Source organism: Rhodococcus sp. MS16, from assembly GCF_013277795.1.
GTDB lineage: Bacteria > Actinomycetota > Actinomycetes > Mycobacteriales > Mycobacteriaceae > Rhodococcus_F > Rhodococcus_F globerula.
Map to the genome: position 1 here is coordinate 113,149 of NZ_VBTM01000010.1, position 55,097 is coordinate 168,245.

General features: G+C 61.2%; 60 protein-coding genes and 1 tRNA gene (2 of these 61 only partly in view). 25 read left to right on the top strand and 36 right to left on the bottom strand.

The window, feature by feature from the left end:
- The 3 genes from FEZ60_RS22135 to FEZ60_RS22145 all read right to left on the bottom strand — a co-directional run.
- Positions 1-716 carry the 5' portion of an ABC transporter permease gene (locus tag FEZ60_RS22135; protein ID WP_172937008.1) on the bottom strand. 322 nt of this gene lie to the left of the window's left edge, so only the first 716 of its 1,038 coding nucleotides appear in the window; its start codon is at positions 714-716; its stop codon lies off the left edge, out of view.
- A complete protein-coding gene (locus tag FEZ60_RS22140) occupies positions 713-2,329 on the bottom strand; it encodes an ABC transporter substrate-binding protein (RefSeq protein WP_346343398.1) in 1,617 nt (538 codons plus the stop codon). Before FEZ60_RS22140 ends, FEZ60_RS22135 begins: the two co-directional genes overlap by 4 nt.
- Positions 2,330-2,422: 93 nt before the next feature.
- Positions 2,423-3,634 carry a 4-hydroxybenzoate 3-monooxygenase gene (locus FEZ60_RS22145; RefSeq protein ID WP_172937009.1) on the bottom strand — a complete coding sequence of 404 codons (1,212 nt, stop codon included), beginning with the start codon at positions 3,632-3,634 and terminating at the stop codon, positions 2,423-2,425.
- A 111-nt stretch (positions 3,635-3,745) separates the two neighbouring features.
- Here FEZ60_RS22145 and FEZ60_RS22150 point away from each other — a divergent pair, with 111 nt between their 5' ends.
- Complete coding sequence (locus FEZ60_RS22150) at positions 3,746-4,459, top strand: IclR family transcriptional regulator (protein ID WP_116102671.1); 714 nt, start codon at positions 3,746-3,748, stop codon at positions 4,457-4,459.
- Between the two features lie 6 nt (positions 4,460-4,465).
- Here the strand turns inward: FEZ60_RS22150 and FEZ60_RS22155 are convergent, their stop codons facing one another.
- Genes FEZ60_RS22155 through FEZ60_RS22170 form a run of 4 tightly spaced genes read right to left on the bottom strand, consistent with a single transcriptional unit; the run spans position 4,466 to position 8,282 of the window.
- Positions 4,466-5,221, bottom strand: a complete 756-nt coding sequence (locus FEZ60_RS22155; RefSeq protein ID WP_172937010.1) for a succinate dehydrogenase/fumarate reductase iron-sulfur subunit — start codon at positions 5,219-5,221, stop codon at positions 4,466-4,468.
- 1 nt (position 5,222) lies between these two features.
- Positions 5,223-7,154, bottom strand: a complete 1,932-nt coding sequence (locus FEZ60_RS22160; protein ID WP_172937011.1) for a fumarate reductase/succinate dehydrogenase flavoprotein subunit — start codon at positions 7,152-7,154, stop codon at positions 5,223-5,225.
- A 25-nt stretch (positions 7,155-7,179) separates the two neighbouring features.
- Positions 7,180-7,998, bottom strand: a complete 819-nt coding sequence (locus FEZ60_RS22165; protein ID WP_033233404.1) for a hypothetical protein — start codon at positions 7,996-7,998, stop codon at positions 7,180-7,182.
- Entirely contained in the window at positions 7,995-8,282 is a 288-nt protein-coding gene (locus FEZ60_RS22170) for a hypothetical protein (RefSeq protein ID WP_033233405.1), read from the bottom strand. Before FEZ60_RS22170 ends, FEZ60_RS22165 begins: the two co-directional genes overlap by 4 nt.
- Before the next feature lie 197 nt (positions 8,283-8,479).
- On the opposite strand from FEZ60_RS22170, the gene FEZ60_RS22175 reads away from it, so the two are divergent.
- A complete protein-coding gene (locus FEZ60_RS22175; protein WP_172937012.1) occupies positions 8,480-10,705 on the top strand; it encodes an MMPL family transporter in 2,226 nt (741 codons plus the stop codon).
- On the opposite strand, the gene FEZ60_RS22180 is transcribed toward FEZ60_RS22175, so the two are convergent.
- The 4 genes from FEZ60_RS22180 to FEZ60_RS22195 are packed head-to-tail and all read right to left on the bottom strand — an operon-like array spanning position 10,706 to position 13,197.
- Positions 10,706-11,557, bottom strand: a complete 852-nt coding sequence (locus FEZ60_RS22180; RefSeq protein WP_172937013.1) for a DNA-3-methyladenine glycosylase 2 family protein — start codon at positions 11,555-11,557, stop codon at positions 10,706-10,708.
- Positions 11,554-12,159: a methylated-DNA--[protein]-cysteine S-methyltransferase gene (locus FEZ60_RS22185; protein ID WP_092804218.1), complete on the bottom strand. Its 606-nt coding sequence runs from the start codon at positions 12,157-12,159 to the stop codon at positions 11,554-11,556. Before FEZ60_RS22185 ends, FEZ60_RS22180 begins: the two co-directional genes overlap by 4 nt.
- Positions 12,156-12,653: an RNA polymerase sigma factor gene (locus tag FEZ60_RS22190; RefSeq protein ID WP_172937014.1), complete on the bottom strand. Its 498-nt coding sequence runs from the start codon at positions 12,651-12,653 to the stop codon at positions 12,156-12,158. Before FEZ60_RS22190 ends, FEZ60_RS22185 begins: the two co-directional genes overlap by 4 nt.
- 43 nt (positions 12,654-12,696) lie before the next feature.
- Positions 12,697-13,197, bottom strand: a complete 501-nt coding sequence (locus FEZ60_RS22195) for a methylated-DNA--[protein]-cysteine S-methyltransferase (RefSeq protein ID WP_172937015.1) — start codon at positions 13,195-13,197, stop codon at positions 12,697-12,699.
- 144 nt (positions 13,198-13,341) lie between these two features.
- On the opposite strand from FEZ60_RS22195, the gene FEZ60_RS22200 reads away from it, so the two are divergent.
- Complete coding sequence (locus FEZ60_RS22200; RefSeq protein ID WP_092804224.1) at positions 13,342-13,887, top strand: ribulose-1,5-bisphosphate carboxylase/oxygenase large subunit; 546 nt, start codon at positions 13,342-13,344, stop codon at positions 13,885-13,887.
- Here FEZ60_RS22200 and FEZ60_RS22205 read toward each other — a convergent pair whose 3' ends face one another.
- The 4 genes from FEZ60_RS22205 to FEZ60_RS22220 form a co-directional block, all read right to left on the bottom strand.
- Complete coding sequence (locus FEZ60_RS22205) at positions 13,888-14,625, bottom strand: SDR family NAD(P)-dependent oxidoreductase (RefSeq protein ID WP_172937016.1); 738 nt, start codon at positions 14,623-14,625, stop codon at positions 13,888-13,890.
- Positions 14,622-15,647, bottom strand: coding sequence for a phosphotransferase family protein (locus FEZ60_RS22210; protein ID WP_172937017.1), 1,026 nt, complete (start codon positions 15,645-15,647; stop codon positions 14,622-14,624). Before FEZ60_RS22210 ends, FEZ60_RS22205 begins: the two co-directional genes overlap by 4 nt.
- A complete protein-coding gene (locus FEZ60_RS22215) occupies positions 15,647-16,855 on the bottom strand; it encodes an acyl-CoA dehydrogenase family protein (protein ID WP_172937018.1) in 1,209 nt (402 codons plus the stop codon). Before FEZ60_RS22215 ends, FEZ60_RS22210 begins: the two co-directional genes overlap by 1 nt.
- 72 nt (positions 16,856-16,927) lie before the next feature.
- The gene (locus FEZ60_RS22220; protein ID WP_172937019.1) at positions 16,928-18,706 is read right to left on the bottom strand and encodes an ABC transporter ATP-binding protein; all 1,779 of its coding nucleotides are present in this window, start codon (positions 18,704-18,706) and stop codon (positions 16,928-16,930) included.
- Positions 18,707-18,800: 94 nt separating this feature from the next.
- Between FEZ60_RS22220 and FEZ60_RS22225 the strand changes: the two genes are divergently transcribed.
- Positions 18,801-19,388 carry a TetR/AcrR family transcriptional regulator gene (locus FEZ60_RS22225; protein ID WP_033233415.1) on the top strand — a complete coding sequence of 196 codons (588 nt, stop codon included), beginning with the start codon at positions 18,801-18,803 and terminating at the stop codon, positions 19,386-19,388.
- A 32-nt stretch (positions 19,389-19,420) separates the two neighbouring features.
- Positions 19,421-20,242: a tyrosine-protein phosphatase gene (locus FEZ60_RS22230; protein WP_172937020.1), complete on the top strand. Its 822-nt coding sequence runs from the start codon at positions 19,421-19,423 to the stop codon at positions 20,240-20,242.
- On the opposite strand, the gene FEZ60_RS22235 is transcribed toward FEZ60_RS22230, so the two are convergent.
- Positions 20,229-21,206: a DMT family transporter gene (locus FEZ60_RS22235; RefSeq protein ID WP_202026424.1), complete on the bottom strand. Its 978-nt coding sequence runs from the start codon at positions 21,204-21,206 to the stop codon at positions 20,229-20,231. The two genes, FEZ60_RS22230 and FEZ60_RS22235, sit on opposite strands and share 14 nt — an antisense overlap.
- Positions 21,207-21,239: 33 nt before the next feature.
- Between FEZ60_RS22235 and FEZ60_RS22240 the strand changes: the two genes are divergently transcribed.
- On the top strand, positions 21,240-21,818 hold the full coding sequence (locus FEZ60_RS22240; protein WP_172937021.1) for a TetR/AcrR family transcriptional regulator: 579 nt from the start codon (positions 21,240-21,242) through the stop codon (positions 21,816-21,818).
- A gap of 14 nt (positions 21,819-21,832) precedes the next feature.
- On the opposite strand, the gene FEZ60_RS22245 is transcribed toward FEZ60_RS22240, so the two are convergent.
- Positions 21,833-22,459 carry a TetR/AcrR family transcriptional regulator gene (locus tag FEZ60_RS22245; protein WP_045066727.1) on the bottom strand — a complete coding sequence of 209 codons (627 nt, stop codon included), beginning with the start codon at positions 22,457-22,459 and terminating at the stop codon, positions 21,833-21,835.
- A 90-nt stretch (positions 22,460-22,549) separates the two neighbouring features.
- On the opposite strand from FEZ60_RS22245, the gene FEZ60_RS22250 reads away from it, so the two are divergent.
- A complete protein-coding gene (locus FEZ60_RS22250; protein ID WP_141486748.1) occupies positions 22,550-23,008 on the top strand; it encodes an SRPBCC family protein in 459 nt (152 codons plus the stop codon).
- A gap of 7 nt (positions 23,009-23,015) precedes the next feature.
- Here FEZ60_RS22250 and FEZ60_RS22255 read toward each other — a convergent pair whose 3' ends face one another.
- The 3 genes from FEZ60_RS22255 to FEZ60_RS22265 all read right to left on the bottom strand — a co-directional run bounded on the left by FEZ60_RS22255 (position 23,016) and on the right by FEZ60_RS22265 (position 25,717).
- The gene (locus FEZ60_RS22255) at positions 23,016-23,654 is read right to left on the bottom strand and encodes a TetR/AcrR family transcriptional regulator (RefSeq protein ID WP_045065096.1); all 639 of its coding nucleotides are present in this window, start codon (positions 23,652-23,654) and stop codon (positions 23,016-23,018) included.
- Positions 23,655-23,751: 97 nt separating this feature from the next.
- Positions 23,752-24,513: a glucose 1-dehydrogenase gene (locus FEZ60_RS22260; protein ID WP_033233423.1), complete on the bottom strand. Its 762-nt coding sequence runs from the start codon at positions 24,511-24,513 to the stop codon at positions 23,752-23,754.
- Between the two features lie 58 nt (positions 24,514-24,571).
- On the bottom strand, positions 24,572-25,717 hold the full coding sequence (locus FEZ60_RS22265) for an acyl-CoA dehydrogenase family protein (protein WP_092804239.1): 1,146 nt from the start codon (positions 25,715-25,717) through the stop codon (positions 24,572-24,574).
- Between the two features lie 140 nt (positions 25,718-25,857).
- On the opposite strand from FEZ60_RS22265, the gene FEZ60_RS22270 reads away from it, so the two are divergent.
- Positions 25,858-26,463, top strand: coding sequence for a TetR/AcrR family transcriptional regulator (locus FEZ60_RS22270; protein ID WP_092804242.1), 606 nt, complete (start codon positions 25,858-25,860; stop codon positions 26,461-26,463).
- Here the strand turns inward: FEZ60_RS22270 and FEZ60_RS22275 are convergent, their stop codons facing one another.
- Complete coding sequence (locus FEZ60_RS22275) at positions 26,464-27,705, bottom strand: RNA polymerase sigma factor (RefSeq protein ID WP_172937022.1); 1,242 nt, start codon at positions 27,703-27,705, stop codon at positions 26,464-26,466.
- Between the two features lie 6 nt (positions 27,706-27,711).
- Positions 27,712-28,056, bottom strand: coding sequence for a YciI family protein (locus tag FEZ60_RS22280; RefSeq protein ID WP_033233427.1), 345 nt, complete (start codon positions 28,054-28,056; stop codon positions 27,712-27,714).
- Between the two features lie 141 nt (positions 28,057-28,197).
- On the opposite strand from FEZ60_RS22280, the gene FEZ60_RS22285 reads away from it, so the two are divergent.
- Entirely contained in the window at positions 28,198-28,674 is a 477-nt protein-coding gene (locus FEZ60_RS22285) for a DUF309 domain-containing protein (RefSeq protein WP_033233428.1), read from the top strand.
- Entirely contained in the window at positions 28,674-29,312 is a 639-nt protein-coding gene (locus FEZ60_RS22290) for an LON peptidase substrate-binding domain-containing protein (RefSeq protein ID WP_033233429.1), read from the top strand. The genes FEZ60_RS22285 and FEZ60_RS22290 overlap by 1 nt, the downstream gene beginning before the upstream one ends.
- A gap of 6 nt (positions 29,313-29,318) precedes the next feature.
- Here the strand turns inward: FEZ60_RS22290 and FEZ60_RS22295 are convergent, their stop codons facing one another.
- Complete coding sequence (locus FEZ60_RS22295; protein ID WP_045065134.1) at positions 29,319-30,134, bottom strand: mycofactocin-coupled SDR family oxidoreductase; 816 nt, start codon at positions 30,132-30,134, stop codon at positions 29,319-29,321.
- Positions 30,135-30,350: 216 nt separating this feature from the next.
- Here FEZ60_RS22295 and FEZ60_RS22300 point away from each other — a divergent pair, with 216 nt between their 5' ends.
- From FEZ60_RS22300 to FEZ60_RS22315, 4 genes are all read left to right on the top strand, one after another.
- A complete protein-coding gene (locus tag FEZ60_RS22300) occupies positions 30,351-31,130 on the top strand; it encodes an IclR family transcriptional regulator (RefSeq protein WP_033233839.1) in 780 nt (259 codons plus the stop codon).
- Between the two features lie 105 nt (positions 31,131-31,235).
- The gene (locus FEZ60_RS22305; protein WP_045065139.1) at positions 31,236-32,072 is read left to right on the top strand and encodes a mycofactocin-coupled SDR family oxidoreductase; all 837 of its coding nucleotides are present in this window, start codon (positions 31,236-31,238) and stop codon (positions 32,070-32,072) included.
- A 43-nt stretch (positions 32,073-32,115) separates the two neighbouring features.
- Positions 32,116-33,258, top strand: a complete 1,143-nt coding sequence (locus FEZ60_RS22310; RefSeq protein ID WP_033233432.1) for a Rieske 2Fe-2S domain-containing protein — start codon at positions 32,116-32,118, stop codon at positions 33,256-33,258.
- Complete coding sequence (locus tag FEZ60_RS22315; protein ID WP_172937023.1) at positions 33,255-33,488, top strand: hypothetical protein; 234 nt, start codon at positions 33,255-33,257, stop codon at positions 33,486-33,488. The genes FEZ60_RS22310 and FEZ60_RS22315 overlap by 4 nt, the downstream gene beginning before the upstream one ends.
- A gap of 5 nt (positions 33,489-33,493) precedes the next feature.
- Here the strand turns inward: FEZ60_RS22315 and FEZ60_RS22320 are convergent, their stop codons facing one another.
- From FEZ60_RS22320 to FEZ60_RS22330, 3 genes are read right to left on the bottom strand one after another with little or no spacing between them, the layout of a single operon-like run.
- Complete coding sequence (locus FEZ60_RS22320) at positions 33,494-34,117, bottom strand: LUD domain-containing protein (RefSeq protein ID WP_172937024.1); 624 nt, start codon at positions 34,115-34,117, stop codon at positions 33,494-33,496.
- Positions 34,114-35,634, bottom strand: a complete 1,521-nt coding sequence (locus tag FEZ60_RS22325) for a LutB/LldF family L-lactate oxidation iron-sulfur protein (RefSeq protein ID WP_172937025.1) — start codon at positions 35,632-35,634, stop codon at positions 34,114-34,116. Before FEZ60_RS22325 ends, FEZ60_RS22320 begins: the two co-directional genes overlap by 4 nt.
- A complete protein-coding gene (locus FEZ60_RS22330) occupies positions 35,631-36,380 on the bottom strand; it encodes a (Fe-S)-binding protein (protein WP_172937026.1) in 750 nt (249 codons plus the stop codon). The genes FEZ60_RS22325 and FEZ60_RS22330 overlap by 4 nt, the downstream gene beginning before the upstream one ends.
- 183 nt (positions 36,381-36,563) lie before the next feature.
- Here FEZ60_RS22330 and FEZ60_RS22335 point away from each other — a divergent pair, with 183 nt between their 5' ends.
- The 3 genes from FEZ60_RS22335 to FEZ60_RS22345 all read left to right on the top strand — a co-directional run bounded on the left by FEZ60_RS22335 (position 36,564) and on the right by FEZ60_RS22345 (position 39,092).
- The gene (locus FEZ60_RS22335) at positions 36,564-38,231 is read left to right on the top strand and encodes an L-lactate permease (RefSeq protein WP_045065149.1); all 1,668 of its coding nucleotides are present in this window, start codon (positions 36,564-36,566) and stop codon (positions 38,229-38,231) included.
- A gap of 22 nt (positions 38,232-38,253) precedes the next feature.
- Positions 38,254-38,964, top strand: a complete 711-nt coding sequence (locus FEZ60_RS22340; RefSeq protein WP_045065150.1) for an FCD domain-containing protein — start codon at positions 38,254-38,256, stop codon at positions 38,962-38,964.
- Between the two features lie 54 nt (positions 38,965-39,018).
- Positions 39,019-39,092 (top strand) — tRNA-Met (locus tag FEZ60_RS22345).
- Positions 39,093-39,152: 60 nt separating this feature from the next.
- On the opposite strand, the gene FEZ60_RS22350 is transcribed toward FEZ60_RS22345, so the two are convergent.
- Both FEZ60_RS22350 and FEZ60_RS22355 read right to left on the bottom strand, forming a co-directional pair.
- Complete coding sequence (locus tag FEZ60_RS22350; RefSeq protein WP_033233446.1) at positions 39,153-39,725, bottom strand: peroxidase-related enzyme; 573 nt, start codon at positions 39,723-39,725, stop codon at positions 39,153-39,155.
- 47 nt (positions 39,726-39,772) lie between these two features.
- Positions 39,773-40,327, bottom strand: a complete 555-nt coding sequence (locus tag FEZ60_RS22355) for a MarR family transcriptional regulator (RefSeq protein ID WP_239654635.1) — start codon at positions 40,325-40,327, stop codon at positions 39,773-39,775.
- Positions 40,328-40,396: 69 nt separating this feature from the next.
- Between FEZ60_RS22355 and FEZ60_RS22360 the strand changes: the two genes are divergently transcribed.
- Positions 40,397-41,122, top strand: a complete 726-nt coding sequence (locus FEZ60_RS22360; RefSeq protein ID WP_045065152.1) for an SDR family oxidoreductase — start codon at positions 40,397-40,399, stop codon at positions 41,120-41,122.
- A 16-nt stretch (positions 41,123-41,138) separates the two neighbouring features.
- Here FEZ60_RS22360 and FEZ60_RS22365 read toward each other — a convergent pair whose 3' ends face one another.
- Entirely contained in the window at positions 41,139-41,858 is a 720-nt protein-coding gene (locus FEZ60_RS22365; RefSeq protein ID WP_045065153.1) for a dienelactone hydrolase family protein, read from the bottom strand.
- A gap of 163 nt (positions 41,859-42,021) precedes the next feature.
- Here FEZ60_RS22365 and FEZ60_RS22370 point away from each other — a divergent pair, with 163 nt between their 5' ends.
- Positions 42,022-42,225: a cold-shock protein gene (locus FEZ60_RS22370; RefSeq protein WP_003939930.1), complete on the top strand. Its 204-nt coding sequence runs from the start codon at positions 42,022-42,024 to the stop codon at positions 42,223-42,225.
- Between the two features lie 56 nt (positions 42,226-42,281).
- Here the strand turns inward: FEZ60_RS22370 and FEZ60_RS22375 are convergent, their stop codons facing one another.
- The 4 genes from FEZ60_RS22375 to FEZ60_RS22390 all read right to left on the bottom strand — a co-directional run bounded on the left by FEZ60_RS22375 (position 42,282) and on the right by FEZ60_RS22390 (position 45,688).
- On the bottom strand, positions 42,282-43,034 hold the full coding sequence (locus FEZ60_RS22375) for a Clp protease N-terminal domain-containing protein (protein ID WP_045065158.1): 753 nt from the start codon (positions 43,032-43,034) through the stop codon (positions 42,282-42,284).
- 58 nt (positions 43,035-43,092) lie between these two features.
- A complete protein-coding gene (locus FEZ60_RS22380; protein ID WP_239654636.1) occupies positions 43,093-43,857 on the bottom strand; it encodes an alpha/beta hydrolase in 765 nt (254 codons plus the stop codon).
- 75 nt (positions 43,858-43,932) lie between these two features.
- Positions 43,933-44,925 (bottom strand): ABC transporter substrate-binding protein, encoded by a 993-nt coding sequence (locus tag FEZ60_RS22385; protein WP_045065162.1) that lies wholly within the window; start codon positions 44,923-44,925, stop codon positions 43,933-43,935.
- Between the two features lie 124 nt (positions 44,926-45,049).
- Positions 45,050-45,688, bottom strand: a complete 639-nt coding sequence (locus tag FEZ60_RS22390; protein ID WP_045065163.1) for a DUF2461 domain-containing protein — start codon at positions 45,686-45,688, stop codon at positions 45,050-45,052.
- Positions 45,689-45,791: 103 nt separating this feature from the next.
- On the opposite strand from FEZ60_RS22390, the gene FEZ60_RS22395 reads away from it, so the two are divergent.
- From FEZ60_RS22395 to FEZ60_RS22410, 4 genes are all read left to right on the top strand, one after another.
- Complete coding sequence (locus FEZ60_RS22395) at positions 45,792-46,628, top strand: mechanosensitive ion channel family protein (RefSeq protein ID WP_033233458.1); 837 nt, start codon at positions 45,792-45,794, stop codon at positions 46,626-46,628.
- An 82-nt stretch (positions 46,629-46,710) separates the two neighbouring features.
- On the top strand, positions 46,711-47,322 hold the full coding sequence (locus tag FEZ60_RS22400) for an SUMF1/EgtB/PvdO family nonheme iron enzyme (RefSeq protein ID WP_202026448.1): 612 nt from the start codon (positions 46,711-46,713) through the stop codon (positions 47,320-47,322).
- Positions 47,323-47,371: 49 nt separating this feature from the next.
- Complete coding sequence (locus FEZ60_RS22405) at positions 47,372-48,214, top strand: alpha/beta hydrolase (protein WP_045065167.1); 843 nt, start codon at positions 47,372-47,374, stop codon at positions 48,212-48,214.
- A 5-nt stretch (positions 48,215-48,219) separates the two neighbouring features.
- Positions 48,220-48,786: a nucleotidyltransferase family protein gene (locus FEZ60_RS22410; protein ID WP_045065169.1), complete on the top strand. Its 567-nt coding sequence runs from the start codon at positions 48,220-48,222 to the stop codon at positions 48,784-48,786.
- A gap of 301 nt (positions 48,787-49,087) precedes the next feature.
- Here the strand turns inward: FEZ60_RS22410 and FEZ60_RS22415 are convergent, their stop codons facing one another.
- Together FEZ60_RS22415 and FEZ60_RS22420 are read right to left on the bottom strand one after the other, a co-directional pair.
- The gene (locus FEZ60_RS22415; protein WP_045065172.1) at positions 49,088-50,578 is read right to left on the bottom strand and encodes an MFS transporter; all 1,491 of its coding nucleotides are present in this window, start codon (positions 50,576-50,578) and stop codon (positions 49,088-49,090) included.
- Positions 50,579-51,472: 894 nt separating this feature from the next.
- Positions 51,473-52,096: a TetR family transcriptional regulator gene (locus tag FEZ60_RS22420; RefSeq protein WP_045066730.1), complete on the bottom strand. Its 624-nt coding sequence runs from the start codon at positions 52,094-52,096 to the stop codon at positions 51,473-51,475.
- Positions 52,097-52,214: 118 nt separating this feature from the next.
- On the opposite strand from FEZ60_RS22420, the gene FEZ60_RS22425 reads away from it, so the two are divergent.
- Complete coding sequence (locus tag FEZ60_RS22425) at positions 52,215-53,042, top strand: LLM class F420-dependent oxidoreductase (protein WP_045065174.1); 828 nt, start codon at positions 52,215-52,217, stop codon at positions 53,040-53,042.
- A gap of 11 nt (positions 53,043-53,053) precedes the next feature.
- A complete protein-coding gene (locus tag FEZ60_RS22430; protein WP_045065175.1) occupies positions 53,054-54,301 on the top strand; it encodes an MFS transporter in 1,248 nt (415 codons plus the stop codon).
- 228 nt (positions 54,302-54,529) lie between these two features.
- Here FEZ60_RS22430 and FEZ60_RS22435 read toward each other — a convergent pair whose 3' ends face one another.
- Positions 54,530-55,097, bottom strand: partial view of an MMPL family transporter gene (locus FEZ60_RS22435; protein WP_045065178.1) — the 3' end only. Its footprint extends 1,625 nt past the window's final position; the window shows 568 of its 2,193 coding nt (coding positions 1,626-2,193); the start codon falls outside the window, past its right edge; the stop codon is at positions 54,530-54,532.

Here is a 55,097-nt window from a genome sequence, read left to right on the forward strand (position 1 = left end):
CCGGTAGATCCGACGACGGATTCGCGCACTGCGAGGAGTAGCCACGGCATTTGGGAGATCGCAAGGACGGCGACCGGGAGAATGAGGTGCCGAATGACCTGCGCCGGTGTGGGATCGGCACCACCGTCGGTCAACCCGGCCACTGGCAACCAACCGAGAGTCAGCGCGAAGAGCGCGATAGCTCCGAGCGAGAGAACAAACGGCGGAAGTCCTTGAACGACGACGCACAGCCCGGACACGGTTCTGTCCAGGAGCCCACCCTTGCGGATTCCGGCGAGCACTCCCAGCACCAGCGACGCGAGAATCGCAATCACCAGACTGACGCCGACCAGGAGTAGCGTCCATGGCAGTCGTTCGGAGATGACTTGGGTGACTGGCTGATTGAAGGATCGAGAGACGCCCAGATCGCCGGTTATCACTGCATGCAGCCACGTCCAGTACGTGCTGTACCAGGGGTTGTCGAAACCCATCTGCGCGACGATCATGGCCTTGTCCGCTTCGCTGGTTGTCATGTACCGCGTGCCCAGATAGCCGACAAGCGGATCGAACGGCGAGATTGCCGCGGCGGCAAACAAACCGGCGGACACGACGATGATCACCGGGACGATGAACAGCATCCGGCGCCCGACCATCACGAGGATGGAGCGTCGGCGAGCGTTGTGCGATCGCGGCCGGTCCGACGTTGCGGCGCCGGTTCGTACGTCGATTGCCGTCATTGTTCTTGCGTCCAAGTCTGCAAGGACCACCACGGACCCCAGGTCACTCCGTGCGCGTGCGGTTCCAGCACCGGACCGGACATCGTCCAATCGGAATCTTTCGACACGTACGTGTGATCGAGGAAGACCAGGTACACATAACCGGGATCATCGACGTACGCCTGCTGCACATCTCGGTAGGCGGCGTCGCGGGTCGCTTGGTCGAGGCTTCGGCGACCGACGTCGAGTCCAGCGTCGACAACCTGGTTCGAGTAATCGCTGGGATTGTCGTAGATGCTGCCGACACCGGGAGCGATGGACGCGGAATTGAGTGCGTCGTAGGCCTGGGTATCGGGATCGAACGGTTCGTCGCCGCCGCCGAGCAGTGTGGAGTCCCGATTGATTCGCGGATCGATGCGATCCCACGACAGTGCTTCGAGATCAACTTCGACGCCGATTCCAAGCGCGTCGGATGCAAAGGCCTGGGCCAAGTCTCGACGGACTGTATCCACTGAGTTGTACATGATCGTGAACTGCGCGCGTCGACCGTCTTTCGAACGGATGCCGTCACTGCCTTCGATCCAACCGGCATCGGTGAGGATCTGCTCGGCCTTGGCCGGGTCGTACGCAAACGTTGCGTCCGGGTTGTACGAGGCACCGTAGACCTCGGGAATCGGCGTGGCGGCGACGCGGCCGTGCCCACCGAGAACGTTGTCGATCATGGACTGCCGGTTGGCGGCAAGGTTGAGCGCCATGCGCATCGCCGGGTCACCGGCTACCGGATTGCCGGTGGGCAGCGAAACACCACGCCAGTCCGCGGACTGATGGGCCGTCACCGACATGCCGTCCCGCGATTCGAACGTATTGGCAAGCAGCGGCGGGAGATTGGTGCCGTCTATCCCACCCGAGGCCATCCGCTGCGCCCGGGTGTTGTCGTCCGGAACATAGAGCAGCGTGAGCTTCTTGATTTCCGGTGCGCCGTCCCAGTAGTTCTCGTTGGCCGCAAACACCGCGCGGTCGGGTGAAAGATCGACAAGGGTGTACGGCCCGGTCCCGATCGGTTCGGTGTTGAGCGTCGACTCGGCCGCCAGAGCGGGTGTCGCCACGGACTCCGACGGCACAATGCCGATCAGCATCTTGGTGAGTAGCGGTGCGTAGGAGTACGCGAGACGGAACTCCACGGTGTTCTGGTCCAGCGCTACGACATCGCTGATCATGTCGAACGACGACTTCGCCTCGGACGCTGATGCCGGATCGAGGATCGCCTTGTACGTGGCAACCACGTCGGCGGCGTCAAAAGTGGAGCCGTCGGAGAAGGTGACGCCGCCGCGGAGAGTCACGGTCCAGAGGGTGGCGTCGGCGTTGGCGGTGGGGATCGACGTGGCAAGAGCCGGTTCGAAACCAGGCATTCCCTCACCGCCGCGCAGGCTCACCAGACCGTCGTACATCTTGGCTTCGCCGGCCGCACCGAAGCCGGCGACGGGGTTGTATCCGCCCAGTTCGTAGCCGTCGGCGAGGACCAGACCGTCGCTTGCGGTCGACGTGCCCGACGGGGTGCTGCACGACGTGACGAGCAGGGTGCCGACGACGGCAGCGATCGCGAACGTCGGAACTCCGGAACGGATGAGACCCACTGTTTGCCCCTTTTCTTCTGAATAAAAATAACATCTGTACAGATATTCAGATAAAAAATGGGCAATGCGGACGTTTTGCCAGACGGCAGCGCGTCAGGACACTGTGTGAACCAGTTGCGGCAGCGGCAGGCCGGTGTAGTTCTCGGCAATCAAGGTCAGCCCTGCTTGGGAGCTGGTCACGACGTCGAGTTCAGCTTCCTGCCGTTTGATGTCGAACGGCGACGCGTCGGGTGCTGTATGCAGCATCGTCGACATCCACCACGAGAAATGCTGAGCACGCCACACCCTCGGCAACACAGCCGCGGAGTAGCCGTCGAGGGCTTGTCGATCCCCAGCGGTAAAGAAACCGACCATGGCGTCGGCCAGAACCCACACGTCGGCCAGCGCGAGGTTCATGCCCTTGGCGCCGGTCGGTGGGACAGTGTGCGCGGCGTCCCCGGCCAGGAACAAGCGGCCGGATTGCATGGGTTCACACACAAAGCTACGGAACGGCAGGATGCTCTTCGAGAAGATGGCACCCTCCTTGACCTCGACGCCAGGTCCGTCCACGCGTCGGTGCAACTCGTCCCAGATTCGATCGTCCGACCAGTCGTCGACAGTGTCGTCGACCGAAACCTGTAGGTAGTGCCGCTGCACAGTCTCGGATCGTGTGCTGCAGAGTGAAAATCCCCGCGGGCTGTGGGCGTAGATGAGTTCGTCCGAGGTTCGGGGGGCCTCGGCAAGAATGCCGAACCAGACGAACGGGTACTGGCGGAAGTAGTCGGTGCGTACCTCGGGCTCCGGAATGAGGTGGCGCGTCCCGGTTCGCGAACCATCGCATCCCGCAACAAGTTCGGAGTCCAGCCGCTGCGCCTGACCGTCGGAGTCAACAAACGTGATGAACGGGCGATCGCCAGTGTGCTCGTGGACCTCGACGTCACTGACGCCGAAGCGAATGTCGCCGCCGTCTGCCAGCCTGCGCGCAATCAGATCGATGAGCACCTCATGCTGCGGGTACACAGTGACAGCCCGACCCGTGAGCCCTTCGAAGTCGACGCGACGCCCCTCACCGGCGAACCTGATCTGGGTACCGGTGTGGCGATGACCTTCCGCGAGTAACCGATCACCCACGCCGGTTGCGATCATCAAATCCACGGTGTTCTGCTCGAGAATTCCCGCCCGGATCGTTCCTTCGACGTCTTCGCGGGTACGGCATTCCAGGACAACGGAATCGATCCCCTGAAGATGAAGAAGATGGGAGAGCATCAGACCGGCCGGACCGGCCCCGACGATACCGACCTGGGTGCGAATGGGCGGCAGACTCATAGAACTCTCCTCGGTAGAGAACAACTTTTCACTGATTGGATGGTCGCGGGACATGAGGGCCGTCAACAAGGTAGTTTTCATTGAGTGAAAGAAGTCGCTACTCCGCCGGGAATGCTGGAACGAGCCATGGTCCTGCTCGATCTGTTCACTCCGCAGCACCCCCGCCAGACAATCACCGAACTTGCACTGGGTTCCGAACTGCCCGTGCCGACGGTCTTTCGCATCTGCCGAGAACTCACCAGGCTCGGAGCCCTGGAACGTGGCGACGACGGCCGATTTCAGATCGGACTTCGGGTCTGGGAGATCGGGTCCCGCGCACCCCGAGCACACGGTTTACGTTCCGTAGCAATGCCGTTCATGGAGGACTTGCACGAAATCACCGGGCAGAACGTACAACTGGTTGTCCGCGATCACCTCGAGGCTGTCTACCTGGAGCGGTTGTCGAGCCACGACGCCGTCGGTCTTGTCGGCCGGGCTGGTGGACGATTGCCGCTGCACGCGTCCAGCGGTGGGCTGGTGCTTCTGGCTCATGCTCCCCATGGCGTCTTCGACGATGTTGTCGCGGCCGGATTGCGGGCGCTGACGCCGTTCACGATCACCGAGGAACCTACGCTTCGTTCTCTGCTGGCCGAGATCCGCCGCACCGACATCGTCATAGCTCGCCAGTACCTCAATCTCGGCACGCTGGCGATAGCGTCGCCCATTCGCCGCTCTCGCGACGTTGTCGCGGCGTTATCCGTTGTCGTTCCACTCGACACCGGCAGCGCTACCCTCGTCCCGGCACTGCAGGCCGCCAGTCGCGCGATCTCCCGAGGAATTTCCTGACCCGAATCAGGTTTCACCACGACGGAAGATCTTGTTGCCCAGCCAGACCAGCGGGTCGTAGCGCCGATCCACCACTCGTTCCTTCATCGGGATGATTGCGTTGTCGGTGATCTTGATGTCCTCCGGGCACGCCTCGGTACAGCATTTGGTGATGTTGCACAGACCGAGTCCGGACTGGTCTTGCGCGGCGTCCCGACGGTCTGCTGTATCGAGAGGGTGCATTTCGAGTTCGGCGATCCGAATGAAGAAGCGGGGGCCGGAAAACGCCTCCTTGTTGTCCTCGTGATCGCGCACGACGTGACAAGTGTTCTGACACAGGAAGCATTCGATGCACTTGCGGAACTCCTGCGAGCGGGCGACGTCGATCTGCTGCATTCGGTACTCACCGGGAGCCAAGCCGGGCGGCGGTGTGAACGACGGGATCTCGCGTGCCTTCCGGTAATTGAACGAGACATCGGTGACCAGATCACGGATGACCGGGAATGCGCGCATCGGAGTCACAGTCACCACTTCGTCCTCCGCAAAAGTCGACATCCGCGTCATGCACAGCAGCCGCGGACGCCCGTTGATCTCCGCTGAGCACGATCCACACTTGCCCGCCTTGCAGTTCCACCGCACCGCGAGGTCCGGAGTCTGCGTGGCCTGCAACCGGTGAATGATGTCGAGCACTACCTCCCCCTCGTTCACCGGAACCGAATAGTCCCGCAGCTCACCACCATCGGCATCGCCGCGCCACACCCGGAAACTCGCGTCGTAGCCCATGTCAGGTTTTCCTTCCCGGATGGCCGGCAAGTTCGGCGTCCGTGTAGTACTTCGCCAACTCGTCGATGTCGAAGAGCGCCAAAAGGTCCGGTCGCATCGGCGATTGCGGCTCGGAGGTGACCTGCACGTCGGGAACAACAACATCCGCTCGCCCGGCGACCGCTGCATCCACAGCGCACACCAGCAGGGTGTTGCGCCACTGCGCAGCCATCGCCGGGTGATCGCCGCGAGTATGTCCGCCCCGGCTCTCGGTGCGCAGCAGCGCGGCTTTCGCAACACATTCGCTGACCAGCACCATGTTTCGCAGATCCACAGCCAGATGCCATCCCGGATTGAACTGCCGATGCCCCTCCACCACAACCGAATCGATCCGTCGTTTGATGTCGTCGAGCGTGCGCAGCGCGCGGTCGACTTCCTCAGCGGTGCGGATGATGCCGACCAAGTCGTTCATCGTCTGCTGCAGTTCGGTGTGCAGGGTGTACGGGTTCTCGAGGGCACCGGCGTCACCCTGAGGTTCGAACGGCGAGAGCAACATCCGTGACGCGGCATCCACGTCGCCGTCCGCCACGACGGGCCGAGCAGGCAGCGACTTCACATAAGTCGCGGCGCCGAGGCCGGCTCGTCTACCGAACACGAGCAAATCCGACAGCGAATTTCCGCCCAGCCGGTTGGACCCGTGCATTCCGCCGGAGCACTCCCCCGCCGCGAACAACCCCGGTACGTTCGACGAACCGGAGTCTGGGTCGACCTCGATCCCGCCCATCACGTAGTGGCAGGTCGGACCAACTTCCATTTGCTCTTTTGTGATGTCGACGTCCGCGAGTTCCTTGAACTGGTGATACATCGACGGCAACCGGCGCTTGATTTCCTCGGCCGGCATTCGCGACGCGATGTCGAGGTACACACCGCCATGCGGGGTTTCGCGTCCCTCCTTCACCTCGGTGTTGATGGCACGAGCCACCTCGTCGCGGGGTAGCAGATCGGGGGTGCGCCTGTTGTTCTCCTGATCCTCGTACCACCGATCGGCTTCTTCTGCCGTCTCGGCGTACTGGCCCTTGAACACCGGCGGGATGTAGGAAAACATGAAGCGGTCGCCCTCGGAGTTCTTGAGCACACCACCGTCACCGCGTACGCCCTCCGTCACGAGAATGCCTTTGACGCTCGGCGGCCACACCATGCCCGTCGGGTGAAACTGAACGAACTCCATGTTGATCAAGTTGGCGCCCGCGCGAAGTGCCAGCGCGTGTCCGTCCCCGGTGTACTCCCACGAATTGGATGTGACCTTGAACGACTTGCCAATTCCGCCGGTAGCCATCACCACGGCCGGTGCTTCGAACAGCACGCACCGTCCACTCTCACGCCAGTATCCGAAGGCACCGGAAATACGGTCGCCGTCCTTCGTCAGTTCCGAGATGGTGCATTCCGCAAAGATCTTGACGCGCGCCTCGTAGTCTCCGGTGGCCGCGAAGTCTTCCTGCTGAAGCGAGACAATCTTCTGCTGCATCGTCCGAATGATCTCGAGTCCGGTGCGGTCACCGACGTGAGCGAGCCGCGGATACGTGTGACCACCGAAGTTGCGTTGACTGATTCGCCCGTCCGGCGTCCGATCGAACAGTGCGCCATAGGTTTCGAGTTCCCATACCCGATCCGGCGCCTCACGCGCATGCAGTTCTGCCATTCGCCAGTTGTTGAGGAATTTGCCACCGCGCATCGTGTCCTGGAAATGCGTCTGCCAGGTGTCCTTCTCGTTGGCATTGCCCATCGCGGCAGCGCACCCACCCTCCGCCATGACGGTGTGAGCCTTGCCGAACAGCGACTTACAGACCACGGCAACAGAGAGTCCTTGCTCTCTGGCCTCGATCACCGCGCGTAGTCCGGCTCCGCCGGCTCCGATCACCACGACGTCGTAGGTGTGCCGTTCGACTTCGGTCATTCACTCTCCCTGAAGAATTGGGTGGTCAATTGATCAGACGTAGGTCGTCGATCGTGCCGCTGGCCACGAGCATGATGTAGAAATCGGTGATCATGAGCGTGCCGAGCGTGGTCCACGCCAGCTGCATGTGCCGCGTGTTGAGTTTGCTCACCTGCGTCCACAACCAGTAGCGGATCGGATGTTTCGAAAAATGGGTGAGCCGTCCACCCGTGACGTGACGACACGAATGGCACGACACCGTGTAGGCCCACAACAAGCACACGTTGCCGACGAGGATCAGCGTGCCGAGACCCATCCCGAAGCCACCGTCTGCTCCGTGGAAAGCCCGAATCGCGTCGTAGGTATTGATGATCGACACAACAACCGCGACATAGAAGAAGTACCGATGCGAGTTCTGGATGATCAGCGGAAGTCGTGTTTCACCCGAGTACGCGCGATGTGGTTCTGCGACCGCACAGGCAGGCGGCGACAGCCACACAGACCGGTAATAGGCCTTGCGATAGTAGTAGCAGGTCAGCCGGAATCCCAGAAGGAACGGCAGCACCAGGAACCCGAGCGGAATCCACATCGGCAATTCACCGATCGGTGTGCCGAAATCGCTGGAACCCGGCGCACACGAGTCGCTCAGGCACGGAGAGTAAAACGGTGTCAGGTAGTGATAGTCCGCAACCCAGTACGCGCTGCGGACGAACGACCGGATCGTCGCGTAGACCAGGAAGACGGACAATCCCAGTACGGTCAGTAGCGGCGCTCGCCACCACCGGTCCGTTCTCAGCGTGCGTGCCGCAATGCGAGCACGCGAAGAAGCACCGACCCCACTCGAATCGATCGGTGGTGCACTCATCCGTCGTGCTCGGTCGGGTGGCCGCCGATACCCTCGTCATCGGCGCCCTGCCACATCGACGCGTCGTACGGTGTGTCGGGCACGGGGATTCGTTCAGCCTGTTCGTGATGGGTCAGGTGCGGCGGCGATGCGTCCAGATCGCCGGAGTCGATCTCGAGCCGCTCCAGATCATTGACCAACCGGCGGACCTGCGGTACGTCGCCGTACAAGGACCGCAGCGAACCGACACAGTGACGGAGATGGTCGATGGTGCGCTCGAGTTCGAGCATTTCGGTGGTTGACATAAATCTCTCCAACCGATCGGTAGAAGTGGTGACTCATATCGGCTTCGACAACCGGGTCGCTGTACCTCCTGCGCGTGAAAGTTGTGTTCCTCGCATCAGCGGGTACCCCAATTGCGGTAGTTCCACCCGGCTTGCTCGCGTGTTCTACTGAAAATGTTGTTTTATCGGTGACGGCCTCATGTGCCCCCAGGAGAACGATGACCAAACTGGATTCCACTGACGCGGAAAAGAACGACGGCAGAGCGATCAGAGCCTTTCGCCTGCCGATCTTCACGGTGATCGCATTGGCGATCTTCGCCTTTGTCGCGGGCGGTTTCGGCGGTTCGTTCCAGAGCAAACTCGCGGAGGTTCAGAAGAACGACAACTCGTCGTATCTTCCGAGTTCGGCAGAGTCCACCGTCGTCGCAAATGAATCCGCGAAATTCCTTCCGGTGGAGACCATTCCTGGTTTTGTTGTATTCCATCGGGATTCCGCGCTGACCGATGCGGACAAAGCTGCTGTCGAATCTGCACGTCAAGCCATTTCCCGAGTACCCGGCGTCGATGCCGACGGGATGCAGCCAACTCAATTCTCCGCCGACGGCACCATTGCATCCATTTTCGTTCCGCTGATCGCCAAGGACGATGGCGCCGCGGTGTCCGGTGAGGAGCTGGCGGCAACCGAACAGAAAGTCCTCGACGCGGCCGAGCAGGCTGCCGGCGACATGGAAGTACTACCGGCAGGTCCTGGCGGGCTCCTGGTGGCCTTCATCGACGCTTTTGCCGGCTTGGACAGTGCGCTCCTCGGCGCCGCCTTACTCGTTGTCATCCTGATTCTTCTAGTGGTCTACAGATCGCCGGTGCTGTGGTTCTTCCCGCTGTTCTCGGCGCTCCTGGCAATCGGCTTGTCGTCGATGGTGATCTACTTCCTCGCGAAGGCCGAGATCCTGACCTTGACCGGTCAATCTCAAGGAATCTTGTTCGTACTCGTGATCGGTGCGGGCACCGACTATGCGCTGCTGCTCATTTCGCGTTACCGCGAAGAACTTCACAGCTACCCCAATCGATTCGACGCGATGATCCGGGCGTGGCGTGAATCAGCGCCCGCGATCACAGCATCGGCTGTCACTGTCGTTCTCGGACTGCTCTGCCTGACCTTCTCGCAGTTGAACTCCAACAAGAGCCTCGGCCCGGTGGCCGCGATCGGGATTGCCTGCACGTATCTGGTGATGATGACGTTCATGCCGGTTGCACTGGCGGTGGTCGGCCGCTGGGTGTTCTGGCCCCGAACTCCACGCGTCGATCACGCCGCAGATCTTGCGACGCACGGCATGTGGGGCAAGATCGCGACAACTGTCGGCAATAAGGATCGCTCGTTGTGGATCGGCGCGTCGATCCTGCTCATCGTGTTGTTCGCGGCCGGAATCGGAAGCCTGAAAACCGATGGGCTGACCGCGGCCCAGAACTTCACCAACACTCCGGACGCCGTTGTCGGGCAAGAACTCTACGATTCCGCGTTCGACCCGGGAGCCGGTGCCCCGGCCGTCATCACTGCGAACGCGGATCAGTCCGATGCGGTCATCATGGCGGCAAGCGCTGTCGAGGGTATATCCCAGGACGCCGGGTCCGTATGCACGCAAGTCGACGTGGCGAAGGTCAGCGAATTGATCAAGACCAATCCAGCGGCCGTCGCCCAGGCAGCGGCCGCCGGCTGTGCCCCACCAGGCTTCACTGCCCCGCCGATCAACGGTCGCACCATGATCAACGCGATGCTTGTCGATTCATACGACTCGCCACAGGCACTCGAGACGATCAAGCGTCTCCGGACCGCTGTACACGCAGTTCCAGGCGCCGACGCTCTTGTGGGCGGCAGCACCGCAACCACACTCGACGTTCAAGCAGCGTCTGTGCGCGACCGCAATCTCATCATCCCCATCGTGCTTGCGGTTATCTTCGTTGTTCTTGCGCTACTGCTTCGCGCGCTGGTCATTCCCGTAATTCTGATTGCAACGGTGGTCCTTTCGTTTGCAGCCACCTTGGGCGTCAGCGGCTTCTTCTTCACTCACGTCTTCGGTTTTGCAGGCGCAGACCAGTCGTTCCCGCTCTACGCGTTTGTCTTCCTCGTAGCGCTGGGCATCGACTACAACATCTTCCTGATGACCCGTGTTCGCGAGGAAACGGGTGAATTCGGCACTCGCGCAGGTGTATTGCGCGGACTTGCCGTCACCGGCGGCGTCATCACTTCGGCCGGGATCGTGTTGGCGGCAACGTTTGCCGTCCTGGGAATTCTTCCACTGGTCTTCTTGGCCGAGATCGGTTTTGCCGTTGCGTTCGGCGTGCTGCTGGACACGATCATAGTGCGCAGCGTCCTGGTTCCCGCTCTGTCCCATGACATCGGCAAGAAAATCTGGTGGCCATCCAGCCTGGCGACCTCGAAAGACTGACTAGAGAAAAGCTTCTTTCGTCCACAGATGAAACAACGCGTAAGCGCGCCACGGTCGCCATTGCTCCGACAATGCCGCAGCTTCCTTGCCGGACGACACACCCAACGCGCGTTTGAGAACCAGATCATCCGGCACAAACGCGTCCCGATCTCCGAGGATCCTCACGGTGAGATAGTCGGCAGTCCACGGCCCGATTCCTGGCAGAGCTAGAAGATCAGCACGAAATCGCACTGGGTCGGCATCCCAGCCGAGATCAAGATACTCGGCAGCGGCAATCGCCAAGGCGTGCACCGTTCGTGCACGCGCACTGGTCAATCCGACAGCTTTCTGTATCGCGTCCGGGGAACTGGCCGCTACAGACTCCGCCGATGGGAAGGCCGAGAACTCGTGATTCACGGGCAGTCCGAACTCTCCGACAAACCGTCCACCAAATGTTCGCGCCGCCCCCAGCGAAACCTGCTGCCCCAGAACAGTCAGCACCGCAGTCTCGAAACCGTCGACGCTACCGAGCACACGTAAACCTGGCCGGGCCGAGATCAGCGGAGCCAGCGTCTTGTCCGACGCCAGCACCGCCTCCCACACACGATGATCGCCGTCGAGATCGAGCCACCGCCGTACAACCGACTCGAGCTGAGCAGCGTCCGTGTCCCTGTCCGCGCTCACCGACACACAATCGTCGTGCCATGACACCGACACGATCACGGGACCGGTCGGCAACGGCACGACGCGCACATGAACCCCGTCGTCGTGACGTTCCAATCCGGCTACCGCATGGGCCTTCAACGCGCCGATCAACGGCTCCGTCGCATACGGCGGCATGAACGGAAGAGTCAGCGTCGCAGCCTTGTTCATTGCCGCGATTCCAGGTCCAGCAGTACGGCCTTGAGCTCCGGGCCGCCCGCGTACTGGCCCAGGCTTCCGTCACTTCGGACAACTCTGTGACATGGCACCACCAACGGCAATGGATTCTTCGCACACGCCGTGCCCACCGCCCGCACTGCACGCGGGCTACCCGACGCCGCGGCGACCGTCGAATAGCTTGCGGTGTGGCCGTATTCGATCTCCGGAAGGTGGCGCAGCACTTCACGCCGAAATCCCTTTGCCAGCTGGAAATCCAAATCCAGGTCGAATTCCCTTCGGGCGCCGGCAAAGTACTCGTCCAGCTCCCGGGCAACGGCGTCGAGCCTGCGCGGATGATGCAGGACACGCGGACTGACAGTATCGGCCAGCCGTCCAAGCACGACGTCGTGCCCCTCGACGGCAAACGCCACCCGCACCAATCCGACGTCCGTTGCAGCGAGGAGCAATTTCCCGATCGGCGAATCAACGATCCGATAGGCAACATCGATCAACTGCGCCGCCGCAGCGGCATCAGCCAGCCGTGAGTGTAGTCGCGCCAGCGCTTCCGGGTCGGACGCCGGGAGTGCGCCGAACACATCAGCTTCGGTAGTCATGATCGGCTCCCTTCCGGAACGGTGTTGGTTAAGTATGTTTTTCGCAGGGACGCAATACCGTCGGAGCCGGCCTTCCTCGCGGCGGACGGAGTACTGCCCAGAATCTCGGCGATCTCCGCGTACGGCAGCCCGCCCAGGAAGTGGTACGCCACCGACGCTCGCTGCTTGAACGGCAGTTGTTCGAGTGCATCCCAGAGTTCGTGATTCCAGGTTCCCGGAAGGCCGATACGCGTCGGCAATTCCGGAAGGTCGTCGGTGGGAATCGCGACGCGCCCTCGTACTCGCACGATGTCGATGGCTTTGCGGTGCGCAATGGTCACGAGCCATGCCTCGACATTCGCGCCGGGATCCAGGTCCGGATAGGCACGCATTGCCGCCAGGAAGGTCTCGGACCATGCGTCCTCCGCATCGACCGGACCGACCACAGCGCGGCACACCCGAAGCACCACCGCCCCGTGCTCTGTCACGACGTTCTCGAATGGTTTCAGTGCCACGATCGGTAAACGCTCGCATCACGAGATATGTGAGTTCGTTCCATCAGAACAGCACGTCCGAGATTCCGCCGGACTCCTGCTCGAGTAGAAAACGCTTGCGGTCGAGACCGCCCGCAAAGCCCGTCAGGCTCCCGTCACTACCGACCACGCGATGGCACGGCACGATGATGCTGATCGGATTCTTACCGTTTGCCGCCGCGACAGCACGAATCGCCAGAGGGTTGCCAAGGGTTTGCGCGAGGTCCATATAGGACCACGTCTGCCCGTAGGGAATTGTCCGCAGCGCATCCCACACTCGTTGCTGAAACTCCGTGCCCGACGGATCCAACGGCAACGAGAACTCGGTTCGCCCTCCGGAAAAATACTCGTCCAACTGTTCCCGGACAGCACCGAAATTCGCGGGTGAACTCTCCCCGAAAGTCGACTCGTTCGGCTTGTGACGATGCTCTGCCATGTAGAGACCGCACAAGCCGTTTGCCGTCGCGACCAGTGTCAACGGCCCGATCGGCGACTCGATCACTGTGTGGGTACGGTTAACCGCCATGTCTCGATCCTTCCAGGTATCGAGTAGCGACGGCCACGATGTGGGAACGCCAGCGCCTGAGCTACTCATATCTCGAAGACGCCCCGACTCACAGGAATGTGAGAAATGCCTGCACTTCCGACCATTATCAGGCAGTATCGAGTGATGGCTCTAGTTTTGCCGGGACGTTCCAGCCTGGTCCACTCCGTCAGCGATGTGGTGCACTGGTCGCTGTCTACGGTCGTTTTCGCGCTCACGCTCCCTGCCCGCCTCGAGGCGCTGTTGGTGAGCGTCGAGAGACTGGTTGCGCGAATCAGCCAGATAGCCGAGAACGCAGACCGCGTCGTAGTCGGCGCAGCTTCCGTCACTGTTCGCGCCGAGACGTTGATCGAAGCCGTCGAGCAAACATCGGACATCGCGCAGCAACTTCTCGAACTGTACGAACCCATCGCAGTTCAACTGGCTCCGTTAGCTGCCAGGTTTGCGGATGATCTCAGCGAATCCGAAGTCACTGCCGCCATCACGCTGATCGACAAGCTCCCCGAACTCACCGAGCGGGTCACTGCCGTCCTGCCGATTCTCGCCACCTTGGACTCGGTCTCCCCCGAAGTCCACGAACTCCTGGGGGTCGTCAAAGACCTGAAACAGGCGATCGTCGGTGTTCCCGGGTTCCACTTCTTCCGCAAACGTGGCGAGAATCGGCCGGGTTGATCAGGCCCCGTAGCCTTCGGTACCGGCTCGGGTCATCACGATCTTGGGGACCACTGCCCTGGCGGACAAACGTAGCAAACCGTCGACCAGTTCGACGATGTCGTCGACTTTGATCATCGATTCCGGCGTAATCCGATCGTGCGTCCACGCCGACATGTCGGTGTCGACGTATCCCGGAGCAATTGCCGTGCCGCTGATGCCGTTTCCCGATTCTTCGGCGTTGAGCGCCTCGATCATCGAGATTAACGCCGCTTTGGTCGCACCGTAAACACCCAAACCGCTTTCGGCGTACACCCCGGCAATTGATGCCAGCGCAACAACCTTTGCTCCGCCACTCGGATGTGCATCCGCTGCCAGGCGCAGGAACGGCAACGACGCCTGAAGCAGCGCCAACGGCGTCCGCAGATTCACTGCGAGCGTCTTGTCGAAGCGCTTCATGGGGTAGTCCGCGATCCGCCCACTGGTTCCCACACCAGCGTTGAGAATGAGTGCACGCATCGAACCGAATCGATCACCGTGGGCGGCAACCAATTCCGCCGACAATTTCTCGTCCGCCATGTCACCGGCCAACACCAGAACGTCGGGCGAACCGGCGCGGCGCAGTTCCTCGGCAACTGCGTCGAGTTTCTCACTGTCTCGCGCCGTGATAGTCAATCCGTATCCGAGCGTCGCGAGACGCGTCGCAATGCCCAGCCCGATGCCTTTGGACGCGCCTGTGACGAGCGCCGACGCACTCACGCGAACTTCCCGTTCAACGCGTTCAGCCCCGCCGAGATCAGTTCGGGTACAGCAGTTCCCGCACTCTCGAAACCACCACCGACTGTCGCGCCGGCCCGGAAACGATGATCGATCCCCTGGGCGACAACGGCCAGCTTGAAGAATCCAAGTGCCATGTAGAAGTTCCAGTTGCCGAGATCCCGACCCGAGACGCGCGAATAGCTTTGGGCCAGATCGACAACAGACGGCAATGACGAACTGGTCCAGGCTGCCGGCTCCCCGAGAACCAGGTCCAACGCGGAATGGCGATACACGCACATCATGGCGATGTCGGCCAAAGGGTCACCGAGAGTGGACAATTCCCAGTCCACTACTGCCGCGACCTTCGTGACATCGTCGGCAGCGAGGATCGTGTTGTCGATCCGGTAGTCACCGTGGACGATCGACGACTCGGAATTCTCCGGAATAAGTTCCGAGAGCGCAGAAGCCAAGCGGTCGACGTCCGCAGAATCCTCGACCTTCACCCGCGACCACTGACCGGCCCACAATTTCACCTGCCGGGCGACGTACCCGTCGGGACGCCCCAATTCTCCGAGGCCGACGGCCTTGTAGTCGACATCGTGCAGCGCCGCAAGTACACGCACCAATTCATCAACGCAGGCCGTGACCTGTTCTGCCGGAAGAGCATCCAGTTCCGACTTCGTCCGGATCACCTGACCTTCGATGAACTCGACGACCGTGAACGTCGCACCCATCACCGACGCGTCCTCACACAGGGCGACGGTGGGAGCCACCGGCACCGCAGTGTTCTGCAGTGCCGACGTGATGCGGAATTCGCGCGCCACGTCATGCGCCGACGGCGTCAATCCCGCAGTCGGAGGGCGGCGCACAATCCAACTCGATGCGTCGTCGTAGATCCCGTAGGTGAGGTTGGACTTGCCGCCGGAGATCAGTTTCGCACGGAGATCGCCGGTTACCGCGACGTCCGAGTCGAGCAGGTACTTCCGCAGGGCAACCAGGTCGAGACCGGGAAACTCAGTCATCACGCACCGTCTCGAGCAGCTCGACGTGCCGCGCCCACAACTCGCTTCGCGATTGCCCACCGATGAACCTCGGACGGTCCGTCGTACACGCGGAACGGGCGGACCTCGCGGGACAGGCGTGCGAGAGGCAAGTCGTCGGACACCCCGATACCGCCGCACATCTGGATGGACCGATCGACGATACGGAAGATCGCCTCCGCTGCATACGTTTTTGCGATCGACGTGGAGTTGCTTGCATGTCCACCCTGATCCAGCTCCCAGCACGCTTGAACCAGCAGCGCGCGAGTGGCCGCGATGTCGATTTCGTTGTCCGCGATCATCTTCTGGATCATCCCGAGGTCACCGAGCTTGGAACCGAATCCTTCACGCTCCGCCACCCGGGCCACGGCGATGTCGTGCCCACGACGCGCGGCGCCCAGCCACCGCATCACGTGTGTCATGCGGGCGGGGCCGAGACGCACCTGTGCGTAGGCGAAGCCCTGGTCGACCTCGCCCAGAACAGCCTCGTCGGGGACAAAGAGATCTTCGAAAGTGACCTCGCAGTGGCCACCGATCATGGACTTGTCGAGGGTTCCGATATGACGACCGACGATCAATCCCGGGGACTCTGCCGGCGCGAGAAACATTGTGGCACCGCCACGTTGGCCGGGTTCACCCGACGTGCGCGCCATGATGATGAAGAAGCCTGCGCCGTCAGCGCCCGTGATGAACCACTTCTTGCCGTTGATCTTCCAGCCACCCGGAGCCTTCTCGGCGCGGGTGTTGAGGGCCGACGGATCGGATCCGGCACCGGGCGCTGGTTCTGTCATCGCAAAAGCCGAACGCTGGTCACCGCGGGCGAGCGGCGCGAGGAACTGTTCCTTCTGCGCCGCGTTTGCCACGTGGGCCAGCATGTGGACGTTGCCCTCGTCCGGGGCGGCGATGTTCAGTGCGGTCGGACCGAACAGTGAGTAGCCGGCCTCCTCGAATACCGGCGCACGATCACTCATGTTGAGCCCGTGCCCGCCGTATTCGATCGGCGCATGGGGAGCGAAGACGCCTGCAGCCTTTGCCGCGGTCTGCATCTCGATACGAGTTGCGTCACCGCCTGCAACAGCAATGTCGCCGCCATGCTTGTCCTCGATCGGGAGAACGACATCCAGAGTGAAGGCGCGCGTCTTCTCGATCAGCGCGGTCACCTCCGGCGCATACGTCAGATCGATTGCCACCATCCACCTCCAAGTAAGACCGACCGAGCGATCGTTCGGTACCAGCACTCTCGCACATGCCGACTCACCGGGTCAACAATCTTCGAGCAATGCCTCGGAATGATCGAGCCGACCGGCAACCACCATGTCCCGGTACAGGTCGTCCTTGTTCATGAGCTCGTCGTGGTTGCCGATGTTGCGAATCCGGCCGGCTTCCATGACCACGATCCAGTCTGCGTCGCGCACGGTCGAGAGTCGATGAGCGATCGTCACCACAGCCCCGGTGCGCGCACGCTCGTTGATCGCATCGACTATCGCGGCCTCGGTGAGCGTGTCGACCTGGGCAGTGGCTTCGTCGAGCAGGAGCAACGCACTCGGCCGCAGAACTGCACGTGCCATCGCGATCCGCTGACGTTGGCCGCCGGACAGCGACGTGGCCGTCAATGCGGTGTCGAGTCCGTTCGGCAGGGCCTCGATCGCGTCGTCGAGCCGGAGCAGACGCAGTACTGCCTGCACCTCGTCATCGGTCGCGTCGGGATGACTGAAGACCACGTTCTCTCGGATCGTTCCCGGCACCACCGGCGTCTCCTGCTCGACATACGCCAGGCTTTCGCGCACTGCTCGGTGATCGAGCGCGTTGTATCCGACTCCGTGCAGAAGAACCTCACCGGCTCCTGGTTCGACAAATCGCAGCACGGTCGAGAGCAACGTGGTCTTTCCGGCACCCGACGGTCCGACGATCGCCATATGTCCCCGCTGCGGGATGACCAGCGAGACGTCGCTCAGCGCGGGCTCGGTCGAGCCGTGGTAGCTGACCGTGACGTTGCGCAATTCGATCAACGGCGCGACCGGGTCGGTTTTCTGGACAACTCCCAAGGCGACGTCATGCGTCTCCGTAGGCAGCGACTGCATCTCTCGAATCCTGATGGCTGCCGCGATTCCCGACTGAACAGAGGTGACGTTCTGCGCAAGCTCCGAGACCGGACCCATCAGTGTGAAGGCGTAGAGCAGAAAAGCGATGAGTGTGGAGACTGCCATTTCACCGTCGGCGACGCGCCAGGCACCGAACCCCAAGATGGCAATGATCGACCCTTGAATGGCGGTCCACGCGACAGTCCATGCGGTCGCGGATACTCGAACCGCTGTGACTGCATGCTTTTTTGCATCGGCCGCATTGTTCGTCACGAGAGCGCCGACTCGATCCTCCGCGAGTGACACCTTGACCGTCCGGATTGCTCGCAAACCACCTTCGAGAACTCCACCGAGCTTGCCGAGCGATTCCTGGGTTCGAGCCTCCGCTGCGGAAATCCGGGGCATCAGAACGGCAAAGAGGATGGAGGCGAACACGATTGCCACCATGGTCACGCCCAGCAACGGCAGATCGAGGACACCCATCAGAACAATCGTTCCGATGGTCAGGGCGGCCGCATTGAGAATGTTCACCGCGGCCGACGACGCGGCCTCACGCAACAGCAGGGTGTCCGACGTGACTCGGGTGACCAACTCGCCCACCGACCGCGATTGCAACGACGGCACGGTCGCAGCCAGAAACCGCCGGACCAGTGAGGACCTGGCGTCGAACACGACCTTCTCGGCGGCAGTGCCGAGCACGATCCATTGAGCGCAGCCGAGCACTGCGCCCACCACGAGAAGGACGACCAGTGTCAGGATCGGCCCTTGCAGCGAAGCGCCGGTGTCGAGTGTGTCGAGAACCCACTTGGTGACCATCGGCGTCGCCAGCGTCGCCGCTGAGCCACACAGGGCCAAGACCAACCCGAGCAGGAGCGACGGCAGGTGCGGGCGAGCGAACTCGGCGAGAACGCGGAGATTGCTCCATTTCGGCGTGGGTTTGCGAGCGTCAGATTCGAGCATGAATTTATGGAACACGAATGTTCCAAAAAGGGCAAGGGAATTCCGATACGGAAAGACTGGATACCGAAACCGGACACGGCTACGCTTCGAATTCGTGACAACGATCCACAGCGCACCAGAACAAAGCGCAACCCGCGAGCGCACTCGCAAGGCCATCCTCGATGCCGCCATTTCAGTGTTCGCATCCAAACCCGCCGCGACGCTCAGCGAAATCGCATCGGCCGCAAAAGTCGGCCGGACCACCCTGCACCGCTACTTTCCCGAACGGTCAGACCTGGTCGAAGCTGTCGCGTCAGAGGCCACCCACGCCGTCGACAAAGCTGGCGCAGCGGCGAGACTCGGCGATGGCACCGGTGCCGAAGCACTGGTTCGCCTGTGCCACGAGTACTTCGAACTGGCCGACCTCCTGACGGTCCTGTTCTTCACACCCGGTGTGTATCAAGAAGATTCCTTTGCCGAATCCGCATCCAACGACAGCGGAGTCAGCGACGCCATCGAACGTGGACACTCCGACGGTTCCATCGATCCCGACATGAGTTCGGACTGGGTACAGAACCTGCTGTGGTCGCTGCTCTACACATCCATGGACTACGTCAATCGTGGCGCAGGCACCCGACTGCAAGCGTTGGATCTGACGGTTCGCAGTCTCCGTCGCGGAATTACGCCCGATCCCGCGGGCTAGGCCGTCACCGCCCGAACCCAAAGGAGTCAGCCATGCCAACTCACCCGCTCGATCGTCGCGTTCTCCTGAAAACCGCCCCGAACTTCCGCGACCTCGGCGGCATTCCCGTTGCAGGTGGCACCGTCAGTCCGGGCGCACTCTACCGCTCGGCGACGCTCGCGAAACTCGACGGCGACGACGTTGCCGCGGTCGCCCGCTTGGACATCCGGACTGTGTACGACCTGAGGACCGCCGCCGAGCGCGACGGCGCACTCGACAATCTCCCCGACTCGACACGGACGGTCTGGCTCGACGTACTCGCCGACAATGCCCAGAACGCCGCGGCCACCGGACTACTCATGACGGACCCGGCCGCGTACGCCGAGACGATCAGTGACGGGCGTGGGATCGCGCAGATGGAGGAAGCGAACCGCAACTTCGTCACCCTGCCATCGGCGCTCGACGCCTACCGCACGTTCTACCTCGACCTCATCGACGAAAAACGCACCGGGGCAGCACTTTTCCACTGCACCACCGGCAAGGATCGCACCGGGTGGGCCGCAACCTCCTTCCTGCTCCTGCTCGGCGCCGACGAAGCAGATGTACGCGCCGACTACCTGCAGACGAACACCGATCTGGCACCCATGACGGAACCGATACTCGACTTCGCCGCAAGCAAAGGCGTCGACGCCGAACTGCTCCGCCCCCTCCTCGGCGTCCGTGACAGCTACTTCGACGCCGCCCTCGACGAGATGCGCACACTCTTCGGCACCGTCGAGGACTACGCACTCAACGGACTCAAGCTCACCGCAGAGCAACTCACCGCGCTCCGCGAGCGGTTCACATCCCGATCTGGCTTCATCAGCGCGACGTGATCGGGACCCTGACCGGCCAGGCATCTTCGCCCTCGTCCCGCGCCTTCGGGCGATTGCCCACCCGGGTGACCACGACGACGGCGAGGATGCCCACCGCCAAGCCGAGCGCGGTGTACGGAGTGAAGGATTCCCCGAACATCAGCGCACCCCAGACCGCGGTGACGGGAGCGATCAAGAACATCAACGTATTGACGGACGTAATGCCGACCCGACGGAGCAACAACCAGTACAGGCCGTAACCACCGAAGGTGGACAGCACGATCAACCAGAGCAATGCGATCCAGAATGTGTTGACACTCGGCGGTACGGCATTTCCGGAAGCGACCGCTAGAGCCGTGAAAACTATTGCGCTGGTTGAGCAGTGGATAGCCAGAGCCTGCAGTGGCGGCGTGGACGTGGGAGCACGTTGTTCGACGAAGGTGGATGCGACCAGGCAGAGCATCCCCAGGAACGGGATCGCGTACGACCACCACGGCGCCGCTGTACCGGCTCCGGCGTCGGCGGCGGTGACCATCGCGACGCCGCCCAGCCCGATCACCAACCCGACCCACTGTGTGCGCGGCACTGCGACACCGAGGACCGGGCCGAGCAGCGCGGCTGCCACCAGCGGCTGAATACCGTCGATCAGTGCAGTTGTTCCGGTGTTCACGCCGAGATCGACTGCCCAGTACACAGACAACAGGTATCCGCTCTGGGAGAGCATCCCGATCACCACCTGCCTGCCGAGAGTCCGCGGGGCCGGCATCGTGTTCAGGCGCCGGGCGGACAACCAGACAATCGGGACGAGTACTGCGGCGAGCGGGAGGAACCGCCACATCAGCACCGTGGGGATCTCGGCGCTGCCCGCGCCGAGTTTGGCTCCGATAAATCCCGAACTCCAGCACGCGACGAACAAGACCGACAAGGTAGCCGTCACGGCAGATCTCGGGATCGCGATCCGAGGTATACCGATCTGTTTACTCATACCTCGACTATACAGATCGGTATACTCTTGGCCATGGCAGAGGAATCCGTACCCGAGTTGACTCCGAAAGCGCGTCGCATCCTGGAGTCGGCGTCGAAGTTGTTCTACGAACAGGGGATTCACGCCGTAGGTGTGGATACCGTCGCACTGGACGCCGGGGTCACTAAGAAGACTCTGTACGAGCGGTTCGGCTCGAAGGACGGTCTCGTCGTGGAATATCTGAAGGACCGAGATCGGCGGTGGCGAGCCTTTCGCGACAAGAAGCTGGCATCAGCCGGAGACACTCGCGCCGAACAGTTGAGTGCGGTGTTCGATGCTTCCGCTTCCTGGTCCAAAGCGAGCGGAGGCAAGGGGTGCAGCATGATCAACGCGCACGCCGAGTTCAGTGATCGTTCGCATCAGGTGTTTGCCGTTATCGCCGAACAGAAGCAGGAGATGATGAACCTTTTTCGGCGAATCCTGGCGACGGAAGGGCACTCCGACGAACGCCTCGTCGAGTCCCTCATGCTGCTTCACGAAGGTGCCCTCGTCGCAGACGGGATCGGTATAGGCACCGACCCCTTCGGCGTCGGCCGGGACGCGGCCCTCGAATTGCTGAAGAACTCCAGGTGATCGCCGAAGTCCCGCTACATCCCCACCCGCTTCGCCCCCACCGTGCACCTCGCAATCCCCAAATACCGCTCCACCAACTCCTCCGGCGACAATTCACCATCCGGCCGATACCACTGCGCCACCGCCACGCACATCGTCACGACGGCCCGACTCGCGTCCACTGGATACTCGGCGTCGAACTCACCCGCTCGAACTCCGTCGAGAATGATCCGGTCGACCTGCTTCTGCTGTTCGTCACGCTGAGCGATGTAGCTAGCCCGACCCTCCGGTTCCATACTCCGAAGCTCCGAAGACGCGATGAACGACTGCTCCCGTCGAAACATGTGGAACCGCAACAATGATTCGATCACCGCGTCGAAGCGATCCGACGGATCTGGGCCGGCTTCGATCTCGGCGGCACGACTGCGTTCGAGCAACTCGCCCATCACCACCGTGGTCAAGCCGACGAGCAAGGCCTGCTTCGACGGATAGTGGTGGTACAGACCTGGCACCGAGAGCCCCGCTCGCGCTGCGATGTCCCGAATCGAGGCCCCGTGGTACCCCTGCTCGACAAACGCTTCCAGTGCCGCCGCGAGAGGCTTGGACAGACCCAGGTCTTCGTAGTGTCGCCAGGATTCGGGCATAGCAGGCTCGTTTGTCATAACCGTTACCGTAGATCCACTTGCGCCGACACCGAACATGTCACCGTCATTGGTTACAGTCGATGTCCACCGATAAACAAGGGACCAGTCATGATCCACGTTCGCCATTCCGCGGTTGCCGCCGTACCCGTTGACGTCGCGTTTGCCTACATAGACGACTACCGGAATGTCGTGAACTGGATGTACGGCGTCTCCGAGTTCTACCCCGACGGCGAGTTCGATCAAGGTCTGGGCGCAACATTCGACGCCGCAATCCAAATTGGTCCGAGCACCGTGCGCTCGAAGCTCGAAATCACCGAGTGGGAGAAAGACCGCATCATCACACTCTCGTCACTGGGAGATGTCGCCAATTCGTCTACCTGGGAATTCACACGGGTAGACGACACCAAAACCGAGTTGGCGGTCGATTTTGCCTACAAGCTGCCCGACGGCCTGACGGGCAAAGCCCTAGGCCTCGTGGTCGGGCCGTTCATCGAGAACGCAGTCCGCAACAGTGAGGAAACTCTGCGCCAGAATCTCGAAGCGGAGTTCGCACGCGGAACCCGCTGAGCCGCTGCTACCGCTGCAATCGGAGCGCGTTGGCCCAAATCTGGGTAGCGGTCTTGACCACTTCTTCGAAGGGCACCGGCTTGCCGTCTGAGCCCGGTTCCTCAGACACGAACACGCTGTAGGCGAAGCGACTCACCATCGACGAGAGTGCCCGCGACGCCAACAACGGATCCAGCGACGTGTCGGCCTTTCCTTCCGTCTGCAACCGCTCGATGGCTTTTGCATTGCGCGTGATGAAGGTTGCACCACGATCGCGTCGTAGTTTCGCGAAGGCCGGATCGATCTGTGCCACCTGCTCGAGCAGACCCATCAATTTGGCATTGCGTTGGAAGGCAATCAGGTACGCGCGGTTGCTCGACTCGAGCACAGCGTAAGGGTTGTCCGCGTCGCGGACGCGACCCATGCCGGGGTGCAGCATGTCTTCCTGCGCGACTTCGAGGACAGCGGCAAAGATCTGCTCTTTGTTGTCGAAGTACGTGTAGAACGTGCCCGTGGAGCAGTTCGCTTCCTTCGTGATGTCAGTCAGCCGGGCGTCGAGGTACCCCGCTCGCTCGAACACCGTTCGGGCTGCCGCAACCAGAGAAGCCCTGGTCCGGACCCCGCGTGCCGTCACCGGGAGGTCACGTAAAAGCTCCGTTGCAGCCATGGACGGCGGCGGACGGTCTTCCCAGTTCTCCGAGGGGTCGGCGTTTGAAGTCACCTGCTACTTATACGGCAAACGGGATGACCTCCCGTCATCGACGTCAGGTGATCGTGATCCCGCCGTCGACGGCAATGGTCTGGCCGGTGACGTATCCGCCGGCCGGGGAGGCCAGCCACACCATGGTTGCCGCGAGTTCTTCCGGATCTCCCATTCGACCCATGATCAAGCGGGGAGCCATCGATTCGAGGTAGCCGTCGTTGTATTGGTCGGTCATTTCCGACTTGAAGAATCCCGGCGCGATGGCATTGACACGGATGCCCTTGCGGGTTCCCCACTGCTGAGCCAGGTCGCGGGTCAATCCGACGATGCCGGCTTTGCTGGCTGCGTAGGCGGCCTGCGGCAGTCCCGCCGTGGTCAACCCGAGAATGCTGGAGATATTGACGATGGAACTGCCCGGCAGCATCACTCGACCGCACGCCTGCGCAGCCCAGTACGAACCGTTGAGATTGATGTCGATGACGGAACGAAACTCGTCGGGAGTTTCACGGGTTGCCGGAACCGCGGTTCCGACGCCGGCGTTGTTGACGAGTACGTCCACGCGACCGAACTTCTCCATAGCTGCGTCGACCATGTGCTGGGCCTGTGCCGGATCGACAATGTCGGTGGCCACACACAACGCTTCACGGCCTGCATCACGCACGAGCTTGGCGGTGTCTTCGAGCTTGTCGACGCGCCTGGCTGCCAGCACGACGTCGGCTCCCGCCTCAGCTGCGGCTTTTGCAAATGCCACCCCGAGACCCGACGACGCACCGGTCACGATGACAACTCGATCTGTCAGAGAGAACTTGTCGAGAACAGACATACGCGGTGATGCTCCTGTGGTCGAAGGGCTCGGGAGGAAATAGCGCTTGCGGTCGAAACTACAGGCCGAGGTCGCGGCCGATGAGTTCCTTCATGATTTCGTTGGATCCGGCCCAGATCTTGGTGACGCGAGCGTCCATCCAGGCGCGAGCAGCCCGGTACTCGGTCATATAGCCGTAGCCACCGTGCAGTTGGACGCAGTGATCGAGGACCTCGTTCTGTACCTGCGCGGTCCACCACTTTGCCTTGGCTGCGTCGATGGCGGTCAGCTCGCCGGCCGCATGGGCGGCGACGCAGTTGTCGACGTAAGCCTGGGTAACCTCGACGCGGGTCACCAAATCTGCGAGCAGGAATTTGTTCCACTGCAGCGAGCCGATGGGCTGACCGAAAGCCTTGCGGTCCTTGGCATATTGCAGCGTCTCCTCGAGAATCGGAGCAGCGTGCGCAATGTTGGACACTGCAGCGCCGACGCGTTCCTGCGGCAGCATTTCCATCATGTGGATGAAGCCGCGGTCGATCTCGCCGATGATGTTGGCGGACGGCACGCGAACGTTCTCGAAGAACAGTTCAGCAGTATCGGACTCGTGCTGGCCGACCTTGTCGAGCTTGCGTCCGCGCTCGAAACCGTCCATGCCGGTTTCGACGGCAAAGAGGGTGATGCCCTTGGACTTCTTCTCGGGGCTGGTGCGGGCTGCGACGATCACGAGATCAGCGTTGTAGCCGTTGGTGATGAAGGTCTTGGAGCCGTTGATGATCCAGTCGTCGCCGTCCTTGACCGCCGTGGTCTTGAGCGAGGCGAGGTCGGATCCGCCGGAGGGCTCGGTCATGCCGATTGCGGTCAGCATTTCGCCGGTGCAGAACTTGGGCAGCCAACGCTGCTTCTGCTCTTCGGTGGTGAGCTGAACGAGGTAGGGAGCAACAACGTCGGCGTGGATGCCGAAACTCGAAGCAACCGCTGCACTTGCGCGCGAGAGTTCTTCTGCCAGCACCGCGTTGAAGCGGTAGTCACCGGCTTCGCTTCCGCCGTACGCCTCCGGGACCTCGAGACCGAGGAAGCCGTTGCGTCCTGCTTCGAGCCAGATCTCGCGGTCGATGAAGCGCTGATCGATCAGCTTCTCTGCGACCGGAAGGATGTTCCGGTTGACGAATTCGCGAGCCGATTCGCGAAACGCCTCGTGATCGGGTCCGTACAGAGTGCGACGCATGAGGAGTTGCTTCCTTTCGGTGCGGCGTTCCCGCACGTGACGACCAATCTAAGCGCATGCTTAGAATCTAAGCACTTGCTTATAGTGGTTCGAGAGCGCGATATTGTCAACATCCGACATCTGTGACACCTGGAGGAACTGTGAGCGATTCACCTGACGTGGTGATCAGCCCCTCCAAAGCTGCAGCCCGCATCCGTGCTGCCGCCGTCGACGCGTTTGCGTCCGCCGGGTACGGCGGCACCACTACCCGTGACATCGCCGCGCGCCTCGACATGAGTCCCGCCGCCATGTATCCGCACTACCGCTCGAAAGAAGAGCTGCTTTTCGCGATCAGCTACGAAGGCCACACCGAAGCGTTGAAGGTTGTCGAGAGCGCTGACCGACCGGGTGAAGAACCGGCGGTTCGCCTGCGTGAACTGGTCGGCACCTTCGCCAGTTGGCAGGCCGGGCACCATTCACTCGCGCGCGTCGTCCAATACGAACTCACCGCACTCACCCCCGAGCACTACCGGACTGTCGTCGCGCTTCGCCGCAGCACGACGCGAGTGGTCAGGGAAGTCGTCAACGCCGGAGTGCAGTCAGGCGATTTCACGATCCCCGACGCAGAAGGTGTCACGCTCGCACTGATGTCCCTGTGCGTCGACGTGTGCCGCTGGTTCCCGGCCGGCAACTACACGGATCCGGAAGATATCGGAAAGCTGTACGGAGACTTGGCCTTACGGATGGTCGGCGCGAGCGCGAAGTAGCTACTCCACTATCTCCCCGAGCCGACGCTCCAAGTAGGCCCGCTCCGGTTCGGTACCAACCAGATTCAGCGCACGTTGGTACGCAGACACTGCGGCATCGGTGCGCCCCAACCGCGCGAGTAGTTCGGCGCGCGCGAGGTGATACGGGTGATAGTCGGCAAGTTTGGGCTCCGCGGACAGCTCATCCAGAGCAATCAATCCCGCCTCCTCTCCGTCGCGCATCGCCAGCGCCACAGCGCGATTCACGGCCACGACGGGCGAAGGCGTCAGCGTGAGGAGTACTCCGTACAGCGCGCAGATCTGCGGCCAGTCGGTGCTCTCCAGATCCGCAGCCTCGTCGTGCAACGCGGCAATCGCCGCCTGCACTCCGTACGGACCGGGCGATCCCCCAGTCAACGCAACGACAACGAGGTCGCTGCCTTCCTCGATCATCGGTGTATCCCAGCACGCACGATCCTGGTCTTCCAACAACACAATCGCGCCGCTCGAATCGGTGCGGGCATCCCGACGCGCGTGGACGAGCAGCATCAACGCCAGCAGTCCCGCAATCTCGCGCTCATCGGGAAGCAACCCGCGCAAGATCCTCGCCAGCCTGATCGCCTCAACCGCCAAGTCGATACGTTGCAGATCCGGACCCGAGCTGGCGGCGTACCCCTCGGTGAACACCGAATAGATCACCTGCAGAACACCCGGAAGACGCTCCGGGAGTTCTTCGGCGCTGGGAGTTCGGAAGGGAATCCGAGCCTGACGGATCTTCTTCTTCGCGCGCACTATCCGCTGCGCCATCGTCGCCGAAGGCACCAGGAAGGCGCGGGCAACTTCAGGCGTCGTCAACCCGCCGAGGCAACGCAAGGTGAGGGCGATCCGGTCATCTTCCGCGAGTGCGGGATGTGAGCAGGTGAAGAAGAGCTGCAACCGCTCGTCGGGAAGTTCCCCGTCGACCACGGGCGGCGCAGGGTCGGCGCGATCGGCGTCCACCTGCATCACGGCCAATCGCGCCGCATAGGCCTGATCACGCCGAAGCCTGTCGACGGCTTTGCGACGCGCCGTGGTCAGCAGCCACGCGCCGGGTTTTGCGGGCACTCCGTCCACCGGCCAATGCACCAACGCAGCCTCGACGGCTTCGGAGGTGACCTCTTCGGCCAGATCCAGATCACCGAAACGGCGGACGAGCGAGGCCAAGAGTCGTCCACGTTCCTCCCGGAACACGGACTCGACCGAGTTCTCAGCCTGCTCGTCCAAGGCGAATCAGTCCCCGAACCCGGCCAGCGGACGCACCTCGACGCTGCCACCGTCACGGGCGCCGGGGCACCGCGCGGCCCAGGCCAGGGCAGCATCCAAATCAGGAACGTCGATGACGTCGTAGCCGCCGAGGATCTCGCGGGTTTCGGCAAACGGCCCGTCGGTGACGGTCTTTTCCCCGGACGGCGAGACCCGAACCGTCGTCGTGGTGGTCAGGTCGGCGAGGGCATCGCCGGACACCCAGATGCCGGCGTCCTTCATTTCCTTGTCGTAGATCTCCCAGTCCTCCATCGTGCACTGAGGTTCGGTGTCTCCGCCGGGTGCGGTGTAGATGAGCAACATGTACTTCATGGCTGAACTCCCTGGTCTGTTGTTTCGCTTCCGGCTTTCTTGCCTTACAACATGACGACGAACGGTTCTTCCTCAAATCGACAGACGACGCGAAAAAACTTTTGGCAGGCACTCCGACGAGCTGCCGCTAGGCTGAAGTTTATGTCCGAACGCGACCGCGATGTCGGCGGAAAGCCACTCAACGCACGCCCGCGCGACGGTCTCGGGCGCCCACTGTCCCGCGATTCCACCGAAGGTGTTCCCCGAATTCCGGACGACGTGCGTTTACCGCCGGACGAGGCGATCACCGAGGCACAACGCCTCCTCGATCACGGGATGCCCTTTCATGCACACGAAATTCTCGAAGGAACGTGGAAAAACGCACCCGCCGAGGAGCGCGACCTGTGGCAGGGAATGGCCCAACTTGCCGTCGGGCTCACGCACTTGCTGCGCGGCAACACCACCGGCGCGGTATCGCTGCTGACTCAAGGGCACGATCGGATCAGGCACTACGAGATCGAAAGTCCCCACGACCTCGACATTGCAGGTTTACTGACATGGTCCGAGCATTTGATCGCAGAGATCGATCGGCCCGGAGATTTCCCCGCCCCTCCGATTCCGAGGTTGAGAATTCCCTGATGCCTATCTTCCCGATGTTCCCGCTCGGCTCCGCATTGCTACCGGGTGAATTGCTGCCGCTCAACATCTTCGAGCCCCGGTACCGGGCGCTGGTCGAGAACGTTCTCGCGGCCGCTGACGGTCCACTGTTCGGAGTTGTCCTCATCGCTCGAGGTCACGAGGTGGGCGGAGGGGAATCACGCCACGATGTCGGCACATTGGCACGCATAGAATCCCATGTCGAGATGGGTGCCGGGCGGTATCAGTTGTACTGCCGGACGGAAGACCGAATTCGCGTCAAACAGTGGCTACCGGACGATCCTTATCCGCTTGCGGAGGTCGAATTATGGCCGGACGAGAACAACGGAACACCGGTCACCGCCTACGAATACGACTCTTTGCTCGAGCGCATCGAGTTCATGTACGGAATGTTGGGAAAGCTTGCGCTGCGGGCCGGGGAACAGACTCCACGAATGCCTGCCCCACCGTCTGCATTGGATCCGTTGGGTTCGCGGCTGTACGCCCTGGCCCGCAGCATTCCGATGGGCGACGCCGACCGCCTGGCGATATTGACCGCGCCAGGCGCCGACGAACGTATCCGCACACTGTCCGAAGCAGTCGAAAACACCATCGAGGTGGCGCAGTTCAATCTGCTCTGAGTGCGATTACGCCATGGTCTGACCCATATCGATGACGATCTTCGTTCCGGTGACTGCGCGGGAGAGATCTGTCGCGAGGTAGACCACCGCATTGGAGATGTCCTCGACCGTCGTGCGCGGAACGGAGGTGAGGGGCCACTTGTAGGAATTCATGTACTCGGGATGCGTTGTGAGCACCTTGCCGACGTTGGGATCGTTGCCCATCTCGGTCTCCACTGCGCCGGGGTGAATGCTGTTGACTCTAATGTCGAAGCTACCCAATTCCGTTGCTGCAGTGCGGGCCAAGCCCACGAGGCCGTGCTTGGCCGCCGAGTAGTGCGCACAACCGGGCGCTTCGGCGACGCCGGCAGCGCTGCTGACAAGCACAATGGAACCACCGTTGCCCGCCTCGATCATCGCGGGAACCGCAGCAGCCATCGTGCGCCAGACACCATTGAGATTGATGTCCACCAGCGTCGACCACTGCTCTTCCGGCATCTCCCAGAACCGATTCCACGTTGCGATACCGGCATTCGCGATCACGACGTCGAGGCGACCGAACTTCTCGACGCCTGACGCCACTGCCGCGCGCAGAGCCTCGAGGTCACGCACATCCGCTACCGCGGTGACGATCTCGCGCCCCTCGGCTCGAACGAGGCGCGCCGTTTCTTCGAGGTCGGCCTCGGTTGCAGCTGCGTAACCCACATCCTCGGAGACGGACGCGCACACGTCGACGGCGATGACGTCGGCACCTTCCTGAGCGAGTCGAATCGCATGATTGCGGCCCTGACCCCGCGCTGCTCCGGTGATGAAAACGACCTTGCCTGCCAACAGTTGTGTCATTCCACGGACGGTAATGCGACTGCGACGGGGCGAGGTCGTCGACTCCCGGACAACGGGAGCGGGAAAGGAAGTCGAGACGACGTCCTCTGCGCCGCACCTCGCACTCGACTTCCGAACACCGGGACTGACGTTTGAATGTGTCCTGCATCACCGCCACTGTTGTCAGCGAGTGGCGGGATACTCCCTGCCTCCGACGCAGTTGAGGACACCAAAGTCGTGAATGGAACGGTCACAACCTCCAAGGTCAGGCGAGCTACCCGAGAATCCATGTTGGCTCGCGTGACGTCGATTGTCGATGCATACACCTCACCGCACGAGCGGCTCAACCTCGAAGAACTGGCACTGCGGACCGGTTTGCCGCGATCGACTACCCACCGGATTCTCCTGGAGATGGTCGAACTGGATTGGCTCATGCGACACGATCGTGCGTACCGCCTCGGCCCTCGGGCGCTGGGCACGGTCGGCCCGGAAGTGGCGCAAGCGCATGTGCGTATTGCGGCCAACGACATCATTCGCGAGCTCTATCTGCGCACCGGCATGGTGATTCATCTCGGTGTTCTCCACGGTGGACACGAGTACTTTCTGGACAAGATGGGTGGACCGCTCGCCGCCGCGTTGCGCTCACGCGTCGGTGCACGATTTCCCGCGCACCGCGGCGCGGGTGGGCGTTCCATGCTGGCTCTGCTTTCCCCGGAAGAAGTCGATCCGATGATCGAGAGAAACCTTGCGGCTGTACCTTCCGACGACCCTCGAGAATTGGATGCCCTGCACGCCGAACTTGCACGTATTCGTACGTCGCACGGCATCGCCTATCAATCGACCGGGAGGGTCCCGGGGTTCGGTTCCGGAAGAATCTCCAGCTTGGGTTGCGCGATAAGAACTCCCGACGGCGCGGTGGTGTCACTGTGTGTCGCGGGCGAGGCTGAGAAGGTTCATCTCGACCGAGTCACGCCACTGGTCAGGAAGGCCGCCGACGACCTAGCAGCAGCCGTTTGACCTGCTCCATCTCGATAGTCGAGATGCACCGACTGTCCATACAGAGCCTTTGGCTTACTGATTCGAGTACGGCACTAACTGCCCAAGAGGACGAGAGGAATCACCGTGGACGAATTCGAAGGCAAAGTTGCACTGATCACCGGAGCCGCACGAGGCCAAGGACGTTCTCACGCAGTGTCTTTTGCCGAGCGAGGCGCCGACGTCGTCATTGTCGATCGGTGCGAAAATCGTGAGACCGTCACATACCCCATGGCAACTGTCGAGGACCTGGACGAAACCGCACGGCTGATCGAGAAGACCGGACGCCGCGCGCTGATCGTACGGGCCGATGTGGCTGATCGAGCTGCGATGGACAGCGCGGTAGCGCAGGGAATCTCAGAATTCGGCCGTATCGACATCGCTGTCGCCAACGCCGGAGTGTCCGCAATGGGTGCCGTCCAAGCAACCTCGACAGCGCTGTGGGACGAAACAATCGGAAGCAATCTCACCGGGGTGTTCAATACCATCGGCGCCGTAGCACCGGGGATGATCGAACGCGGATACGGCCGGATCATCACCATCTCGTCGATGCTCGGCCGCCAAGGTGCGACAAACACCGCAGCCTACGTCGCGTCCAAGTGGGGCGTCATCGGGCTGAGCAAGAGTTCCGCGCTCGATCTCGCGCAGCACGGAATCACCGTCAATGTTGTTGCGCCAGGGAATATCAGCACTCCCATGATCCACAACGACAAGCTCTATCGGCACATGCGCCCCGACCTCGAATCCCCCACCGCCGACGATGTGGAACCCATCTTCCGGTCACTGCACAGCCAGCCTGTTGCCTGGCTTGATCCCTTCGAGGTCACGCGCGCGGTGCTCTTTTTCGCTGCCGAGGGCAGCGCCCACATCAGCGGAACAGTCATGCCGGTCGACGCCGGTAACGCTGCCCGCGTCACCGGCTGATCACGCATCGCTCGAACAGTATTCGACCAAAGGAGCCTCACAAATGACAACATCAGTACCCGACTCAGACGACGCTATCCGCGAGATTCAGGCCGGCGACGCCCCCACCCGATTTGCTCGCGGCTGGCACTGTCTTGGCCTCTCTCGCGAATTCAACGACGGAAAACCACACTCGATCAACGCTTTCGGCACCAAGCTGGTCGTCTTTGCCGGCGAGAGTGGTGACCTGAAGGTGCTGGACGCCTACTGCCGCCACATGGGTGGCGATCTGTCGCAAGGAGAGGTCAAGGGCGATTCGGTAGCATGCCCATTCCATGACTGGCGTTGGGGCGGCAATGGTAAATGCACAGGAATCCCCTACGCCCGCCGTGTACCTCCGCTGGCCAAAACTCGCTCCTGGCCGACGCTCGATCAGGACGGAATGCTGTTCGTCTACAACGACCCCGAAGGCAATCCCCCGCCGCCAGAGGTAGCACCGCCGCGCATTCTCGGCGCACTGTCCGACGAGTGGACGGACTGGAAGGGCTTCAAGCAGATCGTCGTCAACACGAACTGCCGCGAACTCATCGACAATAACGTCGACATGGCTCATTTCTTCTACATCCACAAGTCATTTCCGACGTACTTCAAGAATGTCTTCGAAGGCCACGTCGCGGCTCAGTACATGAACGGCGTTGGCCGTGACGATTTTCGTCGTCCCGCCGCGGCCGGTGAACCGAAACTGTCGGGAAATAGTTCTTCGGCAGCGTATTACGGCCCGTCGTTCATGATCGACGAGTTGACGTATCACTACGAGAACTTCGATATCGAGTCGATTCTGCTCAATTGCCATTACCCGATCGACGAGAACAGTTTCGTTTTGACGTACGGCGTGATCGTCAAGAACTCCGAGCATCTCGACGGTGAAGCCGCGACCAGTATGGCCGAGAGCATGAGCGGGTTCATCAGCACCGGTTTCGAGCAGGACGTCGAGATCTGGAAGAACAAGGCACGCATCGACAATCCACTCCTCTGCGAACAGGACGGGCCGGTGTACCAGCTTCGCCGTTGGTACGAGCAGTTCTACGTCGACGTCGCCGACATCAGCCCGGACATGGTGGCCCGCTTCGAATACGAACTCGACACCACACGTCCCGTCGAGTCGTGGCGACAAGAGGTTGCCGACAACATGGCAGCACGTCAGTGAGCGAGGCTGTTCAGATCACCTGTGGGACATGCTCGGCCGAGGTTGTGGTGGAGAAGTTCAGTTGGCACCACACAACGGTGCAGTGGGACGCGGCGACGCTGTCCCACTGCACTGAACTCGGCGTTCCCGCAAACGCGACGCATGACATCGCCCCGATGCGCAGCTGCCCACGGCTACGCGACGCGATCAACGTGGCGGCAGTCGAAGGGAAGTTCGGCGACCTCGACTGACCCCCTCAGTCGACGATCACGACATGCAGATTTCGTGGGCCGTGAACACCTTCGACGCGCTCGAGTTCGATATCGGAAGTTGCCGACGGCCCACTGATCATGGTGGTGGGCCGTTCGGGGGTCAGCTTTGCCATCGCCTCGGGCACACCAACTTCCACGCTTGCGCGATGAACGACGCAAATGTGGGTATCAGGCACCAGAGTCAATGCGCGACGCCCCTGATCCGGACCGGCATCGAGAAAAATGGTGCCGGTCTCGGCGCAGGACACTCTGGACCCCGTAACCACCGCGTCCAGTCTCTCGAGCTCCGGCGCAGGCACCTCGGAGCTGTCGACCACCAGTTCGCCGCTGAAGCCGGCAACCCAGGAGCGGTCAAGGCCGACAGGTATACCCACGGTTTTCAGATCGTTCGCGATGAGAATGCCGTTGATCGTCTCCGCGATATCTGTTGTGCTGCACTGATCGACATGCGCCTTGTAGTCCACCAAACGGTCGACAAGAAGCTCGATGCGCTCGGTATCGGGCAAGGTTCTGCCGGTGCGGTAGTGGCGCGGGATTTCGGCATCGCGAGCCGGAGCCAGTGTGATGGCGTCACGGATACGTCCGAGCACCACTTCGCGTGAGTTCATTTGCCTGCCTTACCTTCGCGACGAGCCTCGTCCAGCGCTGCTCGGCCTTCGTCGGAGTCCCACCAGGACCGGAAGGTCTGCTTGGGCGGCGCCGGGATATCCCTGGCCGCGGTCCAGCCGTTCAGCGGCGGCGGAAGCGTCGAGATCTTGCCCTTCTTGCCTGCTACGATGCGGCCCAGCCCAGCTGCCTTCTGCGCGGCAGTCCAGCGCGTCGACGAGGACATCGCGAACGAGGCTGCCTTCATCGCCACCGATTCAGCCGTCACACCGGCCTGTTCCACCTTCTGGTGTCTCAATTCGACAAGCAGCGAAGGGATATCGATCTTGACCGGGCAGGCGTCGAAGCATGCGCCACACAGGCTCGAGGCAAAGGGAAGCGTCGAGTTGGGGTCGTCCTTGCCGTGCATCCCGGCCAGCTGCGGTGTGAGCACTGCGCCGATCGGTCCCGGGTACGTTGATCCGTAAGCGTGTCCACCCGTGCGCTCGTAGACAGGGCACACGTTGAGGCAGGCCGAGCACCGAATGCAGTTGAGCGCCTCGCGGCCGATCTTGTCGGCCAAGGCGGCTGTGCGGCCGTTGTCGAGCAGCACAAGGTGAAACTCCTGTGGGCCGTCACCGGGCGTGATGCCGGTCCACATCGAGGTGTATGGATTCATCCGCTCCCCTGTCGAGGACCGCGGCAGCAGTTGAAGGAAGACCTCGAGATCCTGATATGTCGGCAGGATCTTTTCGATGCCCATCACGGTGATCAGAGTTTTCGGCAGCGTCAGGCACATGCGTCCGTTGCCCTCGGACTCCACGACGGTCAGCGTGCCGGTGTCCGCGATCCCGAAGTTTGCACCCGAGATAGCTACCGGGGTGGTCATAAACTTGTGGCGCAGGAACTTTCGCGCAGCGCCGGCAAGGTCGGCCGGATTGTCCCCGAGATCGGGGTCCACATCGGGCATCTCACGCAGGAAGATCTCCCGGATCTCGGATCGATTGCGATGGATCGCGGGAACCAGAATGTGCGACGGTTTGTCGTGGCCGAGTTGGACGATCAATTCCGCAAGATCGGTCTCGTACGCCAAAATTCCCTGGGTTTCGAGGTGTTCGTTGAGTCCGATCTCCTGCGTTGCCATCGACTTGACCTTGATGACCTCGTCGGAGCCGGTAGCTTTGACAAGCTCGGACACAATAGAGTTGGCCTCGTTGGCATCTGCCGCCCAGTGAACGTGTCCGCCGCGAGCGATGACCGCAGCTTCGAACTGTTCGAGGAGTTCAGGCAACCGCGCCATGACGTCGGTTTTGATTGCAGATCCGGCGTCGCGCAACTCTTCCCAGTCCGGAAGCTCACCCGTTACATTGAGGCGCTTGGCGCGAATGGTGTGCGTGGCCTTGCCGATATTGCGTCGTAGTTGCGCATTGGCCAGCTCGTGATGCGCTGCGACGGGGAACTTTTCGGTTCCTCGCAGAAATCCCGCACCTTCGGGCGACCTCGGGGGAAAGCTGGGTAGACCCAGCGTCACGGCGCTCATGCGTGCACCCGGCTTTCCACAGATGCCAGGATCTCAGCGAGGTGAATGGTCTTGGCACCCATCTGCAGTCGCGACATTCCGCCGCCGATATGCATGAGACAGGACGAATCTCCGGCGCTGCAGAACTCTGCGCCGGTGTCGGCCACATGGCGAATCTTGTCGGCCAACATGGCCGTCGACGTCTCGGCGTTCTTGATGGCAAACGTGCCGCCGAATCCGCAGCAGGAATCGGCTTCGGGGAGTTCCACCAGATCGATGTCGCGAACGTTGCGCAGCAACTGGAGCGGCTTGTCGCCTACTCGCAGCATGCGCAGCGAGTGACAGGTCGGGTGATAGGTGACCCGGTGCGGGAAGTACGCGCCGACATCTGTGACATCGAGAACGTCGACGAGGAATTCGGAGAGTTCGTACGTCTTTGCCTTCACCGTCTGCACCTGCCCGCACAGTGACGCTGTGCCGTACCGCTCGGCGACGATCTCGTGTTGATGACGGATCGAGCCCACACACGAACCCGACGGCGCGACAACAGCGTCGATCGACGTGTCACCGAACGTATCGGCGTAGTTCGCGACCAGCGGCAGCGCGCCCGGCTGATAGCCGGTGTTGACGTGCATCTGCCCGCAGCAGGTCTGTCCGGGCGGAAACACGACGTCATGCCCGAGACGGGTGAGCAGGAGGGCGGTGGCCTTGGCCGCATCAGGAAACATCGTGTCTCCGATGCAGGTGGCGAACAGCGCTACTCGCATGTGATCTCCGCAATCTTTCGGTGTGGTCAGACCACAGTAAAGCACGGTCAGCGCCACAAGGAACCCGAATACCCGAAAAAACAAAAAATCCACACAATGCTCGATTGTGAGCCGGGTCATGGTGTACGTTCCTGTGGTCCGACCACACAAACCGTCATTCAGACCGTCTGTCAGGAGATACCAGTGGCTACCGAGCTACTCGCGGTGACTTTCACACCGTCCACTACCGCGATCGGCGGGTCGTTGACCGCGTCGGCGCTCGTCGGGCTGCTTCCCCTGGCGACGTTCTTCGTCCTTCTGACCGGATTCAAACTCAAAGCCTGGTACTCCGGACTCGGCGCGCTGGCAGTTGCCGCGATCGTGGCTGTCGTCGGCTTCGACATGCCCACGTCGCTGACAGCACTCTCGGCTCTCCAAGGCATCACCTTCGGGCTCTTTCCGGTCATGTGGATCGTGGTCACCGCCATCTGGTTCTACGAATTGACAGTCGTCAGTGGACGTTTCGAAGACTTGAGACGCGTCTTCAATACCGTGGGCCGGGGCGATATGCGCGTGCAGGCAATGCTCATCGCATTCTGCTTCGGCGGAATGCTCGAAGCGCTCGCAGGTTTCGGAGCTCCCGTCGCTATTACCGGCGCCATGCTCATCGCACTCGGCATGCCGCCGATCCGCGCGGCCGTGACCGTCCTGGTCGCCAATACTGCACCGGTTGCCTTCGGCGCCATGGCAATTCCGATCACGACGGCCGGAAACCTGACGGGCATTCCCGCTACCGAGATCGCAGCCGTCGTCGGTCGTCAGACCCCGATCCTGGCACTGTTCGTACCGCTTCTGCTTCTGTTCCTGGTTGACGGAAAACGCGGAATGAAGCAGGTCTGGCCCATCGCATTGGTCACCGGCGCCGTTTTTGCGCTCGCACAGTTCTGGTGCTCCAGCCACTTCTCGTACGAATTGACCGACGTCGTCGCATCTCTCGCCGGCCTCGCGGCTGCTGTGACGATGCTCCGCTTCTGGCATCCCGCCACTCCCGACGATCAGCGTTCCAAGGTCGAACCCGAAAAGCTCAGTCCGTCAAGAACCTTCCTGGCACTTTTCCCCTACCTTCTCGTAGTCGTGGTCTTCGGCGTCGCCAAACTCTGGACCGCCGGATTCGACCTCCCCGCCTGGCTGAGCAAGACTGACCGCAAGGTCGAATGGCCTGGTCTGTACGGAAATCTGCTGACCGACACAGGAACTCCCTCGTCGAGCGCGATCTACACGTTCTCCTGGCTGTCGAACCCCGGCACGCTGCTCTTGATCTGCGGCATCATCGTCACAGCCGTGTACGGATTCTGGACTCACGGCGGACGATTCCCGTTGACCGCCGGGCAATCGCTGACCACGTTCGGTACGACAGTCGTGAAGATGCGTCTGGCCATTGCGACGGTCGCCACTGTGCTCGGCTTGAGCTACGTCATGAACCAGTCCGGACAGACCGTCTCGATCGGCACCTGGCTGGCCGGCACCGGCGCTGCATTTGCCTTCTTCTCTCCCATGCTCGGCTGGCTCGGTACTGCCGTGACCGGTTCAGACACCTCCGCAAACGCCCTGTTCGCCAAACTGCAGCAGGTTGCTGGACAGACCGCGGGCATCGACCCGACATTGTTGGTCGCGGCCAATACATCGGGTGGTGTCGTAGGAAAGCTGGTCAGCCCGCAAAACCTGACGATCGCCGCGACCGCAGTCGGCCAGGTGGGCAGCGAGCCCATCCTGCTGCGCAAAGTCATCGGATACAGCCTCAGCATGCTGCTTATCCTCTGCACGCTCGTGTATCTGCAGTCCACACCGGTCCTGTCGTGGATGCTCCCGTAAGCGCCACCTAGGCTCTTGGCTCATGCCCTCCGATTCGAGTCCACGCGCGTGGGAACAAGTACTGACGCACCTGGAGAAGCGGCTGACCTCGGGAGAAGTCGTCCCGGGTCAGCGGCTTCCGGGTGAGCGCATTCTGGCGGCCGAACTCGGCGTCGGCCGATCATCGGTACGCGAGGCTCTACGCGTCATGGAAGCACTCGGACTACTCAAAGCCCAGACGGGATCCGGCCCGACCTCCGGCGCGATGATCGTGGCCCGCCCTACCGGCGGCATGACCATGCTGATGCGGATGCAAGTTGCCGCACAAGGGTTTCCGGTGACAGATGTAGTGAAGACGCGCCTGGTTCTCGAAGCCGAGGTCATGCAGGAACTTGCGCGGACGCAACCCACACCGGACCTGGGAGCAGCTGTCGAATTACTCGACTCCATGGACAACCTTGATCTCAGCGCACACGAGTTCCTGATCCTCGACGCACAATTCCACGTTGCGCTGGCCGATGCTGCCGGCAACCAGGTTGTCGCGGCCATGATGACGGGGCTGCGCGAATCCATCGAGGCGTACGTCCTCTCCGGAGTGAACCTGGAGTCCTGGCCAACCACGTGCTGCCGGCTCCGCCACGAACACCGCGGAATAGTCGACGCCGTGCAGGCCGGAGATCCTGAGTTGGCGCGCGAACGCATCACCGGTCACATCCGTGGGTACTACGCGGAGAGCACCCACACCGGGGCCTGAACGTGGGTTGGTAATTGCACCCGTTTTTGTAGTGTAAGGTTGGTTTCACACCGACGCGGGGTGGAGCAGCTCGGTAGCTCGCTGGGCTCATAACCCAGAGGTCGCAGGTTCAAATCCTGTCCCCGCTACAAAGTGAAGGCCCGTAGGTTGCGCAAGCAACCTACGGGCCTTTTGCTGTGCGCGCCAATTCAGGAACGAGCCACCCGGCCCATCAGATAGAACTCCGGATTCGGCATCATCCCCGAGAAACTGGCCATTCTGTTGCTCAGGCCGAAGAACGCGGTAACAGCAGCGATGTCCCAGGCGTCCTCGTCACCGAAGCCGTGCTTGTTCAACGCCTCGAAATCCGCATCGCAGATCTCGTGCGACGCGGAGTTGACCTTGGTTGCGAAGTCGAGCATCGCCCGCTGACGGTCGGAGATGTCCGCTGTCCGATAGTTCACTGCCACCTGATCGGCAACCAGCGGCTTCTTTTCGTAGATGCGCAGGATCGCACCGTGCGCGACCACACAGTACGTGCATTTGTTCGCCGCTGAGATGGCGGTAACGATCATTTCACGATCGCCCTTGGTGAGCGCCGAGTCTTCCTTGAGCATGATCGCGTCGTGGTAGTCGAAGAAGGCCCGAAACTCTGCCGGACGACGCGCGAACATCAGGAACACGTTGGGCACGAACCCTGATTTTTCCTGAACAGCAAGGATTTTGGCAGCGATATCCTCGGGCACGTCGGCCAGCTCTACTTGCGGAAAACGGTCGGTCACAGTGCCTCCTGGGCTGTCAGCCAATGATCAAATTAAGATAATCACCATTAACTGAGTTGTCCAGGGGCTCCGACGTGCATCGCACCCGGATCCCCTAGTTCGCCATGCAGTCCGCTCAAGAAGATCTGCAACAACTCCGTAAGTTGCGCCTGCTGGGGAGCAGACAGTACCGAAACCAAGTCGGCCTCGCGGCCGAGCACACGGTCGACCAATTGCTCCACCACCTCATGCCCCGCGGCCGTCAGCGACACGTCGACAACCCTCGATCCCGACGTCGCCGACCGCTCCACCAAACCGGCAGCTTCAGCCCGAGCCAGCCTTTGCGAAATTGCGCCTGCCGTCACTCCGGTCCGTTCGGTGATCTGACGGGTCGTCAATCGGTACGGCTCCCCAGCTCTCCGCAAGACGCTCAGCAGATCAAGCGTTGCCGTATCTGCGCCCGCGGCGGCAAGGATTCGCCGTCGGTCCTCACCGAGGAGTTTTGCGCACGCCCACAGCCTGGTCACGATGCCGATCCCCTCGACCGGAGTTCCCGGACGCTCACGCAACCAGGCCAAGGCAATCGCGTCGACGTCGTCGTCAGGGTCCAAGCCACCAGTCACATTGCACCTCATTTAGATCTAAATGATACGTTCTCGTATAGACCTAAACGTAGCTCACTGGAGGAAGACATGACACGCACAGTTCTGGTCACCGGCGGCGGAACAGGCATCGGCCGCGCCGTAGCAGCCGCATTCGCCCAGAGTGGCGACACAGTGTTCATCACCGGACGACGCACCGGACCGCTCGAGCAGACAGCAAGCGAACTGGGCTCGAACGTTCACGCCGTAACCTGCGACAACTCTGACCCGAAGTATCTGAAGCGGCTACAAGACACGCTCCCGGCGAACCTCGCCGTCGTAGTGCATTGCGCGGGCGGTAACACGGACTTCGATCGAGAGGCGCCGTCGGATCTCGATACCTTGGCCGCCGGATGGCGAGCCAATCTCGATTCCAATCTATTGTCGGCGGTTCTGACCACTGCTGCCGTCCGCGATCGCCTCACCCCCGGCGGCCGCGTCATCACTATCGGATCCATCGCCGCAGACAAAGGTGCGGGCGCCTACGGTGCAGCCAAAGCTGCTGTCGCAACCTGGAATATCGACCTTGCCGCCGAATTGGGTCCACTGGGAATCACCGCGAACATAGTTTCTCCCGGCTACATCGCCGACACCGAATTCTTCCGTGACGTTCTCACCGACGCTCGACGGGAGGCACTGATCGAAGCCACGAGCACCAAGCGCGCCGGGACTCCGGAAGACGTCGCTGCCGCAGTCCTCTTCCTGGCCTCGGCGGGCGCCGGACAGATCACCGGTCAGGTAATCGCGGTCAACGGCGGAGAACGAACAAGTCGTTGATCTAGCCGCCGTTGATCTAGCGCAGATGACGGCCGAAGAACGAGTCGATTCTCCTCCAAGCATCTTCTGCCGCAACCGGATCAGGGCCCATCCCGAGGATTCGCTCCAGCGGACGCAGCACCTTGGGGCCGGCTTCGGCATCGTTGAGGAACGCGTGTCCGGCCGTCGGATATTCCTTGATGTCGTGTTCGACGCCGGCCCTGTTCAGGGCGGTTCCCAGTTTCAGCGCCGCACCCCGCAAGGTGACGTCCTTGCCGCCGAAGCTACCAACCAGCGGGCATGAATCTGCCACTGCCGCATCAAGTTTTCGCGGGAGCTGTCCGTAGTTGACCGAAGCGACGTCAAAATCTTCGGCGCTGATCAGCGCGAATCCGCCGCCCATACAAAATCCGATGACACCGATCTTCCCGGTGCAGTCCGCGGATTCGACCAGCCAGTTGCGCGCGACCTCGATGTCGGTAAACGCCCGCCCCTGCCCGCGGAGCATCGACGTCATCGTCGGTACGAGGCAGCGCCTCGCCCCACCCGCGCTGTACAGATCCACGGCCAACGTTAGAAAGCCGGCGGCGGCGAGGCGTTGCGCCTGCCGCCTCATCACGTCGTCGAGCCCGAAGGCCTCGTGAATCATCACCACACCCGGCCACGGGCCAGGGGTGTCGGGAGTTTCGAGGATGCCACGGAGCGGTTGGGATCCGCCGACAACTGCGGCGCGGGCCGTCAGATCGATGTCCACCATTACCCGATCGTAAGCATTTGCCTGGTAAATGTGCCCGATTCACCCCATCTGAAGTGCGTTTTCGCACGCGGGCGTGCGCCCTGTTGCGCGGCATGGGAGGATGGGGGAATCGAGATCGGGACTTCGATGTGAAACCCGGATCGATTTTGTAGGGAGTATTTGTATGGCACAGGGCATCGTGAAGTGGTTCAACGGCGAAAAGGGCTTTGGTTTCATTGCTCCCGACGACGGAACACCGGACGTGTTCGTTCACTACTCTGAGATCTCAGGCAACGGCTACAAGTCGCTCGACGAGAACCAGCGTGTGGAGTTCGAGGTTGGCCAGGGCCAGAAGGGCCCCCAGGCCACCAATGTGCGCGCTGTCTAGTCAGTGACACAAGAAGAGGGTCGTACCCGCAAGGGTACGGCCCTCTTCTGTTTCTCCTACTGCTCTTGATCGTCCGCACGGGCTTTGATCACAGCAGCCACCGCGGCCTCGATATTCGATTCCGCGACAGCTTTGTCGACGCCGAGGTCGCTCAGAACACCGGAACCGTCCTCGAGTTCCAGCAGTGCTAGCAAGATGTGTTCGGTTCCGATGTAGTTGTGCCCCAAGCGAAGAGCTGCACGGAAGGTCAGTTCGAGAACCTTCCGGGATTGAGCGTCGTACGGGATGAGTTGCGGCAACTCCTCTGATTCGGCCGCAGGCAAAGCCTCTACGATGGCCGTGCGCACTGCGGCAAGTTCGATCCCCTGCGCTGCAATTGCCTGCGGTCCTAACGCTTCCGGTTCGGCCAGGAGCCCGAGAACAAGATGTTCGGGTCGAATCTCCGCATTACCGGCCGCTCGGGCTTCGTTCTGCGCAGCCATCACCACATTCTTGGCACGAACCGTGAACCGACTGAAACCGTCTTCGGGAACCATCAGCTTGCCCTCACCAGCCGCTTTCGGCACAAAACGCTTCTGCGCGGCTTGTTTGGAGACGCCCATGCTCCGACCGATGTCGGTCCACGACGCGCCTGAGCGCCGCGCCTGGTCTACGAAGTGACCGATCAGGTGATCAGCTACTTCACCGAGATGATCAGCGGCAACCATTGCGTCGGACAATTGATCTAACGCGTCGGTGTGAACTTTCTTGATGGCGGCGATGAGGTCGTCGAGTCGGACTTGGTTTGTCATCTTTACTGGATCACCCATGCGTCAACCATAAGTTGACGCATGGGAATCGTCAACCCCGGGTTGACGATCGGCGGCTTCAGGAAAAGAACTCGCGCAACACCGGCACCATTGCATCGTCGGACACACCGTGTGCCTGCCCTGGAATCTCCAGCGCCTTTGCTCCCCCGATCCTTTCGCTGATTCGCGCCGCCGAGGAGCGGCCCCACTGCCCACTGTCACCGCCGTGCATGACCAAGGCGGGGACAGCGGCCGAGGTCAGCCAATCGAGCGACTGACTGCCGTGGTTACAGATGGCGACGTCGTACGGCAGGGTGTGAGCAATGGCGCACATGCCTGGCCAGTCCGAACTCTGCTTCATCTCCTCGACCATGTGCGACGACGCACCGGTCAGTGAGAGGAACCGGACCACCGCCCCCTCCTTGTCCCCGGCGGCAACCAATCGCCAGAGGTCACCTAGCGCGGCCGCATCCGACTGACCTTCGTCCATGTACGGCGCCTCGTAGACGGCAAGCTTCCTCATCGGAACGCCCTGCGCCGCAGCTTCCAACGCCAGTGCGGCGCCCGACGAAAGCCCGTAGACCAGCGGCACCTCCCCGGTAGCGGCGATAACGGCGCGCAAGTCCTCCACCTCGGCCCCGATGGAATATGCACTGCCGTCGCCGCTGTCTCCGCGACCACGCCTGTCGTAGGAGTACACGGTGAAATCTGCTGCCAGCTCTGCGGCCAGGGAGTCGAACCACTGCCGATCGCAGAACGCTCCGGCGACAAGAACCACTGCTGGTCCTGTGCCGGAGCGTTCGTACGCGATCATTGTTCCGTCCGCGGAGCGCACTGTGTCCATGACCATCTCCTAGGGTTGGAGGACATCTCCTCCCTGATTAGACCGCCGCAGACTCCAGAAGTCACCGATTCGGCATCAGCTGATTTTGGCGTACAGAGCATCCCACCCCTGGGCGACGTACGAAATGGTGTAGATCGAACCGTAGAAAGTCGATCCGCCGAGGTTAGTGACGTTGCCCGCCTGCACCGCTGGGAGCCGCTGCCACAGCTTGCTGGCCACCAACGCCTGATACGCCGCACTGTCCTCGTCCTCGGTGATCATGAAACCGTCGACGCCGGCCAGTACGTCCAAACCCTCGAGGCTGACGCCGCCTTCCGGATCCAGACCTTCCGCAGTGACGGTCTTTCCGCCGATATCGCCGAGCGTCATGTCACTGGGCTTGTCGCCCTTTTCCGACGTACGAATACTGGTGACGTACAGAGTGTTGGTGTCCGGCAGGAATGACACACTCGCAACCGTCTTCGACGCGATCTTCTCGGCATGACGCGATTGAATATCCGCAATGAGGTTGTCGTAGTCGAGAATCAGCTGGTCGAGCGTCTCGGTTCGGCCGAGCCAGCCCGACAGCCTGGTGAGGTTGGTTCGCCAGTCGTCGGTGAACTCGGTGGTGAGAACCGGTGCGATGGTCTGCATTTCACCAACGGGCCACCACTCACTTTCATAGTTCAGGCACACGATCAAGTCAGGTTCGAGCGCAAGAATCTGCTCACGATTAGGGATTTCGGACAGGAAAGGCACCGATGCGTCGACGGGCACCCAGGGCGTGGCCTTTGCATAGGTGTATCCGACCAGCGGAAGCTCCAGCGCCACAGCAGGTTCGAGATCGAGCCGAGAGTCGATCGCGACCACACGCTTGGGCTCGACGGGAATGTCGTACGTTCCGAGCGGGGTGGTCACCGAGCGCATTTCGTTTGCGGCGGCACTACTTCCGCTCTCGCCGCACGCCGCGAGAAAAGCACCCAATCCGGCGATGCCTGCACCGATTCCGAATTGGCGTCGAGTCAGATTCGAGACGATGCGATTATCGGTGTACCCCCGCGGGAGCAGCAGGGTAGATGAAGCGGGCATGTGCGCGGACCTTCCAGAAGAACGTGATCATCCGCCCTTCGCAGGCGAATAAGGATGCCCTAATAGAGTACGTACCGCGCATCGTCGCGACCGGCCCAGAAGTGTTCGGTTCCGGCCACTGTTCTCAGTTTGCCCCCAGCACCTGCCCGGACCACTCGACCAACGGCGTCAATGCGCGCCACGCCTTGCGGACTTCCTTCAGCGTCCGAGGACTGTCCAACCACGACGGACTGGGATAGCTGCGGCCGGCCGTCAACGACTTGTGCCGCAACAGTTCGATGCGCGGATGATCAACGGTGTACCCGCGCGGCGCCGTCTTGAGCGTGTCACCACCCACCGTGAATCCGGCCTTGCGCACACCTGCGAGAATCTTCTCGAGTTCCGCACCTCGGACGGCGTCGTCGACCGCCGCTCGGTACCGCGCAATCGTTTCGGACGTGCTGGCGTAGAAGCCCCCGGCAACCATCAGGCCCGCCGCATCGATCTGAACGTAGTAGCCACAACTCTGCGCAAGGCCCACAAAAGCACCTTGGTGCGTCTTGTACGGAATCTTGTCCTTCGAGAAACGCACATCGCGGTACGGCCGAAACAGTTTGGCTGTGCCGAACTCGTCTTCCAATTCCGTGACCAACGCCGCCATCGGTCGACGAACGATCTCGTCGTACGTCTCCTTGTTGGCCGCCCACCACACCTTGCTGTTGTCCGCTTCGAGATCCTCGTAGAAGTCGAGTGCAGCAACAGGTATTCCAGTGAACGCAGCCATGCGTAAAGCGTAGTCGTACCGGTTAGAGAGGCCATCACCTCCCGATGTGAGCCATGCGCTGCAGTGATGCCCCGATCGGGCAGAATCCGTAGACTGCGTGGGGATGATTTCCGAAATGCAGGCCTGGCAACTGACCGATACCAATCGAGACTGGCTCATCCACCGACCCATCGAAATCGCGATCTATGTGGTGCTGGCGGTAATTCTGCGATTCGCTCTGCACCGTGTGATCGATCGAATGTCGAACGGGCGCAAGCCTTCGGTGAACGCACGCAGGACACAGCGTGCCCGCACCATTGGTTCCGTCCTCAAATCGACCGTCTCCATTGTCATCCTGGTCTGGTGTGTGCTGCAGATTCTCGGGATCCTGGGTGTCAACGTTGCACCGTTCATCGCCTCTGCCGGCGTCATCGGCCTGGCCATCGGTTTCGGCGCACAGAATCTGGTGCGTGACTTCCTCTCCGGAATCTTCATGCTGCTCGAAGACCAGTACGGCGTCGGTGACGTCGTAGATCTCGGCGATGCGGTGGGCACTGTCGAAACCGTCGGTCTGCGGGTCACCACGGTCCGAGATGCAAACGGAACCTTGTGGTACTGCCGTAACGGTGAGATTCTCCGAGTCGGAAACATGAGTCAGGGCTATGCGACCGCTGTACTCGATCTCCCCATCGCCCACAACGCCAACGTGCACCGGGCATGCGAAGTCGCAACGCGGGCCGTTCTCGAGGCCGCTGAATCCGACTCCATCCGATCGGACATGATCGAAAAACCGGAGATGCTGGGAGTCAATTCCGTTACTGCAGAATCGATTACCATCCGGGTTACCGCGCAGGTCAAACCAGGCCGGCAATGGGCAGTCCAGCGTGCATTTGCCCGCTCTGCCCTGACTGCGTTCGAGCAACACGGGATCGAGGCGCCATACCTACCCATCCTCCGCTGAGCAAAACTATTGACGCCGGTGCCTTCGACAGATGCAATTACTCGAGCACAGAGGGAGTTACGTGAGTACAGCGTCGGAGTTGATGATCGACATACCCGGCGGCGTGGTCGATCTGCGTGACGACCGCAAGGCCACCCATTGGAGCGTCGACATCGCTCCCTTCCGGATGGCTCGATACGTCACGACCATGCGCGATTCAGCGAATCCCAAGGTCAACGTGTCCTGGATCGACGCGATCGCAGCGTGCAACAGCCTGTCAGCGCAGGACGGATTAACCCCTGCCTATCACGACATCGACAGTGAATCTCCGACATGGGATCGCACATCGAATGGCTACCGGCTCCCCACCGAAGCGGAATGGCAGTACGCCTGCAAAGCCGGGACTCCCGGGTATCGCTACGGCCCGATCGATGAAATCGCCTGGTACGAAGCAAACTCCGGTGACACTTGCCATCCTGTCGGATCGAAGTCCGCGAACGCGTGGGGACTTCACGACATGATCGGCAACGTCTGGGAATGGTGCTGGGATCTCTACGACCCGGAGGTATACGGCACTTACCGCATCTTCCGCGGTGGCAGTTGGGCGGAGATGGCGCGGGGTTGTGGCGCCAGCGTTCGGCGTCGTAGCCACCCGAGCTTCGCAATCGACGACTTAGGGTTCCGTATCGCCCAATCTGCCGGTCCCGGCGCATAACATGTGAAGAATCCGCGCACCGGAACCGGTGGGGAGAGAGGGCACAACAATGCAGCGTGAAGAGTCGTCGTTCACCGGAGTGTCCGGCACCAAGATCGTTTACGACGTGTGGACGCCGGACCGTGAGCCCACCGGCATCCTTGTCCTGTGCCACGGACTCGGGGAGCACGCTCGGCGCTACGACCACGTGGCCGCGAGACTGGGTGAACTCGGTCTGGTCGTGTACGCACCTGATCATCGTGGGCACGGACGTTCCGGCGGCAAACGCGTCCACCTCAAGGAGTTCTCCGACTTCACCGACGACGTCAACACCCTCTTCGGTATCGCCACCGCCGCCTATCCTGGCAAGGACAAGTTCCTTCTCGGCCACAGCATGGGCGGCGCGATTGCACTCTCGTACGCCCTGGATCATCAATCGGATCTCAAGGCATTGGCTCTCTCAGGACCTGCCGTGATCATCGCCACCGGTACTCCCAAAATCGTCATGCAGGTGGGCAAGTTCCTCGGCAAGTACCTCCCGGACGTTCCGGTCGAGAGCCTGGAAGCTGCGGCGGTGTCTCGCGATCAGAAGGTTGTCGACAAGTACAACGCAGATCCGCTGGTCCATCACGGCAAGGTCCCGGCCGGCATTGCGCGTGGAATGATCACGGCGGCAGAGGGATTCCCAGCTCGCCTGCCTTCACTCACCATTCCCGTTCTACTGCAGCATGGTTCAGCCGACAGACTCACCGACCCGGCCGGAAGCAAGCTGGTCGCTGACCTCGCAGGCTCCCCTGACGTGACCCTGAAGGTCTACGACGGCCTGTACCACGAAATCTTCAACGAGCCTGAGCAGGAAGAAGTTCTGGACGATCTTGTCGAGTGGCTGCGCCCTCGCGTTACCGGAGCTTAGGTTCGATGACACCGTGCGGGATCCTCTTGGCCGCAGGCGGAGGATCCCGCATGGGTACACCCAAGGCCTTGAAGTTCGACGCCGACGGCCGATCATGGCTACGCCGCGGTGTATCGACTCTCCGCGACGCGGGCTGCTCGCCGGTCATCGTGGTGCTCGGAGCTCGAGCAACCGACGCCGCAGCACTCCTTCCACCTGAGTTCACCGATACCCTTGTGGTGGAATCAGACTGGCAGAAAGGCATGAGCGAATCACTACGCTCGGGCCTGGAGGCGGCACAGAACCTGGATGCTGTTGCCGCCGTCATCACCCTCGTCGACCTACCGGACCTCGACACCACGACCATCACCCGAGTGACCGGCCCGACGGTTCAGTCAGATGACCTCCGACGCGCTGTATTTCACGGCACCCCAGGACATCCCGTTGTCATCGGCCGCGATCACTGGCCGGCCCTGATCGCTTCCCTGGCGGGCGACAGCGGCGCCAACGCGTATCTGCGCGCGCACCACGCCGATCACGTGGAATGCTCAGACCTGAGCACCGGCCGGGACGTGGACTACCCACAAGCCTGATCGCCCGGGTCCGTGTCCCGCCGGAGTTCTACATGGCTGGGTACGCAGGCACTCTCAACGTGACCACAGAGGGTGTGATCGAGAACAGCACTTACGGAACGACTCCCAGTCTGCAGCCCTGACCAGTGAAGCGAAGATCACGCTGGACATCCCGTCCGTCGTTAATTGAATGGGCCACATCCCATGTTCGATCCGAACTGACTCGATGAGTCAGTCGTCGCTCCACACCCTCAGGTCGAGTGGATCGGCTACTTCGAACGCCCTCAAAGCAATTCACACCTAGATAGAACGGGTGAGATCCTTACTTTGTCTGTGTGTACCCGCTTCGGGGTAGGAGTAGGGCGGCAATTACAGTCACCACACTTGCAGCTAGTGCAATCGCCGTGGACCACATGTATCCGGACGGCGATGGCACGCTTAGCGCCGACTCTGGAACCGGGGTGAGGTTGTTTGCCAAAATCATGCCTACGACAGCGGAAGACAGCGCCAAGCCGATGATGCGCATCAGTGCATTGAGGCCGTTGGCTTCTCCCGTCTGCTCGACCGGCGTAGCTTCCATGATGAGAGTGGGCAAAATTGCGTAGGAAATTCCGACAGATGCACCGACGAAACACGTTACAGCGACGAGATAAACCGCCGGGAATTCCCACTTGACAGCAAGTGCAATCAACATGGCGAGCAAAGCGACACAAAGCAAGCAACCCGCAATCACGAGAGTGCGCCGTGTCCCCAAAGACGCTCCCATTCGAGCGCCGATATTCGACGATACGAATGCCACGAGCCCGGCGGGAGCCATGAGCAAACCAGCAGTGAGCATCGAGACTCCCAATCCATGCGGAGTTGAGGTCGGGGCCATCAACATTTGGATCGGAGCTAGCTCCATCCCGTAAAACGCGAAGGCCGCGGTGAGACCGACAATATTTGCCAACACAACTGTGCGCCGGGATGCGATACCCAGATCCAAAAGTGGATTGACCCGTCGACGTTCGTACGCCAACCAGCCAGCGAAAGCCAGCGCAGACAACCCACACAACGACAAAGTGACCGGACTCGTCCAACCCCAATCCAAGCCCTTGCTCACTGGCAGCAGCAAGGTGAGCAGAACCAGTGCGAGGCCAAGCGCACCGATCAGATCGAAGCGACCCCCCATGCGGATTCGGCTGGGGGAAACCAGGGCATAGATACCCCCGAAGCAAACCACCGACCCTGCCGCTCCGACCCAGAACAACACCCGCCAACCGAATGCCTCTGCAACGAAGGCAGCGAATGGAAGCCCCAGAGCGCCACCCACAGCCATCGACGAGCTCATCATTCCAACCGCAACACCCAAACGTTTCGCAGACAGGAACTCACGCATCACGCTGATCCCGACCGAAACGAAAGCAACACCGAGACCCTGCAATGCCCGACCTACGAGGAAAAGCGGAAGCGATGACGAAACCGCACAAACCATTGACCCTGCAGCGACCGACGCAATACATAGCAGCAGTAGCCGTCGCTTGCCGTACATGTCGCCCAAACGACCGGCTATTGGTGTCGCTACCGCTCCAACGGCCATCGTCACGGTCACAGCCCATGACGCATTCCCAGCAGAAGTATCAAGCATCATCGGCAACATCGGGATAAGCGGCATTATTAACGTTTGTGTCAGGGACATCGCTATACCCGCGGCGCACAGCATCATCACCCCGATGCGCGCCTTCCGGTCCACCGGTGGACTGTCGGCCGAACTGCCCTCCCCCTCAACGACTATTTCGGGTACGGAGTCCGTCGTTTCAACTGCTCGGTGCATCGGCGCTCCTTCACGACCGCACGAGGGTCGTCGCTATGTCAGGCACGACCCCGACGTCAATCGAACTATGTAAAGCACATTGGCTGCCCAGCAGAATTTCGCCCGTCTGACCATCCGTACCAGTCTGGCGGGCGGGCGGAACTACACGGTCGCTTGCAGCCCTTGACGATTCGCAGCCACGCCGAAAAACGCTATATGACGGGGTTACGGCGCCGAACTCATCTTCCCGATAAACGGGAATCCGACAGACCCGAACCTGTGCCACAGCCAGGCGACGAACGCTGGCGCTCACACCCAAACACGCTCGTGAGGCGGACACACAAGCACGAGTCACCGAGAGAGCGCCAGAGCGGCAAACCAACTCCGGAAACTCGGACACCACGTCCCACGGAAACTCGCTCCGATTCAATTTCGTGCTACTGACTTCCGCGTGAGACGGCTTATTACGGAAGGTTTCCATTCACCGAGAGAGCTCCTCGAATGACCGTTCATTCAAGGGCTTTGATATGAGTATGCAGTCCTCTTACCTACTACTAGGGGTTGAGTTCGCCCGCCTCGACAAGTTGAGCCAAATCGGACTTGTATCGCTGATCGGCCTACGTGATTGTCCGAAGACCATCTCAGTTCTCGAATGTTCGTGAGGAGTGTGTCGTGAACAGTGTCGATCAGCCTGCACCCGTAGCAGTTTCGGTTAAGTCGAACGAACACCGTCCGCGCGGATCGACGTTCTCGACCATTGGCGACCATGTGCGCAGAGCATTTCCTCGAGGCACCCACAGTCGGCGACGGCCTGTGAAGCAAGCCTCGTGGCCGAACCGAATCCATTCGTGCGTGCCTCATCACCAGAGTGCCTTCGACGACGGCCACTGTCCAGCAGCTGCAATCAGTCGAGTCTCATAGCGGGACTAGCGTACTCATAGCACTGTCCAACAGATCCGACATTCGGGTATCACCATTGTCGGCCAGCCATGCATCAGTCGCGATACCCAAGCATACGAGTGCAGAACTGACCAGCACCCGTGCCTCGAGATTCGCCACACCGGTCGGTCCTGCGGAGTGCCGTCGCACGACCTCGGGTATCAATGCTTCCTGCCAACCCAGTTGCCGTTCCCAATGGCGGGATTTGAGTTCAGGAGTTTCGCACAGCATTCGCCAATATGGCAGTTCCGATTCCGGGGACTGGTCGCGAGCCTCCACCATCACATCGAAACAACGCCTCAGCGCGAGCCACGACGATTCGCGCTCGGGCCGGCCTGCCAACCTGAGAGCAATCTGGTCACCCCACGTGTCCATGGACCCCAGCGCGATATCTTCCTTTGTACCGAAGTACCGGAAAACACTGGTTCTCGACAAACCTGCCTCAGCAGCAATCTGATCGACCGTGGTTTTGTCGAATCCACGCTCAGCGAAAAGCCGGCATGCAACCTCGCCCACCTCGACTCGCATCGCTTGACGCATCCGGTCTCGCAAACCCGGAACCTCCGGGGATCCCTCCGATGCACCTACGACACTCGCCATGGCGCAACTATACAGCGGTATCTTCTTGAAACTGAGTACCAAAATATTATGCAGTTCCAAATTGGAATGAAGTGTCGTAACGTCTACGGTTACCGACACCATCACGGAAGGCCCAAGAATGAAATACGGCGTTTCTACATTCCTGACCGACGAGAGCATCAGTCCCACTGCATTGGGCACTGGCCTCGAAGAACGTGGCATCGACGCACTGTTCCTGGCCGAGCACACTCATATCCCCACGAGTTGGCAGTCACCGAGCCCAGACTTCACACTCGCTCGCGAGTACTACCGAACAGTTGACCCCTTTGTTGCCCTGGGCGCCGTTGCGGCAGTCACCAAGACCTTGCTGCTCGGCACCGGGATCGCGTTGGTAGCGCAACGCGACCCGATCATCACAGCGAAGGAAGTTGCCACTCTGGACTTGATCTCCGGCGGTCGGGCGGTCTTCGGAGTAGGGGCAGGGTGGCTCGAAGACGAGATGCGTAACCACGGTACGAATCCACGTAGTCGCGGACGCTTGATGGATGAGCGCATACGAGCAATCATCAAATTGTGGACAGAGGAAGAAGCGGGCTTTCACGGTGAACTCGTCAGCTTCGACCCGATCTACTCCTGGCCCAAGCCGGTCCAACTACCGCACCCTCCGATCTACGTCGGTGGGGTCAGTGAGAGAGCATTTGCGCGACTCGCCGAGTACGGGCAGGCATGGATGCCCATCGGCATTCCACCCCACGAACTCGGCATACAGATGGATCGTATGCGCCAAGTTACTGGAACAGACACGCCGGTAACAGTTTTCGGTGCATCTCACGACCGTGAATCGCTGGACATATACGCGGCGCTCGGCGTCGAGCGGGTACTGTTCACGCTGCCCACCCTTCCCCAGGATGCCACGCTCCGAGTACTTGACGAGTTCGCCGGGGCGATCTCCACCACCGCTCAGTAACCGTACTCACTATGACTCAGGAGAAATGCCCCTCAGAGCCAACCCGTATTCCGGCCGCCGGATTAGTTGAGCGCGCTGGTCATTCGCCTGGGAGCGCCGCTTACCGTCGCGCCGCGGTAGCACTTTTTGCCGCCGGAATGGCGACATTCATGACGCTGTATTACGTCCAAGGTTTGCTCCCGGTGTTTACCGAGCACTACGGGGTTTCTCCTGCTGCCTCCGCCCTGGCCGTCTCGGCGACAACAGCATTGCTGGCCTTCTCCATCGTTCCCGCCGGCATGCTGTCCGAACGATTCGGCCGTGTCCGAGTGATGTCGATCTCCGCATTGTCAGCAGCCTTCTTAGGACTGGTGCTGCCATGGAGCCCATCATTCGAGTTTTTTCTGGCAGGTCGTGCGCTGCAGGGAATGCTGTGTGCAGGTGTGCCTGCGGTAGCCATGGCATATCTGGCCGAGGAGATCGACGCTGGATCGCTCGGCGCTGCTATGGGCACGTACGTCGCCGGCACATCCATCGGCGGGCTCACCGGGCGACTGATCCCAACCATCGCAGTTGATCTCACAACGTGGAGATGGGCCATGGAGCTGACAACAATTGTCGCTCTCACGTTCGCGGTGACATTTACGAGGTTGATTCCGCCGTCCAAAAACTTTGCGCAACAACCTATCAAGCTTGCGATGACGGCTCGTCAGCTCAAAGCCCATCTGCAAGACGGTCCACTCCTTTGTCTGTTCGGTCTCGGATTCGTGTTGATGGGCGGCTTTATCACGGTCTACAACTACCTCGGTTACAGGTTGCTCGATGCCCCGTTCAATCTCCCGCCGACAGTGGTGGCACTGGTGTTCCTGATGTACCTCGCCGGCGCCGCGTCATCAGCAATCGCCGGCAGAATATCGGATTCCTGGGGCCGCGGATCTGTGTTGATCAGTCTATTAGCGCTAATGGGCGCAGGACTCGCCATCAGCCTGGCTGACAACTTGTCCGCCGTTCTGATCGGCGTCCTGCTGCTTACGATCGGCTTCTTCGGTGCTCACTCGATCTCCAGCAGCTGGGTAAGCGCCAGAGCGTCGCGCAATCGAGCCGGCGCCTCTTCCCTCTACCTGCTCAGCTACTACCTCGGCAGCTCCGTAGTTGGCGCTCTGGGAGGAATCGCTTTCGCGTATGCCGGCTGGAACGGCCTGGTGATCTATGTGGGCGCATTTCTGTTGATCGGCGCTGTGTTGACTGCCATTCTGGTGCAAACGACCCGAGCGCGTTGACGATGCCACCGAGGAAGATCGAGTTGGTCTGTGTAAGAACGGCATCCGTGAGAACATCTGCAGATCCGTTACCCGTGCAATCAACCTCACGGATCACGGTCAGTACGGATCAGCTCGTGCGAATGCTCGGTGGAACGCCGAAGCAGGATCGACATTGCCCATAGGGCGCCGATCCTGCCTGTCGATGCTGTCAGTGCGCCTGAGGTAAATTCAAACGTCAAGCCGCATCTACGTTTGCATCGCGCGCCTCGGCGCGCGCTCATTCTTTGGTTCTACTTCGAGATCATGTCCTTCAGCATCGATCTCGGGCAAGATACGATCCAACTTGGCCGGCAACCACCACGAATTGCTCCCGATCAGCGACATCGCTGCCGGCACGATGATCATTCGAACAACGAAGGCATCCGTGATGACACCAACCGTCAGCGCGAGAGCGATCGAACCGACGAGACTGTCACCGCTCAACATGAATCCACCGAAAACCGCGGCCATGATGGTTGCTGCTGCTACCACCACAGGCCCTGAGCGCGCGAAACCATCAATGACGGCTTCCTTCGTACTGAGGCCGCGCACATGTGCCTCATGGATCCGCGACACCAAAAACACTTGATAGTCCATAGCGAGACCGAAGAGAATACCCACAACGATGACCGGCAAGAAGCTGAGAATCGGTGCACCCTCCGATACTCCGAATAGACCTCCGAGCCAACCCCATTGGAAGACCGCAACAGACGCCCCCATTCCTGCACCCAGTGACAAGAGGAATCCGACGGTTGCTACCAACGGCACAAAGAAT

Excerpts from the sequence above, each read along its gene's own strand:
- FEZ60_RS22145 (WP_172937009.1), bottom strand. The coding sequence starts at position 3,634 with ATGAGTCTGCCGCCCATTCGCACCCAGGTCGGTATCGTCGGGGCCGGT.
- FEZ60_RS22150 (WP_116102671.1), top strand. The coding sequence starts at position 3,746 with ATGCTGGAACGAGCCATGGTCCTGCTCGATCTGTTCACTCCGCAGCAC.
- FEZ60_RS22155 (WP_172937010.1), bottom strand. The coding sequence starts at position 5,221 with ATGGGCTACGACGCGAGTTTCCGGGTGTGGCGCGGCGATGCCGATGGT.
- FEZ60_RS22160 (WP_172937011.1), bottom strand. The coding sequence starts at position 7,154 with ATGACCGAAGTCGAACGGCACACCTACGACGTCGTGGTGATCGGAGCC.
- FEZ60_RS22165 (WP_033233404.1), bottom strand. The coding sequence starts at position 7,998 with ATGAGTGCACCACCGATCGATTCGAGTGGGGTCGGTGCTTCTTCGCGT.
- FEZ60_RS22170 (WP_033233405.1), bottom strand. The coding sequence starts at position 8,282 with ATGTCAACCACCGAAATGCTCGAACTCGAGCGCACCATCGACCATCTC.
- FEZ60_RS22175 (WP_172937012.1), top strand. The coding sequence starts at position 8,480 with ATGACCAAACTGGATTCCACTGACGCGGAAAAGAACGACGGCAGAGCG.
- FEZ60_RS22180 (WP_172937013.1), bottom strand. The coding sequence starts at position 11,557 with ATGAACAAGGCTGCGACGCTGACTCTTCCGTTCATGCCGCCGTATGCG.
- FEZ60_RS22185 (WP_092804218.1), bottom strand. The coding sequence starts at position 12,159 with ATGACTACCGAAGCTGATGTGTTCGGCGCACTCCCGGCGTCCGACCCG.
- FEZ60_RS22195 (WP_172937015.1), bottom strand. The coding sequence starts at position 13,197 with ATGGCGGTTAACCGTACCCACACAGTGATCGAGTCGCCGATCGGGCCG.
- FEZ60_RS22200 (WP_092804224.1), top strand. The coding sequence starts at position 13,342 with ATGGCTCTAGTTTTGCCGGGACGTTCCAGCCTGGTCCACTCCGTCAGC.
- FEZ60_RS22210 (WP_172937017.1), bottom strand. The coding sequence starts at position 15,647 with ATGACTGAGTTTCCCGGTCTCGACCTGGTTGCCCTGCGGAAGTACCTG.
- FEZ60_RS22220 (WP_172937019.1), bottom strand. The coding sequence starts at position 18,706 with ATGCTCGAATCTGACGCTCGCAAACCCACGCCGAAATGGAGCAATCTC.
- FEZ60_RS22230 (WP_172937020.1), top strand. The coding sequence starts at position 19,421 with ATGCCAACTCACCCGCTCGATCGTCGCGTTCTCCTGAAAACCGCCCCG.
- FEZ60_RS22235 (WP_202026424.1), bottom strand. The coding sequence starts at position 21,206 with ATGAGTAAACAGATCGGTATACCTCGGATCGCGATCCCGAGATCTGCC.
- FEZ60_RS22240 (WP_172937021.1), top strand. The coding sequence starts at position 21,240 with ATGGCAGAGGAATCCGTACCCGAGTTGACTCCGAAAGCGCGTCGCATC.
- FEZ60_RS22245 (WP_045066727.1), bottom strand. The coding sequence starts at position 22,459 with ATGACAAACGAGCCTGCTATGCCCGAATCCTGGCGACACTACGAAGAC.
- FEZ60_RS22250 (WP_141486748.1), top strand. The coding sequence starts at position 22,550 with ATGATCCACGTTCGCCATTCCGCGGTTGCCGCCGTACCCGTTGACGTC.
- FEZ60_RS22255 (WP_045065096.1), bottom strand. The coding sequence starts at position 23,654 with ATGGCTGCAACGGAGCTTTTACGTGACCTCCCGGTGACGGCACGCGGG.
- FEZ60_RS22260 (WP_033233423.1), bottom strand. The coding sequence starts at position 24,513 with ATGTCTGTTCTCGACAAGTTCTCTCTGACAGATCGAGTTGTCATCGTG.
- FEZ60_RS22265 (WP_092804239.1), bottom strand. The coding sequence starts at position 25,717 with ATGCGTCGCACTCTGTACGGACCCGATCACGAGGCGTTTCGCGAATCG.
- FEZ60_RS22280 (WP_033233427.1), bottom strand. The coding sequence starts at position 28,056 with ATGAAGTACATGTTGCTCATCTACACCGCACCCGGCGGAGACACCGAA.
- FEZ60_RS22285 (WP_033233428.1), top strand. The coding sequence starts at position 28,198 with ATGTCCGAACGCGACCGCGATGTCGGCGGAAAGCCACTCAACGCACGC.
- FEZ60_RS22290 (WP_033233429.1), top strand. The coding sequence starts at position 28,674 with ATGCCTATCTTCCCGATGTTCCCGCTCGGCTCCGCATTGCTACCGGGT.
- FEZ60_RS22295 (WP_045065134.1), bottom strand. The coding sequence starts at position 30,134 with ATGACACAACTGTTGGCAGGCAAGGTCGTTTTCATCACCGGAGCAGCG.
- FEZ60_RS22310 (WP_033233432.1), top strand. The coding sequence starts at position 32,116 with ATGACAACATCAGTACCCGACTCAGACGACGCTATCCGCGAGATTCAG.
- FEZ60_RS22320 (WP_172937024.1), bottom strand. The coding sequence starts at position 34,117 with ATGAACTCACGCGAAGTGGTGCTCGGACGTATCCGTGACGCCATCACA.
- FEZ60_RS22325 (WP_172937025.1), bottom strand. The coding sequence starts at position 35,634 with ATGAGCGCCGTGACGCTGGGTCTACCCAGCTTTCCCCCGAGGTCGCCC.
- FEZ60_RS22330 (WP_172937026.1), bottom strand. The coding sequence starts at position 36,380 with ATGCGAGTAGCGCTGTTCGCCACCTGCATCGGAGACACGATGTTTCCT.
- FEZ60_RS22340 (WP_045065150.1), top strand. The coding sequence starts at position 38,254 with ATGCCCTCCGATTCGAGTCCACGCGCGTGGGAACAAGTACTGACGCAC.
- FEZ60_RS22360 (WP_045065152.1), top strand. The coding sequence starts at position 40,397 with ATGACACGCACAGTTCTGGTCACCGGCGGCGGAACAGGCATCGGCCGC.
- FEZ60_RS22365 (WP_045065153.1), bottom strand. The coding sequence starts at position 41,858 with ATGGTGGACATCGATCTGACGGCCCGCGCCGCAGTTGTCGGCGGATCC.
- FEZ60_RS22370 (WP_003939930.1), top strand. The coding sequence starts at position 42,022 with ATGGCACAGGGCATCGTGAAGTGGTTCAACGGCGAAAAGGGCTTTGGT.
- FEZ60_RS22375 (WP_045065158.1), bottom strand. The coding sequence starts at position 43,034 with ATGGGTGATCCAGTAAAGATGACAAACCAAGTCCGACTCGACGACCTC.
- FEZ60_RS22380 (WP_239654636.1), bottom strand. The coding sequence starts at position 43,857 with ATGGACACAGTGCGCTCCGCGGACGGAACAATGATCGCGTACGAACGC.
- FEZ60_RS22385 (WP_045065162.1), bottom strand. The coding sequence starts at position 44,925 with ATGCCCGCTTCATCTACCCTGCTGCTCCCGCGGGGGTACACCGATAAT.
- FEZ60_RS22390 (WP_045065163.1), bottom strand. The coding sequence starts at position 45,688 with ATGGCTGCGTTCACTGGAATACCTGTTGCTGCACTCGACTTCTACGAG.
- FEZ60_RS22395 (WP_033233458.1), top strand. The coding sequence starts at position 45,792 with ATGATTTCCGAAATGCAGGCCTGGCAACTGACCGATACCAATCGAGAC.
- FEZ60_RS22400 (WP_202026448.1), top strand. The coding sequence starts at position 46,711 with ATGATCGACATACCCGGCGGCGTGGTCGATCTGCGTGACGACCGCAAG.
- FEZ60_RS22405 (WP_045065167.1), top strand. The coding sequence starts at position 47,372 with ATGCAGCGTGAAGAGTCGTCGTTCACCGGAGTGTCCGGCACCAAGATC.
- FEZ60_RS22410 (WP_045065169.1), top strand. The coding sequence starts at position 48,220 with ATGACACCGTGCGGGATCCTCTTGGCCGCAGGCGGAGGATCCCGCATG.
- FEZ60_RS22415 (WP_045065172.1), bottom strand. The coding sequence starts at position 50,578 with ATGCACCGAGCAGTTGAAACGACGGACTCCGTACCCGAAATAGTCGTT.
- FEZ60_RS22420 (WP_045066730.1), bottom strand. The coding sequence starts at position 52,096 with ATGGCGAGTGTCGTAGGTGCATCGGAGGGATCCCCGGAGGTTCCGGGT.
- FEZ60_RS22425 (WP_045065174.1), top strand. The coding sequence starts at position 52,215 with ATGAAATACGGCGTTTCTACATTCCTGACCGACGAGAGCATCAGTCCC.
- FEZ60_RS22430 (WP_045065175.1), top strand. The coding sequence starts at position 53,054 with ATGACTCAGGAGAAATGCCCCTCAGAGCCAACCCGTATTCCGGCCGCC.